The organism is Vibrio sp. H11 (genome assembly GCF_004804295.1).
In the GTDB taxonomy this organism is placed as follows: domain Bacteria; phylum Pseudomonadota; class Gammaproteobacteria; order Enterobacterales; family Vibrionaceae; genus Vibrio; species Vibrio ostreae.
On sequence record NZ_SSHN01000009.1, the window covers coordinates 1 to 57671 of the forward strand.

The window sequence follows — 57671 nt, forward strand, 5'->3', positions numbered from 1 at the left end:
AAGCGTTCTCAATCCATGAATATCGAAGTGTAAGGCGAGTATGTCGCATGAGAACTAGACTATAAGAGTACGACAAAGTCGATTGGTATTTATCCCGTCAGGGTCCCTCAGTAATGACACAAACTGAATGGCGCTGATGCCGACGGCCTGCGCGCCGCGCACGTTGTTGGGCATGTCATCGATGAACACCGTGGACTCTGCTCTCAGGCCGTTTTGCGCCAGCAGAGCGTGGTAAATGGCGGGCTGCGGCTTAAGGCAACCGACCTGAGCGGAGATGGTGGCACCGTCGAATAGCGACCAGAAGTCGTAGGTGGTTTTGAGGTAGTCGACCACTTCACGCACGTTATCGGTCAGGGCATACACGCCATAACCGGCCGCTTTGACACGCTTGATTAAATCCACCGTTCCGAACAGCAGGATCTGGGTCTGTTTGACGTAGTAAAACAGGCGTTGGCACTCAAGTTCAGATAAACCAAGGTTGAGCTGATACTGCTCTTTGGCCTCGGTTTCGGTAATGACACCGATATTGAGATCCATCCAGGTCTGCGATTTAAAGATGGAGCGCACTAAGGATTCACAAAACTTTTCTTCGCCGAAGGCGAGGCGGGCGATCTCCGGCGGTGACCAGCGCACAATCACGTTACCGACATCGAATATGACATTCTCAATAGGTTGTGGTTTCATTCCGACTCCTTATTACACCAAGATCAGTTTTAAATTAGAATGTGTGACCCGCCTTGGGATCCGGGCCATATTCGTTGTCGCCGTGCATGCCTTCGCTGGCGGCAAAAAACAGCAGAACCACAACGCCAATCACAGGGATCACACTCAGTAATACCCACCAACCAGTGCGGCCGATGTCATGTAAACGGCGCACCAGCACCGCGATGCTTGGCAGCAGGATAAACAGGCTGTACAAACCGCCAATTAAAGAGGTGCCGACAAAGCGGTCAATCAAACCTGCGGCAAGCGTAAACAGCAGGTTGAACAGGAAAAACATCCAATATTCTTGTCGTCGTGCCCGGCCGTTAAACACGGCGTATTTTCTGAGTACTGCGATATACCAGTCCATGCTCATTCCTCTTTGGTTGCACTTTGGTCTGCTGATCAGAGTGTGATAACCGGGCTCAAACTGCAACCCAATTATATGAAATGTAAAAATGATACCTTAAAATTCAACCTGCATTAGCCAGGTGGGCGTGGATCCAGGGCTTTAAACGCCGGGAAAATGAGCAAAATGAACCGGAAAAAATTTATATCATTCAGGGCATAATGAGCAACCTATTGATTTAAATAGTCAATAACGTCGGGCTGACAAGCTTTCTGGTAAAAACCAAGTTACTAAGGTGCTTTTTAACGGCCAATCTTATAAAATTGTGCAACGACTCCAATTATAATTGTCACAGCCATGACCACGCTTGCATTGTCTGCAGCTAAACCAGCCGATTTAGAAATTCTCAACCAATTGATGTTCGATTTGCATCATGAACATCACATCGCTTGCCCTGAGTATTTTAAGACCGCAGAAGAAGTCGAACAGGAAAAAAGTATCGCGCGTTATCTCGATAATCCTGATTGCCTGGTGTATGTCGCACGTATCAACGACGAGGTGGCCGGGTTTATTACCGGCCATTTTTGTGAGTTGACCTCTTCGGTCAGCAAGCCATTGCAGATGGGCAGTATTGATGAGCTGTATGTGAGGCCCGAGTTTCGCCAAAAGGGCGTGGCGCGTGGGTTGATGGAACGTCTTGAACAGACCTTTATCGACTACGGCGTGACAGAGATATTTGTTGAAGTCTGGGAGTTTAATAAGGAAGCGCAACTCTTTTATCAGGACGCAGGATTTACCCACCATATTCATTGGCTGAGAAAATCAGCGCGTCGCCGTTAGGTTAAGCTCTGCAAACAACAGGTTGATTAAAGTGAACAAACGATTGTCACTACTTGGCATCACTTTTATTCTTACATTGATGACGTCAATGTATTCTTATGCCGCTCCTCAGGCGCCTGCCGATCTGAAAGGCGCATTGTGTCTGGTGCGCGCCGACGATAAGGTCGTGCTTATCGATGAGCTTATTACCAAACAACTCTCTTTACCGGGCGGAACAATCACATCGGGTGAAACACCTGCTGAGGCAGCGCAGCGTGAAACCTGGGAGGAAACCGGCCTCGTCGTGTCGGTTGGCCAGTTACTTGGTTATGCAGGTAAAGCCGCGGTTTTTGATTGTGTCAGCGATTCAGACATTATTACCTATCAGTATATTAATCAGTGGGGCGGTTTTGAACTGCCGGTCTGGTATGCGCCGCACTATGGCATTGAGGTCGCACGTGCGATGTTGATTCAACCTCAGCGGGTTGATACGGGTAACTACCGTTATCCCGAAGAATGGCCTGAAATAGAAAAAATGTTTGCTTCGGCAACAGAGCAGTCAATCAATTCGGTGCCTGATTTGATCAAAGCTGCCCCCGCGATTTCCCAGTATGAGCTTGGCTGGATCAGTGCTCTGCAATACTCAATTGCGGAATTATCAGCCCCTGTTAGCCAATTCATCTCGCGCTTGATCCTGCTTGGTGGAGCGTTCGCTTCACCGGCTTTTGGATTATTGCTGTTCCCACTCCTGTATTGGCAAAGTGGTAAGGCATTTTGCTTTAAGGCCTTCTTTTCTGTCGCAGTAACCTCGCTGATCTGCCTGATTGCGCAGCAAGGATTTGTGTTACCGCGTCCTTATGCTTATCTGCCATCGTTGCAACTGGTGGAGAGCTCCGGTTATGGCTTTCCAAGCTTACCGATTGCAGTGTGGGTCAGCCTGGGCATTTTGTGGTTGCTGGATAACGAAAAGCTGGGCTGGAATAAAAGCAGTGCTGCACTGGGCGTTTCCGCGCTTTGTCTGGCATTCTCGCTGTTCTATTCCGGCCGGGCATTCATGGTCGATATGATTGTCGGTGCGATGTTAGGTGCTCTGGTTGCCTGGCATATTGTGCGCCTTAACGAAAAGCCGAACATCAATGTCGATAAGTTGCTCAGTTCGCGCCGGGTTTGGCTGGGATTGACCGCAGTCAGTGCCGCCGTTGCTTTCTGGTGGCAAATGCCGGTATTTGGTGCCTGGTTAGTGATACTGGCGCTGCTCACTCTGATTGTGATGACGGTAATGCCGAAGATGGAGGAGATCTCCTTGCGTCAGGCATTGCTGATGAGTGTGGTTTTGCTGGCTGGTCATTACCTGGTGAACTATGCCGCGACGTTTGTTTCATCCAGCGGTATGCTTTCGCTTGTGATTGATCTGCTGCGTCAGCCGCTGCTGATTGGGCTGTTTTGTCTGATGGTGCGCACCATTAAACTCAGGCCTGCGGTAAAAGTGGCCTGAGCGCTTCACCATGATGCTCTTTGAGCTCAGACGTTCGATACCTCTCTGCAAGCCCGGTTGAGTTAACCGGGCTTTTCTGTCTGTTTTTCACCTCTGTCTGTTGTCATTGCTCACTGCCTTTTCATCTGATTAGCGTGACGGCTGCGACTATGTCCCGAGTTTGTGCCTGTGTACGAAAATCTGTACTTATAGCAATGGCCAGTGCAGATAGGTGCGCTTGTTACAGGCGGGAAAATAAATCATCTAATTCAGTTAGATAGGTTGGTGTTTTTTCGTTTAAATGCATTTCTTCATCGCTGCGCTGGTGATGTTACCGCTCTGTACCGAAAAAATTACACCTCAAACACCGGCGGACAAAATTGCTTTCCGTCGCGTCACAGTTTCCTTTTCGTCGTGAATGATGCAGTTTTATAACATGTTGTTAACAACTGGATGTAACAGTACGTTAGGAGACGAACATGACTGCCCACGTTCATGCGCAAACGAATCAACCCGAAGATAGCCATAACCACAACCATAACCATAACCAGGTGCCGCTGAGCGCTCATCACGCATTGGCAAATCCGCTCGGCACCGACGGGTTTGAATTTGTTGAGTATACCGCTGCCGATTCGGTCGGGATTGAGCAGCTGAAAGCCCTGTTTTCTGCACTGGGTTTTGCCGAAATCGCCAAGCATCGCTCGAAACGGGCCTGGTTGTACCGCCAGGGCGACATCAATTTCATCGTCAATGCTCAGCCGCGTAGTCAGGCGGAGGCGTTTGCCAAAGTGCACGGTCCGTCGGTATGCGGTATGGCATTTCGGGTCAAAGATGCCGGCCAGGCACTTGAGCACGCGTTACAAAATGGTGGCCAGGAATATAAAACCGAGATAGGCCCGATGGAGCTCAGTATTCCGGCCATTTATGGCATCGGTGAGAGCCTGCTCTATTTTGTTGACCGTTATGGTGACCGCAGTATTTATGATGTCGATTTCCAGTTTTATCCCGATGCCAAAATTCGTCTGGTGAATGCCAACGCCGGCTTGCTCGAGATTGATCATCTAACCCACAACGTTAAACAGGGCCACATGGATACCTGGGCTGGCTTCTATGAGCGCATCGGTAACTTTCGCGAAATCCGCTATTTTGATATCGAAGGCAAACTAACCGGCCTGGTCAGTCGCGCCATGACCGCGCCGTGCGGCAAGATTCGGATTCCGATTAATGAGTCTTCGGATGACAAATCGCAGATCGAGGAGTTTATCCGCGAATACAACGGCGAAGGGATCCAGCACATCGCGCTGAGCAGCGATGACATTTACCACACGGTACGCATGTTGCGCGAGCGGGGGATGGAATTTATGCCGACCCCGGATACCTATTATGAAAAAGTTGATGAGCGGGTGGCCGGGCACGGTGAAGATCTGGAACAGCTTAAAGCGCTGCGCATCCTGATTGACGGCGCGCCGATGAAAGACGGCATTCTGCTGCAGATTTTTACTCAAACCGTTATCGGACCGGTGTTCTTTGAAATCATCCAGCGTAAAGGGAATGAAGGTTTTGGCGAAGGGAATTTCAAGGCACTGTTTGAGTCGATCGAAGAAGATCAAATTCGTCGCGGGGTACTTGATGATGCATAAATGGATCACCTTTCCGCACCGGGAAGGCACCTGTTCTAAACAGGCGCATGCCGATTTTCCCGATGATGCGATTTATGAACGTGAAGCGGGACGCAGCGGTTTCTTTGGGCCGGCGGCCCATTTTCATCATCAACATGCACCCACCGGCTGGAGTGAGTGGCAAGGCGAGTTACGCCCGCGCGCGTTTAATTTTAACCAGGTTGCGCAGGCGTCTCAGCTCTGCCCGTGGTTTGTGCCGCATCTGCTGCACAATCACGATGTGAAGATTCGGGTGTGGAAACTCGCTCAGGCGATGCCGGGTCTGGTTCGTAATGCGGACGGGGATGAACTGCTGTTTGTCCATCAGGGCCAAGCTGAACTGTTTTGCGATTATGGTCACCTCACGATTCGTGAAGGGGATTACGTGATGATCCCGCGCTCAACCAACTGGCGTCTGGAGCCGACTCAGCCGCTGTTTTTACTCATGATTGAAAACAGCGATGCGGCCTATTCACTGCCAGAAAAAGGCATTGTCGGTAATCATGCCGTGTTTGACCCGGCGGTACTGGACGTCCCGGCGATTGATGAGGCGTTTAAAGCGCAGTACAGCGAAACGACGACCCAGGTGCAGGTTAAACGCCATGAACAGGTCAGTGTCATCACTTATCCGTTTAATCCGCTGGATGCGGTTGGCTGGCATGGTGATTTGGCGGTGGTGCGCCTCAACTGGCGCGATATCCGGCCGCTGATGTCGCATCGTTACCATTTACCGCCATCGGCGCATACCACTTTTGTCGGTGACGGATTTGTGGTGTGTACCTTTGTGCCGCGTCCGATTGAAAGTGATCCGGGCGCGCTTAAAGTGCCGTTCTATCACAATAATGATGACTATGACGAGGTGCTGTTTTATCACGCCGGAGACTTTTTCAGCCGCGACAATATTGAAGCCGGTATGGTGACGTTTCATCCTGCCGGTTTCACTCATGGCCCGCATCCGAAAGCCTTTCAGGCCGGGCGTGAGCATAAAAAAACCTTTACCGATGAAGTGGCTGTGATGATTGATGCCCGCCACGCACTGCAGTTTAGCCAGGCGGCACAGCAGGTGGAAAACCCGGATTACGTCTACAGTTGGAAGCAGGCAGCAGAATAGGAGTCTTCATGAAACTCGCGACATTAAAAAATCATACCCGTGATGGCATGTTGGTGGTGGTCAGCCGTGATTTGAACCATTGTGTTGCTGTTTGTGAGGTGGCGGCAACGTTGCAACAGGCGCTGGATAACTGGTCGCAATGTCAGCCATTGCTGGAGGCAGTTTATGTTGAGCTGAATGCGCTGCTGGGCGACATGCCAGGCGTGATGCCGTTTGATCAAACCCGGTGCGAATCCCCTTTGCCGCGTGCCTATCAGTGGGCAGACGGCTCTGCGTACGTTAACCATGTTGAACTGGTGCGCAAGGCGCGTGGCGCTGAAATGCCGCCCAGTTTCTGGAGCGACCCACTGATGTATCAGGGCGGATCCGATGCGTTTTTAGGCCCGCGGGATGAAATTCGTATGGCCAGCGAAGAGTGGGGCATTGATTTTGAAGGTGAGGTCGCCATCATTACCGGTGATGTGGCGATGGGTACGCCGCCGCAACAGGCGGCAGATTCAATACGTCTGCTGATGCTGGTCAATGATGTGTCGCTGCGCGGTTTGATTCCGGCAGAGCTGGGTAAAGGCTTTGGCTTTTTCCAGTCCAAACCTTCGTCGGCCTTTTCACCGGTCGCGATTACGCCCGATGAGCTCGGCCCGGACTGGGATGGCGGTAAAGTAACTCTGCCGCTGCTCACTCAATACAACAATGAAGCGTTCGGCTGCCCTAATGCTGGAGTGGATATGACGTTTGAATTTCCGCAGCTGATTGCTCATGCCGCCAAAACCCGGCCGCTCAGTGCCGGTACGATCATCGGCTCCGGTACAGTTTCCAACAAACAGGGCACGGACTACGGAACGGCGATTGCGGAAGGTGGCGTGGGTTACTCCTGCATCGCTGAAGTACGTATGATCGAGACCATTCGTGATGGTGAACCTTCTACCTCATTTATGCGCTTTGGCGACAAAGTGACGATACGGATGGAGAGCCGCAACGGCGACGATTTGTTTGGCACCATAGAGCAACGTGTGGTGCGTTATGTACCGGAAGGTGACTATACCGAAGGGGACCTATGATGACTAATATCACCTTATATGGTTACTGGCGCTCTTCGGCGGCCTATCGGGTGCGTATCGTGCTGAACCTGAAAGGGCTGAACTATCAGATGTCGCCGGTTCACCTGGTCAGAAATGGCGGTGATCAGCACAGCGATGCTTTTCATCAGCTCAATCCGAGTGAGTTGGTGCCGGTGCTGACGGACGGCGACATTACCCTGTCACAATCGCTGGCGATCATCGAATACCTTGACGATGTCTACCCGCAGATGCCGATGATTCCGGCCTCGGGGCACGATAAGTATCAGGTTCTGTCTCTGGCGCAGGATATCGCCTCTGATATCCATCCTCTTAACAATCTGCGTGTTTTGCAGTATCTGCGTCAGCATCTTGCGGTCAGTGAAGAGCAGAAAGATGCCTGGTATCGGCACTGGATTCAGGTTGGGTTTACCGCCTTTGAGCAGAAACTGCTGCGCCGCAGCGGCCAGTATTGTGTCGGTGATACTTTGTCACTGGCGGACGTATGTCTGGTGCCGCAAGTGTATAACGCGGAGCGTTTTCATGTTCCGATGCAGGAATATCCGCAAATTCAGCGCATTACCGAGCGGTTGCGGCGCATTCCCGGATTTGCGCGCGCCGCACCGGAGCAGCAACCAGACAGCGAATAATTGCCTGCTAAAGATTGTCGCCGGCGCGCAGTTGGATTAACGTAAGCCTATCAGTCTGGTTGAGTAATTGTATGTCTCTTGAACAACTTATTGCGGATTACGGCTACATAGCGATTGCGGTCGGGACTTTCTTTGAAGGGGAAACGGTACTGGTGCTGGGCGGGTTTGCCGCGCACCGCAGTTATCTGGAATTACCCTGGGTTATTGTATGTGCGTTCTGCGGCAGTTTGCTGGGAGACCAGCTCTATTATTATATTGGCCGCTATAAAGGCAAACAGGCGCTGATGAAAAGGCCGCACTGGCAAGCGAAATCTCAGCGGGTACTGGATCTGCTGGATAAACATCAGGTGCTTTTGATCCTGGGTTTCCGATTTCTGTATGGTTTGCGCAGCGTTACTCCGTTTCTGATTGGCGCCAGTTCAGTTAAACCGACCCGTTTTCTGTTGTTTAACATCATCGGTGCCGCGATTTGGGCTTGTGTGGTCGGTGTCTTGGGCTATCTGTTCGGCAATACGATTGAAGTGATTCTTGGCGATATCAAACATTATGAACTGCAGGCCTTCGGCGCAATCGCTCTGGTTGGGATGCTGGCCTGGTTGTATCGCCATCGGATCAGGCGACGTAAAGCCTCTCAAAGTGAGGCCTCAGCTGCAACGCGGGATCGTCATCAGCCCTGAAACTCGCCGCTATCCGGCGGCAGCCGGGTAGGTGAAGAGCACTAAATGGGTCAGATTAAACAGGAAATGAAAGCCAATCGCTATCCATAGCCGATGGCTGAAATAATACGCCAGGCCATAACCTGTTCCGGCCAGTGCAGCAAATAGCACCAGCATTGCGCCTCCGGCCATATGTGCGAGGCCAAACAAGGCTCCGGCTAGCACAATTCCGCCGGCAGAGCCGAATATCTTAATCAGCCACTGCTGGATTACACCACGAAACAGCGCTTCTTCCACCACACAGGTGATGAGTAAATTGTTGAGGACAAATAGCCACAACCAGTCCGGCACACTCCATTCCGGTTGGACGGCTCCAACCGCCCAGGCGAGCGGCAGCAGAGCCAGCAGGCCAGGCAGGATAAGCCAGGTAACTGGCCGGATACGCTGATGATGGTCGCCAAGTAATCCGGACTGTGCCAGCCAAAGGGCAAAAAACACCAAAGGTTTATCCAGATTGAGATAGAGGGTGAACGGCAGGCTGTCTGGTCCGGTGTGTACTTTGTCCAGCACCAGTATGTTGTCAAAGCCGGGTACCGAGTGCAGCAGCAATGCCGTACACCACAGCAGCAGGAATACCCAGGCGAGCTTTTTCACATCACGGTTAAAGCGCGGCAGCAGAAAAGCGCCTCCCAAACCTACGGCACTGTAGACTAAGGCCTGCAAGGTTATTTGTCCGCTCACTAGCGCGCTCAGCAAGGTGACGAGCATTAATCCCAGGCTGACTGGTCGCAAGGTGCGGTAGTAGAAACTCATTAAGGCGGCAATAATGGCAAGACCGAATAAGGCCCAGATCCATAAATGGCTGACTTGAATCCATTCCATGCGCGATATGTCTCCGCTGGCTATTGGTTGTAAAGAACGGTTGTGTTAAAGACCGATTGTTATAAAGAACGATCATTAGATAGATCAGTGGTTGAATGAATATTGACTTCGTCTGTTGTTATTTTGAACCGTCGTTTTAAATAGTTCTTTTCCCCTTTGTGAATAGGAGTACTATAAGAGCCAGTCACAACAAACAAAGGAATAGATTTGTGTTTATTGGTCATTTGTCACAACTTGAGTTTACCCAGTCACTGTCACCAGCGCTCAAACAATGGATTCAACGGGTGGCTGAGCGTCTGCAATCGCCGATAGAAGACGGCCGCTACGAACTTGAGGGTGATGCCGCGTTTTTCTTTGTTACCCATGACCACACCCAATTGCGTGATGAGCGCATCGCTGAATGCCACCGCCGTTATCTCGACGTGCAAATTCTGCTGCAAGGCAAAGAAACATTCGGTTACGGCGTCACTCCGTTTGATGGATTAGATGACGATCGTCTGGAACAAAGGGATATTGCGTTCAGTAAACAGCAGAGCAAGGAGCGTTTTGTCGACGTGGAAGCCGGCGACTTTGTGATCTTTTATCCCGGCCAGCCTCATCGTCCGCTGATTGCCACCGATGATCAGCCGATGCCGATCCGCAAAGCGGTCATCAAAGTGGACAAAGCTTTGTTCTTTTGAGCTAAGCCCCGCTGCACAATTGCCGGGGCTGACCAGATTAGCGCGCCGGGTGTAAGAAGCGGGCAGGCCAGTCACTAAAGATGGCATCGACCTGGTCAAGATAACTAAACTTAGTCGCATCGTTTACGGTGTAACACCAGATCTGGTAACCCTGCTGGCGTAAATAATCAATGTGCGCCTGATTCACCCAGCGATAATTGAGGTTGGCACTGAATGCTGCCACTTCTTGTAACAGGGCTTTGTCTTTGGCAGACAGCCTTTCGGTCAGCACCCCGAGACGGTAGCCGGGGCAGTGCTGATGCAATTCGCGAATGATATCGTGACTGAAACTGGATAGTAAGAGCTGCTCTGCGGGCATTGGGCTGCTATCGAGTTGCCGTTTTAACTGTGCAGCGACTTCGCTTGCGTCGTGGCGATCAACCTTAACCTCAATATTTAACCCCAGCTGATTGGCATGGGCCAGTTCCAGCAATTCGGCCAGCGTCATGATTGGTTCGCCCTGAAATTCGGAGGAGAACCAACTGCCAAAATCAAACTGACGTAATTCAGCCAGTGTGTACGCATCAATCCGGCCTTTGCCGTTGCTGCAGCGGTTAATGGTATGGTCGTGACAGACCACCAGCACATTATCTTTGGTCGGCTGCACATCGATTTCGACCCAGTCCAGTTTCAGGTCGATGGCAGCCTGTACGCTGACCCGGGTGTTTTCCGGGTAACTTCCGGCCACGCCGCGGTGGCCTACAATGATTGGCATTCTCTTTCTTCCTTCATATCCAAAATCCGCTGTTTGCAGCATAGCGCTGCTGCGCGTGTTTGTCTGCAACAGATTCTTGATAAGCCATTGGCTGAAAAAAGAAAAAATATTGCGCTATTCCCTTATGTGCAAAGTGAAACTTAACCGTACCGGCACTACACTCACTACAACAACTCGCATCTGATTCAGCAACCACTGACATATTTAGTGACAGACGTGAGAAGCAGCTGGCTTCACAAAGAGTGCACTAGTTTGGCGCATTTGTTTGTTGTGATGAACTATCAAGGCGCAATAGTGTAGATTAATTGGCCATATAATGCTTATTTTGCGACATATTATTGGCATGGAGTTTGCAGTTAACGTTATTAAAGCGGTTAGCGAGATGAACGTACTTAACGCAACTAAAGTACTTCACAAAATTAAAATGAGTCACGTGTTCGTTGTATCAAGGACAGCAAAATGAAAATAGGTGTGATTGGAGCCGGCGCCGTCGGCGTGGGAATTTGTAACTATCTGCTGACGCTTGGCAGTGTCAGCGAACTGGTGCTGCTTGACCGTGATGTGTCACGTGCCGAGGGGGAAGTGTTCGACTTTCGCCACACAGCAGCGCTGACGTTTTCGAAAAATACCCGTATTATTCCGACTGATGATTATCTGGAACTGGTGGGCGCAGATATTGTGGTGATTACTGCCGGCGCTCAGATTCAGCAGGATCAGTCACGCATGGACCTGGCGGAAGTCAACAGCAAGATTGGCGTGGATATCGCCAAGAAAATAGAGCGCGTCGCTCCACGAGCGATACTTATCATAGTGACCAACCCGTGTGACATTGTCACGCATAGTATTGTCGCCAATACCGGTTACAGTCCGCAGCAGGTCATTTCTGCCGGTTGTGTTGTCGATACCGCCCGTCTGATGACCATAGTGGCACAGCGGGTTAATCTTGATCCTAAAAATGTATTTGGTTATGTGCTGGGGGAGCACGGCAGTCACTGTTTTACCCCCAAAAGCCTGATCAGCATTGCGGGGCAGAACGCGGACTATTACTGCGATGCCAATCGCCTTGAGCGCATCGATGCCGATGAACTGCTTGAGTCAGTAAAACGCGCCGGCTATGAAATATTTAAACGTAAAAATAATACTACGCACGGCATTGCCGCCAGTGTGTTCCGGATTATTCAGGCCATTACCATCAACGAGCATTCGGTGTTGCCGGTCGGTACTTTGCTGCGCGGAGAATACGGTTTGAATGATGTGGTCTTGAGTTTACCTGCGGTGGTCGGCCGAAATGGAGTAGAAAAAATCCTGATTCATCCGTTTACTGATGATGAGATGCAGACGCTCAATACGATTGCCAATAACCTGCGTGAGTGCATGATTAAAGTCGCTAAAAACACCGGGCTGAGTTATTAGCCCTAGGTTTATAAGTTTGATACAACATGAGAACGGACGGGTAATCCCGTCCGTTTTATTACCTGTACAGGACGATATAGCCTGTACATTCCGATATAAGCGGCTCAGTCAAATGCGGTTATTTTCCTTCCTGACTGGGAAAGATAAGCTTCGAGGTATCAAATCCGGCGCTCTTGGCCACGCCGATCGCGCGTTGCAATTCATCATCGCCAATCGTCGGGGTGCGTGACAGTAACCATAAGTAATCGGTATCCGGACCGCTGACTAATGCCAGTGAATAGTCATCTTTCAAATCAAACACGATGTAACTGCCATAAAAAGGTCCGAAAAACGAGACTTTAAGATAACCGACATCATCGGACTGGACGAATTTCGCTTTGCCTTCCGCCTGTTGCCAGGCTTGCTCTTCTTGGTTCCAGCCGCGGTTAATGACTTTCACAGTTCCGTCGTCGTTAAGGGAATAGGTCGCACTGATATTCGATAAGCCACGTTCAAAACTATGGTCCAGACGGGCGATTTCATACCAGGTGCCCAGATAACGGGACAGATCAAACCCTTTGACCGGCGTGACCTTGTCCGGCATACCGGTACAGGCTCCGAGTAAAACACTCGCCAATAATACGCAGGCAAACTTCAATAATTTCATTATGTTGTCCTTTTTAGTTATGCAACAAAACGTGTACGGTGAAAATTCTAACAGCGATCAGTCCGTGGCGTAAGATTGATGTCCGAAAGAAAACGTATTCAATTGGAAAAAAGCCAGTTGAAAATGAGAGTGGTTATCACTAAGATGTGGGCATTCTCTCGCGGTAAATGATTACGATGATGAACCTTTTAAAACCTAGCTTAGTACTGCTTTCAGCGGCGGCCATGCTTCCAGCTTATGCCAATTCTCTGGACGACGCGAAAGCCATTCAGAACAAAACCAACTCAGCGTCTGCTGCCAGTCAACGTCAAGTCGATAAAAGCTCTGCTGCTGCGCTGCAACTGCAATCAGAAATCGAACAGTTAAACGAAGAGGTGAAAAACCTGGTCGTTTATCGTGACCACTTGTCCTCACTGGTGACCAGTCAGGAAGGTGAGATTACCAGCCTGCAAGAGCAGATCGTTGATATCAACGAGACGCGCCAGGGTATCGTGCCTCTGATGTATAAAATGATTGATGGTTTGGAAAACAATCTGAGTGAGGATAAGCCGATTCGTCTGTCAGCACGCGAAGATCGCATCGAGAAGCTTAAAGCGCTGATGCCGCGTGCAGATGTCAGCGATGCAGAAAAATATCGTCGCATTCTTGAAGCGTACCAGATTGAAATGGATTACGGTTCGAAACTGGGGACTTATCAGGACAAGATTGAACTCGCTCAGGATGACAGCGTTGAAGCGGACATTCTTTATCTGGGCCGCGTGGCGTTGATTGCGCGTAATCTTAACGCGACTAAATACTGGTCTTGGAACCAAGAGCAACACAGCTGGCAGGAGCTGGATGATGGCGTGAAGATGGACGTAGATACTGCGTTTGATCTGGCTGATCAACAAATCGCACCCACCTTGCTGAATCTACCGATTTCACTGACTCAAGCGGAGACGAAATAAATGATGTTAAAAAAACTTGTCTCAGTGATGGGGCTTAGCCTGGCGTTAACCGCGACTTCTACTTATGCGGCGGGCGAACTGACTCAGCAAGCTCAGGCCGAAAACCGCACTCAGCAAGCGCATAATGTGCAGCGCGAAGCCGAGTTTCGTAAAACCGAACAAGAGCTGCGAGCTGAAAAAGCCGCGATAGTTAAAAAACGTGACGCGCTGCAGGCTGAAGCGGACAAACTGTCCGACCAGTTCAGCAAAAATGAAAACAGTCTGGCGCGTCTGGAAGAAAAGCTGCGTCTGGAAACCGGTAGTTTAGGTGAGATCTTTGGTGTGGTTCGTCAGAACGCCAAAGAGATCCAATCGGAACTTGAAACGTCAGTCACCGGTGTAGACCGTCAGCAATATGCAGGTGTGATTGATGCTATCGTCGCGGCCAAATCACTGCCTTCGATGAAGCAACTGGTTGGTCTGTGGCAAGCCATGGATGAGCAGATCAAGGCGAGCGGCGAGATCAGCACCAACCCGATCAACTTCATCGATGGTGAAGGACGTACTCAATCCGTTTCAGCGACCCGTATTGGCTCACTGGGCCTGGTTACAGAACAAGGTTATGTTGACTGGAACAACGGCCGCAAAGATGCGATCGCTTACAAGAAACAACCGGACAATGCTCCGACTCAGGATTCATTGCAGGCAGTAAAAGACGGCAACACCGAATCTGTGGTGCTGGATCCGTCGCGCGGTACTCTGCTTGAGCAACTGGCGCATGCGCCAACGCTGGGTGATCGCCTGGCGGCCGGTGGCGTGATTGGTCAAATCATTCTGGTACTGCTGGCGGTTGGTTTGATTATCGGTCTGTATCGGGGTGTTTCTCTGGCGATCGCTCGTCAGAAAATTCAGGCGCAACTGAAAACGCCTTCTCAACCGGGTAACAACCCGCTGGGCCGTATTCTGTCGGTTTACCAGAAAGAGCAGAACCGCAGTGTTGAAGCGCTGGAACTGCGCCTGCTGGAAGCGGTTGTCGATGAGCAGACTGGCCTGGAAAAGGGTTTATCGATGCTGAAACTGCTGGCTGCACTGGCGCCGATGCTGGGCCTGTTAGGTACAGTGACCGGTATGATTGAAACTTTCCAGGTGATCACTCAGTTCGGTAACGGCGATCCTAAAGTTATGGCGGGCGGTATCTCGATGGCACTGGTGACCACAGTTCTGGGTCTGATTTCAGCGATGCCGCTGCTGCTGGCACACAATGTACTGAGCACTCAGGCAGAAAACATCCGTAATATTCTTGAGAAGCAGGGCATCGGCCTGGTTGCGGAAGAAGCGGAACGCGAATGCAGCCAGAACAAGGCTGGTCAAGTGGTCGGCAACGCAGCGTAAGGAAGTATCATGAACCAAGCAGACGGGTTATTTTCAATACACAACCTCTTTCTGCCGTTGTCTGAGTTTATGGCTCAGGGCGGAACCGTGCTTTGGTGGCTGGCTGCAGTAGTGGCACTTTGTTGGCTTTTGGTGGTGGAGCGGGTTATTTTCCTGGTCTTCACCTATCCGAAACAGCGTCAGGTTTGGATCGAGAAATGGCACGCGCGTCAGGACCATAACTCCTGGCACGCCCGTGCCATTCGTGAAGGCTGGATTGGTCAGGCTCATATCAGTCTGACCCAGAACCTGAATGTGATCAAAGTGCTGGTTGCTATCTGTCCGATGTTGGGATTGCTGGGTACAGTTACCGGTATGATTTCAGTATTTGATGTGATGGCGACCCAAGGCAGCAGTAACCCGAAATTAATGGCCTCAGGTATCTCTCTGGCAACTCTGCCGACCATGGCAGGAATGGTTGCCGCACTGGCCGGTATGTTTGTGCATGCGCGTCTTGCCAAAACCTGTCGCCTGTTTGAAATTAAGTTAGAAAAATCGCTAAGGAGCCAGCAATGAGACTTGGCCGACGTCAGTCAAAACAAGAAGAGGCACAAATCGACCTCACATCCATGTTGGATATTGTTTTCATCATGCTGATCTTCTTTATTGTCACCAGCTCATTCGTACGTGAATCCGGTGTGGAAGTGAATCGTCCTTCAGCATCCAATGTGGTGGCACAAAAAGACGCGGGCATTTTTGTCGCGATCACTTCTGCCAACGACATTTATATCGATAAACGTCAGGTTGATGTGGAACGTGTTGAAGCCGCTCTGGAGCATTTGCTGCTGGAGCAGCCGGATGCGTCACTGGTTATTCAGGCGGACGAACATGCTTATAACGGTACCGTGGTTAAAGTGATGGATGCGGCGAAAGGGGCCGGCGTGAAGAATATTGCATTGGCAGCGGAGCAACGCTGATGATGCGGTTACTGTTAGCTATGCCATTTGCTGCGGGAATTGCAGTGGCCTTGTTTGCCTTTATGGCCTGGATGGTGAATAACGATGGTATGCGGGCACCCAAGCAAGGCGAACCACTCAGTTTTAATATGGTGATGGTTGAGCAGCAGCAGGATGTGCAGCGTCGTCAACGCAGTGTACCTGAGCAACCGAAAGCGCCACAAAAGCCGCAGGCAGCGCCGGTATCACAGCAGCAGACCGCTGCCACCAACTCAGTATCACCAACCAGTGTGCCGTCGTTGGGACTGGATACCGCAATTAACGGTATTAATATCAACGCGCCGACATTTGGTGATTTCGGCGTCAATCAGCAAGCTGTACCGCTGTATCGTGTTGAACCAAATTATCCTTCGCGTGCTTTGAAACGTGGTGCTGAAGGGTATGTGGTATTGCGCTTTACCATTGATGAAACCGGTCGTCCGACCGATATCGAACTGGTGGAGGCGAATCCAAAACGTATGTTTGAGCGGGAAGCCATACGCGCATTGAGAAACTGGAAATACCAACCCAAACTTGATGGGGGGAAAGCAGTGACTCAGCCAGGCCAAACGGTAAAATTGGAGTTTAAGTTAGCCAAATGATGAAACGATTAATCGTCTGCTTACTGCTGATGAGCTCGGCATCGTGGAGCGTTGCGGCAGAATTAAGCCAGTATGCCGCCAACAAAGCCATGAAGGCCAATCAGCTGGCACAAAATGACAAGCTTAGTGAAGCAATCCGTACGCTTAAGGATGCGGAAGTATCGCGCGCGTATGATAAAGCCTACCTGGCTCGCATGCTGGGTGTGTTCTACTGGCAAAACGAGCAGTTACAGCCTGCGCTAAAATCACTGCAACAGGCGGTGAGCAGCGGTGAGCTGGCGGATGAACAAGCCTGGACAACCCGTAAAATGCTGGCCGATCTGCTGTTGGTCGATCACCAGTATGCTAAGGCGCTTCCTCATTACTATCAACTGGTCAAAGCGGTACCGAAAGATCAGAATGGGTATGAACTGTGGCTGCGTATCGGCCAGATTCATTATCAGTCTGAGCAGTGGCAGAAGTCGCTGGACGCTATCGCGCAATATGAGAAATTCCGTCGCCCGGATGAAGTGACCCCGCTGTCAGTTAAGTTAGGGGCGCAACTGCAACTGGAGCGCTGGAAACCTGCGATTCCTACCATTAAGCGCCTGCTGGCTCTCGAGCCGGAAAAAAGCAACTGGTGGCTACAGTTAGTCAGTCTTGAGCTGCGCACAGGTCAGAAACGTGATGCGCTGAGCAGTCTGGGTTTGGCGAAACTGCAGGGTATTGATTTGAGTCAGCAGGATTTGCGTCTGCTTGCCCAGCTGTACGCTCAAAACGGCGTGCCTGAGCGTGCGGCACAAGTCCTTGAAATGCTCGATGATGCGGACAGCGACATCCAGCTGATTACTGAACGTGCTTTCTACTGGCAACGCGCTAAAGAGTGGGATCAGGCGATTTCAACCTGGACACTGGCTGCGCGTTTTAATCAGAAATATCACTGGAATGTGGCGCAGCTGCTTAACCAGCAAGGCCAGTACCGTGAAGCTCTGGTTGAACTGGATAAAGTCAAAGAGAAAGATCGTCAGTCGCAGGTTGCACTGGCAAGAACCCGCGCTCTGTACAAGCTGAACCAGCTTGAAGATGCGTTGATTCAGGCCAAAAAGGCCAATAATATTGACCCGTCCAAAGAAGCGGAAGGCTGGATTAAATACTTGTCTCAATTAAGAAAGATTCAAGACCAGCGCACATCGTAAAACCCAAATGATGAAGAAGACCTCCTCTGCGAGGTCTTCTTTTTACCTGCTTGTCCGGCCCGGAAATAGCGGTCATTGGATACTCTCACTGCCATGATAATCATTTGCAACTGCGAATGATTATACGTATCCTTACGGTAAAAGAGTCAACAATCAAAAAGACAATAACGTGACCCCGGCAACCGAACAGCAATTTCACTCTCAGCAGCTTCCTGAATCAAACGTTAATCCTGAAGCAAACGTTAATCCTGAAGCAAACGTTAATCCTGAAGCAAACGTTAATCCTGAGGCAAGTGCCTTCTCTGAGGCAAATGTCATCCTGGATGAAAACGTAAGCCTGCAAGCGTTTGAATCTCTGTTTCACTATGCGCAGCAAATCACCCCGTACCTGCATGGCCAGGTTTCTGCTGTGGATACCCAGCGCGATGCGATAGTCCCCGGACAGGATAACAGTGCCGTGATGGCAGCGATTTTTGACGAAATCAGTCAGGCAACGCCGGCGGCGGGTCAGGCGTTCTGGCTGACCCGAACCTGGGGCCTGCTGTGCTGGCAACCGATATTTTTGTCGTTTATTGCCATCTACAGCGCGAAAAAATTACCCAATATGACCCGTATCGCTCAGTACCGCCAACCGTTGTTTGTCGCTGGGTTCAGTTTTGAACCGCATGCGTGGCAAAGCGGGCGTCGGGCAAATCTGATTCGTCAGGCGGCAACGCAGCTCAACCACCTGTTTGAACAGTACCGGCTTGATCTCAACGAAAGCGTCCGTATTCGTCCCGGCTTTACCCAGCATCTTTTGGCTGATTCACTGCTTAATTGCCTGATCAGGCTGCAGCAAATCCGGCCGGCTTACACCAATCAGGATATCATCGCCCAAGCCCGACTGTGGCTGGAGGCGTTTGGTTTACCGGATAAGCACCTCAGCAGCCTCAAACTGGATGAAGACTCAGGTAAGGTCAAACTGGTTCGCACCAGTTGTTGTCTGGTATACAAATGCGAGGGGCGGGCGTTGTGTGGCGATTGTCCGCGTCTGGACACCAACAAACACTGTACACCGCTCGACATTACTCTGGTGGATTAATTAAACCTTCTGAGTCATGTTCGTCGGTTTGTATATAAGCCACCTATCTGATTAATAACTAAAACCCATTTGGCGTTAAACCTGTGACCACTTATCCTTGATTTGATAACAACAAACAGAGAAGGATCAGTCATGGCAGATCAAAAGGCTTTAGTGGTGGAAGGCGGAGCAATGCGCGGTATTTTTGCCAGCGGCGTGCTTGATTCCTTTATGGACAGTGATTATCGCCCCTATGATTTTGTGATGGGGGTGTCGGCCGGAGCTTCGAATCTGGTTGGCTACTTATCTCATCAGCCACTGCGCAGCTATCAGGTCATCACGCAACTGGCGACCAGTAAAACATTCTACAATCCGCGCCGCTTTCTTCAGGGCGGTAATCTGGTTGATGTGCGCTGGCTGATTGACGAAGCCAATCGACGGTATCCGATTGATGAAGAGCGGCTGTTTTCATCAATTCCCTTTTTTGCCGCCGCGACTAATATCAGCACCGGTCAAGCCGATTATTATCAGGTGACACGCGATAACTTTGTGACAGCGATTGAAGCCACTTCTGCACTGCCTTTGGTGTATCGTAGAACCCCTTGTTTTTCAGGTAGTTGTTATACCGATGGTGGTGTTGCTGATTCGATTCCGGTCAAAGAAGCCTATCGGCGAGGTGCGCGCGACATCACAGTAATTCTGTCACACCCGCTCAGTTATCAGATGCGTAAACCGAAAAGTGAGTGGATGATGAAACGTTTGTTTGCCCGCTATCCTGAGGTTGCCCATTCCATCATTCATCGTGCTGAAAAATATAATGGTGCGCTGGAGTTTATTCATAATCCGCCCAAAGACGCGCGTATTCAGGTTATTGCACCACCTGAAACATTCGCAGTTAAGCGACTGACGATGAAAAAGCCGCTCCTCGATCGCGGCTACGAAATGGGACTCAGCGCAGGCCGGCAACATATTCAAAGTCAGTAAAACGTCTATTCAAAGCCAGTAAAACGTGCGTTGACTCGCAGCTCGGCACACCAGCACGACAGCAGCAAAACGTTTTGCTCATGCTGTGCGCCGCATTGGTCAGCCCGCTCGGTGGCCTGAGGTTCAGGTGATTGGAATAATGAGGTAAACCCGCGAAAAAGAGTGAACCTCATGCCCTCAAAAACAACCTGGCTGGCACTAAGTTTGTTAGTTCCGGCCTCATTGGAAGCGCAAACCTTACCGCCGCCTTTTATGGCCGTGATCGAAGCCAACAGCTACTATGACGAGTTAGATCTCACTGATTACTGGGCGAGTGAAAAACTGGACGGGATTCGTGCTGTCTGGAATGGAACTCAGCTGCTCACACGAACTGGTCATCCAATTCATGCTCCTTTGTGGTTCACCCGTGTACTGCCTGATCATGCGCTGGAGGGGGAATTATGGGCTGGCCGCGGCCACTTCGCTCTGGTGCAGCAGACAGTCCTGGACCAAATGCCGTCTGAACAGGCCTGGGAGCAAATTCGCTTTATGTTGTTTGATTTGCCACGTGCAAACGGGGATTACCGGCAACGTTACCAAAGCCTGATTAAACTGGTTGAGCATATCGATGCCACTCATATCGATTATGTGGAACATCAGGCAATCAAGTCCCGTGAGGCGCTGATGCAACAGCTAGAACGCCTGTCCGATGCCAACGGTGAAGGTATTATGTTACGAAAAATCAGCGCGTTGTACCGGCCCGGGCGCAGCGATGATTTAATTAAACTCAAGCAGCATCAGGATGCGGAAGCACAAGTTATTGGCTATCGTCCCGGTAAGGGCAAATATCAGGGCTTGATGGGGGCCGTACTGGTGAGAAACTCAGATGGAACCGAATTTGCTATCGGCAGCGGGTTTAGTGATGAGCAGCGCCACAGTCCGCCGGAAATTGGCAGTGTGGTCACCTATCGGTTTAACGGACTGACCTCGCAGGGCAAACCGCGTTTTGCCCGTTTTATGCGTGTGCGTCGAACCGATTAAAGGGTAGAGTGGTCGAGCACCTTGGGCTGATTCTGTGCCTCTTACTTTACTCGCGCCGGATTACATTTCTGGCGCCGGCTTATTAGACGCTGCTGCCCACTTGCACTGAGCAGCGCTGAAACAACTGCTGCCAGTACTGCATATGCTGGCGCGTGGCGTCACGAAATGCCTGATGACTTTTTTCAATGGCAAAATGATAGTGAGCAGACTCTTGCTGCTCAAACATACTCAAAGACGGTGCGAGCTGCAGGTAAAGGGCGTCCAGCCGGGCGAGGTAGGGTTGAATCTTCTCCACATAATAGGACTGGAACACATTACGCAGATAGGTCAGTTTGGTCTGGTTTCGGTTTGGCCCGCAGATAATTTGCTGATCGTTGTCTGCCAATTGGTGATGGATGGTGATCAGCCACAGTGTTGCGTTATCGAGTGAATACTTGAGATCGCCGAGCAGGGGTTGTTTGTCGAGCACTTCCTGAAACGGCGTCAGTCTGGGCAGGTTAATGGCTAACTGTTGACTGGTCACGGCTTGCTGTATTTGCGTCATTGCCTGCAATGCCCGGGTAATCTGACTGACATCCCAGCCGCTGTCCAGCCAGCGGTGACTGGATAATTGCGACCGCATTGCGTTACTGTTGTAGAGTAAATTGTACCAATGCAGCGGCAAATCATGCCGTTTAATGGTTTCGATTTCACTGAGTTGCTTGTGCAGTTTGGCCGATATGTCCGGGTTCGCTAGGCAGCGTGTCAGCCCCTGCAGCAGTTGCACCTCGTAATCGAAACGATGAAAACCGTCTTGCACTTTACCCAGCACGGAATTGCGTTCAGCAATCAGGTTGAACAGATCGCATTTTCGCAGTTCATAGCTGTCGAGCAGACCTATGGTGAGGGATTCGACAGGCAGAGTCACGTCACGTTTTTCTGGCAGACGTTGTAACTGCTCGTCAGGCGCAGGCAGAGCATCGGTATCTTGCACATTGGCAATCCGGGTCAGATATTCATTAAAATCGTTCAGTGCCGGCGCCTGGCCACAAGCCGACAGCATCACCGCACCAAGAATGACAATCAGTATGCGCACAGCGACTCCGTTTAAATTCACTCTGTGTCAGTAAGCTGGTGTCAGGCTACCACAGATAATCGTCAGATGAACAGAATACAAAAAAGGTCAGCATGTTGCTGACCTTTGTACGTTTATCGCCGTTACCTGGTGCAAAACAGCAATGATCTTTACGCTTATCGGGATGCGAACTGCATATGCAGTTCATCGTCCTGTTTTTGCATCCAGTAGAGACGCTGCCCCAGCATCACAGCCGCAGAACTCAGGCCGACTATAAAGCCACTCCAGAAGCCTTTTGCACCCAGCGGTTCGACTATCCAATCCGTCATGGCCAGAATGTAGCCCGTAGGCAGGCCCAAAATCCAGTAGGCAATAAAGGTACGGTTGAAGATCGCCGCCATGTCCTTATAACCACGCAGGGCGCCGGCGGCAATGACCTGAACTGCATCCACCATCTGGTAAAATGCCGCAAATAGCAACAGGGTCATCGCCAGGCTGACTACCTCCGGGTTATCGGTGTAGAGTAACGCCACGTGTTCACGAAATATCACGGTCAGAGCGGCTGTAATTACTGCCGTGCCGACGCCGACCATCAAACCAACGTTAGAGGCAATCGCGGCGCCTTGTGAATCTTCTTCACCCAGAGTATGCCCAACCCGAATGGATACCGCCGCACCAATGCTCATTGGCAGCATAAAGATCAGCGATGAAAAGTTAAGTGCAACCTGGTGAGCGGCGACCACCAACGAACCCAATGGCGCAACCAAAAGTGCAACCACTGCAAACAGGGTGACTTCAAAAAACAGTGCGGCCGCCACCGGAAAACCGAGTCTCAGCAAGCGCAGTTGCGCTTTCCAGTCCGGTTTGTGAAAGGTTTCGAACAGCTTGATGTGCGCCAGACGCTGTGACGTGACGACGTAAAACAGCAGCATGAAAAACATCAGCCAGTAGACAATCATGGTTGCGACACCACAGCCGATACCGCCCATCGCAGGCATGCCAAATTTACCGTACACGAATATCCAGTTGAGCGGAATATTAAACAACAGGCCGAGAAAGCCGATGACCATGGCGGGTTTAGTCAGTGACATGCCGTCGGTATAGCTGCGCAGGGCCTGAAACAGCAGAAAAGCGGGCACAGCAAACACCACGGCATGCATATAACCGATGGTTTTTTCCTGCATCAGGGCTTCGACATCCATCAGCCCCAGTATGGTTTCGGTTTGCAGCAGCACCAGCACGATAGGGACTGAGACCAGCAGCGCCATCACACAACCCTGATGGATTTGAAACGGAATCTGGCTTTGTTTACCGGAACCATTCAACTGGGCAACGACGGGAACCAGTGCCATTAACAAGCCGACTCCGAACAGGATCGAAGGCAGCCAGATACTGGCAGCAATCGACACGGCCGCCATATCAATCGCGCTCACGCCACCGGCCATCACGGTATCGACAAAGCCCATACCGGTTTGTGCGACCGAAGCGATCAGCACCGGTGTAGCCAGTTTGATCAGAGTTGAGGCTTCTTGTTTATGTAAATGCACAAATTTCTCCGCAGTCAGGTGATCACGCGATCGGTGGTTTTTCGATGCAACAAAAGACGTTTTGATGCTGGAGGGAATGATAAAGAAATGTCACACTAAGCACCACGAAAAACTGTCGGAATCACAAAATGTTTACAGGTATTGTGCAAGGCACAGCAAAAGTTGTGACCATCGAGAAAAAAGAAAAATTTCAGACCCACGTTTTGCAGCTGCCTGCTGCATTAGGACAGGGCCTGACGATAGGCGCATCTGTCGCCCATAACGGATGTTGTCTGACGGTAACTAAAATTGATGGCGAACAGGTGTCATTTGACCTGATGCAGGAGACACTGCGGTTGACCAACCTCGGCGATCTTGAAGTCGGTGCCGAGGTGAATATTGAACGCGCAGCTAAATTTGGCGATGAAATCGGTGGCCATCATATGTCTGGTCACATCAGTGAAGTCGGCACCATTGTTGAGATCATTGACTCACCAAACAACAAAACCATCTGGTTTGAGCTACCACCGCAGCATATGAAGTATGTGTTAGCGAAAGGGTACATTGGGCTGGACGGATGTTCACTGACGATTGGTGAAGTGAAAGATAACCGCTTCAACGTCCATCTTATTCCTGAAACCATGCAGCGCACCCTGTTCGGCGCGCGTCAGGTCGGGGACAAGATCAATATCGAGTTTGATCCGCAGACCCAGGCCATCGTTGATACTGTTGAGCGTGTTCTGGCGTCCCGCACCTGATACAACGTTGCCTTTTACCAAGTTAGTACTATTTTACCAAGTAGGTACAATCTTACTAAGTTAGTACATCCTGAGGCCGAAATTTTGTTCAGCCTCCGTCTGGTCAGCTTGCTTGCACCTGTGGCCTGATGTCTGCCGGATTCTGCTGCCACATGTGGGTAAATCAGAAAATCTGCTCGTCGTCGGCATCGACACGCAGCTCAATGGTATCCTGCAATTCATCCACCATCATATTGAGGTGCATGGTGTTGCAGCAGGCCGGGCAATCATCATAGAACTCCTGACTGCCATTCGACGCATCAAGCTCGATACGTACCGAGTGCCCGCAATGGGGACAAATAATGGTTTTTTCAGTGAACTCTTTCATGGTTTGTACCTCGCACAGGTAAAAGCGCTCCGGGACAATCCCTGGTCGCCTAAAACGACAGTATGCGTTTAATTTGCTGATCGGCCTGTTCTAAAAACTGACCGCCAAAATGGTTGGTGTGATTCAGCAGGTGATAGAGGTTATAGATATCCCGGCGCTGCTCATAACCCGCGTCCTGTGGCATTACACTGTAATAACCACGATAGAAATCATTGTGGAATCCGCCAAACAGCTCAGTCATGGCAAGATCACATTCACGGTCGCCCCAATAGCAGGAAGGATCGAAACAGACCGGGCCGAACGCAGAGTTAGCCACATTACCATTCCACAAATCGCCATGCAGCAATGAGGGGCGGGGATGATGACTGGCTAAGCGTTGTGTGACCAGATCGACGAACTCCTCAATGTTGACCAGTTCAATGCCTTTCTCTCTGAGCAGTTGCAACTGCCAGCCGATGCGTTGTTCGGCAAAAAAGTGGTTCCATTTTTTTGTCCATTGATTGGGCTGGACAATATTGCCGATAAAGTTATCAACATCGAAACCATACTCTTTTTGGTCGCCCCATTGATGCAGTCGTGCCAGTTGCTGGCCGAACTGATAACTGTGTGCAGCGTCATCGAGCGGTTTGGTCGCGAGATAATTGAGAATAATGAATGCGTGGGTTTTGCTGGCGCCGACCATCACCAGTTCGGGGACAAAAACCGTGTTACTCTCTCGCAGTATACGCAGGTTTTCGGCCTCTATTTCGTACTGAGGCAGGTAATCCCGTTGATTGAGTTTAACAAAGTAACGCTCTCTGCCGTCAGAGATCATGTAGCACTCGTTAATGTCGCCACCATCCAGGCGCGTTTTTTCTGTTATGTCGTACTGGAACATCAAAGTGTCTGAGAGTTGCTGAGCGATAGCTTGCCACATAATCTCTTTCCTATACGGTTACCCTGTTGTAACCAGTTTAGGCGACTTTTAGTAATATTTCAGAGTGTGAATGCGCAGAATTTCATTCACTTACTACGGAATTCCTCTCAGTGCATATAAATGTGACTGTTATCAAGAAAGCAGGTTACTAACAGCACTAGTTATCGTCATTGTGATGGTATAGGGTGGCATAATGTCGCCTTAGTCTACTGTTACTTCAGGATAAACTGTCAACACAGAGCGAGAGTTGTGCCTGCTTTCTGAGCAGGTGATACGCTCGTTATCAATAATCCGGGTGGCAGAACTGTGCAAACACGAGCACATAGCTTAGTATTAGTCAGGTATTATCAGACTTGGTCAAGCGTTAAAGCGGAGAAGAAAAGTGGTTGTAGAAACCGATGGTTATTTAGCCCTTATTGAACATCTGGCCATGAACATGGATGTATTTACACGTGATGGCGATATAGGCAAAGAGAGTGTTGAAGATGTCATTACGGATATGGTTGCCAGCAACATCATGGCAATTTTTGAGCAGAACCCTGAACTTCACTCTAGCGTACGTTTTAAATTACTGAAAGAGGCCGACTCAGTGGTTGAGGATCTTGGTGAAGTTCTGGCTGGCGTGTGGGCCAAACCTGCTACCAACGAACAAATCGAGTTCCTTGATGAATACATTGCCCTGGTCAAAAACCTGTTTGACTCCGCGGTCAGTAAATATGATTAAAAGGCCGGAGATAATCAATTAACCTGAGGGGCCGCCTCAACCCGGCGAAATTGCCAGAATGTTGAGGCCCAGTAGGGATTGTCCAGCCTGGAGATCATCACGCCTTGTGAAGTAGACGCGTGCATAAAGCGCTTATTGCCGATATAGACTCCGACATGACGGGTTTGCGGTGCCGTCTTGAAAAATACCAAATCGCCATATTGTGCTTGTGCGTAACCGATTTTTGCGCCAAGCCGGCTCTGTGAATAAGTGGTGCGCGGCAGGTGTTGCTGCCACGCATCGCGAAATGCTATCTGTACAAAAGCAGAGCAGTCGATACCGTCCTTGCTTTTCCCGCCCAGTTGATAAGGCACACCGCGCCACTGGTTAAACACCTCAAACAGCGCTGCTTCTTTTTGTTCTGTAGCGATTTGTTCCGGCTTAGCCTGATGACTGAGTGTTGGTAAGCTTTGTCCACTTGCTGTTGGCGTGCTGGAGCAGCCATTGAGCAGAATAAATACTGTGGCAATAATGAGAATTCTTGATTTTGAATAACTTAGCATCTTGACGTCTTTCATTTGTCACTCAACTGAAATCTGTGTGAAATATTTCTGACACATTTGCTTTTTACCATGGCGGCGGACCTTCAATTGTGGAATGGGATTCTCAATTTTTATGACTCAGCCGACTCAACAGGGCAAAGTGCTGTCACTTATCCAGACCCTGACCGCCATCTTCATGACGATTACCTTACTTGTCATTATTCTCTCTGTCACTAGTATCAAAGGTATAGGCCGGGTTGGCGATCAGTTCAACCACCTTTCCCAGCAAGCATTACCTCTGGCTATGAATAACGCGGCTTTGACACAAAATATCCTCGAACAGGTAAAGTTTCTCGGATATGGCACGCGTGCAGCCAGTGCCGAAGAGCTGGGCAAGACTCAGCAACAAATTGCTGATTTAGCGCAGCAGGCGCAAAAAATTCTGCTGGAAATGGACGGTTTTTCGACCCAGTTTAATGATCTGGTCGACAAGCAGAAGCAGCAGGCATTGGTACAAAATATTAAGCAGCTCAAACAGTTATCCGGCGCGATACTGCAAGCGCAGGATCAGCAGCTGCAACAACAAAAGACGATAGCCGAGCAAGCAACCGGTTTTCGTTATGGCATGAGTTCTATGGGTCCGGAAATGAGTCGGATCGCCTCGTTTCTGGCGGTGGACAACCCCAGTTCTATGGATGCCGCGAACCGTTTTACTGCGTCCGCCAGTTCGATGGAAAGCACTTTCCTGATGCTGATGATGCAAGATGACCTGACTCAGGCGAATAGCCAGTATAAAGAGCTGAAAAATCGTATTGCCGGCTTAGAACTGGCCTTTGATGATTTTAAAGAGTGGCATCCCGACGTGACGGAATTTGCCAGCCTGACCGCTCCTTACGCTATGGTGCAAGACGGGTTTAAAAAAGGTGGCATTCTTGACCAAATCCTGCAAAAACTGCACACCTCCCAACAGCAAAACCAGGACTTCAGTCAAGCTGCGGTAGTGGCTCAGAAAATCATTTCTCAGCTCAATTCGATGTCGAGTGATGCGCGCATCCTTATTGCTGATCAGAAACAGGAAGTGCAGGCGACGATGCAAAATGTACGCTGGACACAGATAATCGGTGGCGCGATCCTGGTAATGATGATTGTGCTCGCCTGGTTTGGTTTACGCCGTTGGGTCAATCTGGGGATGAATAACATCAGTGCTCAGCTGACTGCGATGACCGCGCACGACTTTTCTCATCAGGCTGGTTTAAGCGGACCTCAGGAATTCCATCATATCGCCGCTCAGCTCAACCAGGTGATTGACAGTACCCGTGATTCACTGGCAACAGTGACTCGTAACTGTGAGACCTTATATCAAACTGCAGAACTGAGCCATGATGCGGCCAGTGAATCGGACAAAAGTCTGGCTGCACAGAACCAGTCACTGATTAATATGGTCACTACAATTAACCAGCTTGAAGCATCGATTCGCGAAATTGCGTCGGTGACCAATGACTCCTATACCGATGCGGTTTCGGCGGCAGAGCACGCTTCGCACGGCGTAGCGGTCGTGGACCAAAACCGGACGCGTCTGCAGTCACTCGAGTCTACCCTGAATATCAATGAAACGGCGATGCATGAACTCAATATCCATGTGAGTAAAATCCGCGAAATGGTTGATGTGATCAGCGGCATTGCTGACAGTACCAATTTACTGGCTCTCAACGCGGCGATTGAGGCGGCGCGGGCCGGAGAGCAGGGACGAGGGTTTGCGGTGGTGGCCGATGAAGTGCGTAAACTGGCCAGTGATACCAGTACTCAAACGGGCAATATCCGCGCCATGATGACCGAGTTAGTTCAGGCGGCAAGTCGCTCGCGCCGGTCGGTGGAGGATTCACGAGTCGAAATGGTCGATGCACTGAGTTCCAGTGAGGCGGTGAAGACGACATTTACTGACATTGCCCAGGCAGTGTCACACATCCGCGCACGGGTTGAGCAGATTTCTGTGGCCACGGAAGAGCAGGAGAGAGCGACCGCAGATGTCAGCCAGTCAATCAGCCAGATTTCCGACCAGGGCACGCACACGAAACAGCAACTGGAGGCGATGTTGGAGAGTTCCCAGCAGGTTGCGGACATTGCCGGTCACCAGCAAACCATGCTGCATAAATATACTCTGACCTCCTAAACACTTTCCGGCTCTTCAGTCTGTTGCGATTTAGCGAGCAGGTTCAACCCAGCATGGCGCGGTTTTGACTGCGCCTTGCTGCTTTAATCATTGGCTGATTTACTGATTGATGTGATCCTCAACTAGAATAAATCAGATGAAGAGAAGGTGAGAGATTACTCGCTTAAGCTTCAGCGCGGCTTATTCACCGCTGCTTAGTGTTAACGATCACGGAAAGGCTGAGTCAGCATTTTATCCAGCCACTGCTCCCTAGCGCGTTGAAACTGCTTAAGTCCGATTTTCATCTGTTCATGCCCCTGCTGAGGCTGGGCAATGTAAGTACCAAACACGCGATCCCACACCGAGAGAAAAAAGCCGAAGTTCGAATGCATTTCCCGTTCAATCACCGAATGGTGTACCCGGTGCATGTCTGGCGTGACAATCACATTTCTTAGCCAGCGGTCTACGCTGAGCGGTAACCGGGCGTTACTGTGATTAAACATCGCACTGGCATTGAGCAACACTTCAAATATGACGACGGCCAGCGCAGGAGCACCGAGCAGGGTAATCGCACCGACTTTCACCCACATAGACACAATGATCTCAAGCGGATGAAAACGTGCGCCGGTTGTCACGTCGATATCCTGGTCGGCATGATGCATCCGGTGCATGCGCCACAACCAGGGAATGCGGTGAAACAGAACATGTTGGGTGTAGATGATCACATCGAGCGCGATGATGGCGACAGGCACAACGAGATAAGCCGGAACATCGAACCAGTGCAGCACCCCGAAACGGGTGTGTTCAGACCACATTGCCGCCGATAACGTGGCGACTGGCATCACCAACGCCAGAATGAGGCTGTTGAGGCCGACTAAGCCTAAATTGTTGAGCCAACGCAGCCATTTGCTGCATGACAGGGTTTTACGTGGTTGATTCGATTCCCACAGCGCGCAAGCAAGGAGCACCAGAATGAAAATCAGCAACCGAATCATATCCGTATGTTGTAACATCAAAGCCTCCGAACCCTCAGGTTCCTTTTGACTATCTGCTGGCAGCTACCCGCCGGTGACCTTTTCTGCGTGTCCGCTTGCCGTTACTGCTCATCTTAGTTGTGCATGCTTTATGACTGGCTGGCGTTGTTTGTCGGGCTGTTTTACGCATACCAGGCCAATCAGGGCTGGCATGTGCCACGGCAGGACAGTAAAATCCGCTGTCCATTTTTATCATCAACCCGGGTTATGAGAATACACGCCTTTCACCATTTGTATCAGTATCGCTTAGAACGATCAACTAAACCATTTATTGCGCGCGGATCACGCATCAGGCGCTGTCCGTTTTGTCATGTCGCTGAAGCGCATTGCCTGTGTCCTCATCAGCCGGATGTGGAGACCGGTGTGGCTGTGATGTTGATCGTATCGGAAAACGAAGTCTTCAAACCAAGCAATACCGGGCGTCTGATTGCCGATACCATCAAGGAAACCTATGTTTATCAATGGCACCGCACTGAGCCGGATGAAAAAATGTTAGCGCTGTTAACTCACCCGGACTATTACCCGGTACTGGTGTTCCCCGCGCAAGATGAAGCTGACAAACCAAGAGTTCTGGACGATGTGACGGCCACGATCAATGGCCGAAAGCCATTACTGATTCTGATTGATGGCAGTTGGCGAGAAGCAAAACGTATTTTCCGTAAATCACCTTATCTGGCGAGTCTGCCGTTGGTGTCGATCGAGCCGGAAACGGTATCGCGTTACGTGATGCGCAAGTCTGATAACGAGCAACATCTGGCGACCGCAGAAGTGGCCAGTCTGGTCCTGGAAAAATTTGGCGAACATGCTGCCGCCGATACTTTGCGACTGTGGTTTGATGCGTTTCGGGAAAGCTATCTGCTCGCCAAATCGCGCATGAAAAGCAGTGAAAACAAGCAGGCATTGCAGGCGTATCTTACTCAGCAGGCGCGCTGATGACGTTTTGATGCCCGATGATGCTGTTCAAGACTGGTTGCATCTTACGCAAACAGTCTGTATCGCCAAATAAACCGGTGTTTTGTCACGGAATGGGGGAATCGGGTTGTGGATAATAACGCGGTTTGATTTTACCTGTGTGGGTGTATTGCGCCCGTATTGGTTATTGTTGCCAGGAATGGCTTTCCCCGACTCGGGATTTATTAGGAGAGAATCACATGTACTACGGCTTCGATGTCGGCGGGACCAAAATTGAGTTTGGTGCCTTCAATAATAAGCTTGAGCGCATGGCGACCGAGCGCGTTGCTACCCCAACAGACGATTACGCGTTACTGGTGGACACGATAGCAGATCTGGTGGCGAAGTATGACCAGCAATTTGGTGTGCAAGGGACGATTGGCCTTGGCCTGCCAGGCATGGAAGACGCGGATGATGCGACTGTACTGACGGTGAATATTCCTTCAGCCAATGGCAAGCCGCTGCGCGCCGATCTGGAAGCGAAAATCGGCCGCCAGGTTAAGATTGAAAACGATGCTAACTGTTTTGCATTGTCTGAAGCCTGGGATGAAGAATTGAAAGATGAGCCGGCAGTGATGGGCTTGATCCTGGGTACTGGTTTTGGCGGTGGCTTTGTGTTCGAGGGTAAGATTTTTTCTGGGCGTAATCACGTTGCCGGTGAAGTCGGCCATATGCGCATGCCGATCGATGCCTGGTTCCACTTAGGTGCCGATAAAGCCCCTCTGCTGAGTTGTGGTTGCGGCAAGAAAGGTTGTCTGGATAATTATCTGTCCGGCCGTGGCTTTGAATTGCTCTACCAGCACTATTTTGGCGAGAAGAAAGCGGCGATCGAGATTATTAATGCGTATCAGCAGGGCGAAGCGAAAGCCGCGGAACATGTTGAGCGTTTTATGGAAATGCTGGCGATTTGTTTTGCTAACATTTTCACCGCCAACGATCCGGATGTGGTTGTGCTGGGCGGTGGTTTGTCTAACTTTGAACTGATATATCAGGAACTGCCGAAACGTATTCCCAAACACCTGTTGTCTGTTGCTAAGTGCCCTAAAATTATTAAGGCCAAACACGGCGATTCAGGTGGCGTGCGCGGCGCGGCGTTTTTAAATATTAAGTGATTGCTTTTCAATATTATCAGTACCCAAACACTGAACACAAAAAGGGCCTACCGTTTGGTAAGCCCTTTTTATCATTTTATCATTCTGCTTTTGGCTTTTTACCGACACCAAAGTTTTCCTTTGGTTGCAGTGTAATGATGCCAAAACCCAGCTTTTTGAAGTGATTATCACGATAATTGCGTACCGCTTTACTATCTGAAATGGCCTCAATCTGTTGTTCCATTTTCAGATAGGATGTCAGGTCGATGCCTTCTGCCTCGGCAACCGCTTCGTGAATATTGCGGTGCTTTTCATAAGAAAACGACAGCGTTTTATCCTGATTTTTGTACGTATAAATAATGGTACGAGCCATGCTAATTCTCTCTCCAACTGCTTTAAGGCTGTTTAGCGGCCTAGATTCTGCCTTGTAGTGGGATGATTGTCACGCTTTCACCGACTTTTACTGTATCAATAGCCGGGCCGATCTCAATCAGACAGTTGGCTTCACTCATCGAGCGCAGAATACCAGAACCTTGTTTACCCGTGGTTTGCACCACCAGTTGCCCCTGATGATTGACATGATAGATCCCGCGACTGAATTCTGTTCGCCCTTGGCGAGAACGCAAATCTTCACTGGCCAGCGCCTGAACTTTAAGCGGTTGCCAGTCATGTTCACCCTGCATTTTACGCACAGCAGGCTCGACAAAATTAATGAATGACACCATCACTGCGACCGGATTTCCCGGCAACCCGAAAAACGGGGTATTGTCGACTTCACCAAACGCTAGCGGACGGCCAGGGCGCATATTAATACGCCAGAAATCAATTCGGCCCAGCTTTTCCAGCGCAGACTTAATGAAATCGGCGTCACCGACGGATACGCCGCCGGACGTCATGATGATGTCGGCCGACTGGGTAGCCTGCACCAGCGTGTCCATCATCAGGATTTCATCGTCTTCGATGATGCCAAAGTCGATCACTTCACAATTCAATTGCTGCAAAAGGCCCATCAGCGTATAGCGGTTTGAATCATAAATAGAGTGGCCATTGGTCTCTGTTCCTGGTGCCTGAACTTCATCACCGGTCGAAAACAGTGCCACCTTGAGGCGGCGATAGACGGGTACCGTCGTCATGCCCAGCGATGCGATCATCCCCATTTCAGCTGACTGGATACGTTGCCCCGGCAGAAATACTGACTGGCCTTGGGCAAGATCTTCTCCTGCCTGACGGACATTTTGTCCCGCTTTAATCACGGCGTCGGCAAAGGCGACAAATTGACCATCCTGCTTTGCCTGCTCGCGCATGATAACGGTATCGGCACCCGCCGGAACAGGTGCTCCGGTCATAATTTTTACGGCTTGCCCGGCTTGTAACGGCTGCGGATAGCCGTGTCCGGCCAGCACTTCGCACATAACTTCAAACTGCTCAAGGCCAACGTCTTCACTACGAATCGCGTAACCATCCATCGCAGAGTTGCGATACGCCGGAACGTTAATAGGGGATTCAATGGCATCGCTCAGTACGCGGCCATAACTGGCTTCAACGGCGAGCATTTCTGTGTCGCTGATCGGATGGACTGCAGACAGAATTTTTTCCACGCCTTCTGTGACCGACAAAAACGCGGGAGACAAGGTATCGCAGCTGGCCGGTTGCGGCGAAGCGGGCTTCGATGCTGCGTGAAACTCGTGCGCATAGTCGAGCACAAACTGACTGATGGCCTGCAGATCATTAATGTTGAGCTGAGGTAATTCGGATTCAATCTTTTCGTCAGCGGCAACTGCGATGATGTTGTTGTCATTCGGATAGAGCCAGGGTTTACCGACTGCTGCGCGATGCAGTTCAATTTTGGGAAAGGCGATGTTTTTACAGCCTTCAACCAGAATCAGATCCAGTTGCTGATGATCAAAGCGGGTCAGCAGGTAATCAAATTCGGCTTCCGCATCCGGGGTTTCGGTCATTAGTGCATGGCGGTTACGGGACGCAATCAACATCTGGGAAGCGCCGGCTTTACGCAGACGATAGCTGTCTTTACCCGGCTTATCGACATCAAAATGGTGGTGGGCATGTTTTAGTACGCCCACCCGCAGCCCGGCTGCAGTCAGTTTAGGCAGCAGAGCCTCCAATAAGGTTGTTTTACCGGTTCCTGAGTAGGCGGCAAATCCGAGCAGCGGCAGTTTAAGGGCTGAAGTCTGACGATCATTCGTCTGACGAACAGGAATAGTCATGGCTGTAATGCTCCGAACTGAGCCAGCTCTTGTGGCGTATTCAGGTTAAAAAAGCAATCTGGACAGTCGCGGAAATCGACTTCACGAGTGTGGCATTCATTGTAAAGTAATACAATTTTACGGTCGCCACGTTCAAGAAACGCGCTCAGTTTAGGCAGCACCCGTTTATGGAACAGGGTAAAGACCGGCTGAGTGTGTTGCCCGTCGCTGGCGACCAGAATGTCACATTCCGGAGTGACGGTGTCACAAAAACGCTGCACTAAATCGGTCGCAATCATAGGGCTGTCACAAGGGACAAATCCGACCCAATCGGTTGATGCCGCTTTGAGTCCGGCATGAATGCCGCCCAGCGGACCGGGAAAGTCAGCAAATTCATCGCTCACCACGGGAGCAAATTGCTGATACCAATCCTGATTACGGTTCGCGTTGATCAGGATATGTTCGGCTTGTGGGGTTAACCGTTCCAGCACATGCTGGATGAGCGGCTTGTTGTTGAGTGTAATCAGACCTTTGTCGTTTCCGCCCATCCGGCTCGCCTGGCCACCGGCTAAAATAACCCAACTAGTTTGAGAGGGAAGTAACATAGGGATTTTCTTGTTCTTCTTTAACAATATGCAGTAATGGCGACTCAATTAAGGTGCGATCTTTTATCCACCACTGCTTTTTACATAATGCGGTCAAAGCGTTGCTCTGGTGACTGGTAATCACCAGGCTGGAGCCCCTGTCCAGTAAGTCTTTGGCCATTATAACTAATCTCTTGATGGATTCCTGGTCTAATGACGCACTCGGCTCATCCATCAGCAAAATAGAGGGCTTCAGAATCCAGGCTCTGGCCATGGCAACGCGCTGCTTCTCACCGCCGGACAATACCGAGACATGCTCATCGGCTAAGGTTTCCAGACCGACCATACGCAGTGCGGTGATCACTTCAGCACGTTTGTCTTTGGCAGACAAAGCACAATAACGAATCCCGTACACTACATTTTGATAGACAGTATCATCGAACAGATAGGGGCTTTGATGAAGATAAATAACGTCGCGATGAGCCCGGCCGTGCCACAGACGGCGCCACCATGTCCGGGACTGCGAAACGGAGCCCATACTGGGTGACAGCAATCCGGACAAAATCTTGAGTAAGGTCGTTTTACCGACACCGTTATCGCCCTTGAGATAGATAGCGTCATTCGGCCCGATCGACAGATCGGCAATATGAAATAGAACGCGATCTTTAAAGCGCATTGATAACTGCGTCGCGGTTAATTTAATCGACATTCAACGTCCTTATGCAGCAGCTTAACTTTTTGACAAACCAAATCAGCACTTTGTACGAGCCCCAACGATTGAATAAACCCGTTGAGGTACAAAAACACAAGCGGTGCCATGGTCGGTATTTTCGTTGTCAGTCATACCTTATTAACGGTGATATTAACGGTGATCGTTTGGTAACGATCAGGTACGTAAATATCCTTTACCACGCATACTTGAGAGCAAAAAGTTTAACGCCAATGCCAAACAGAGTAGCACCATACCGAGTGCTACGCCTTGAGCAAAAGCGCCTTTATGACTTTCCATTGCGATTGCCGTCGGAATATTGCGGGTCAGACCCATGATATTGCCGCCGACCATCATCGAGCAGCCAACTTCAGTCACGATACGGGAAAAAGCGGTAATGGTGGCCGCACATAAAGGAAAACGCGTTTCCCATATCATTGTAGCGGTAATACGCGGTATTGATGCACCGAGTGTCATAGCGGTTTCCACTGAGCGGCGATCACTGGATTGCAAAGCGCCATGCATCATGGAAACAAGTATGGGGAAACAAATCAGCATTTGGCCGAAGATCATCGCCTTTTGAGTGAACAGCATTTGCCAGTCACCCATCGGACCTGAGCGCGACAACAACATATAAAGCAGCAGGCCGATAACCACAGTCGGTACCGCCTGCAGGGTATTAATCAGTGACAGCAGAGCCCACTTACCACGAAAGCTGGTATAAGCCAGCATAAATGCCAGCAGCACCGCTGGGGCGATAACCAGGCACAATGCGGCCAGTGAGACACTGAAGGAGACCGCAACGATCTCCCACAGTTCAGAGTCAAAGTTGATCAGTAATGTCAGCGCATCCAGGGTAGTTTGCCAAAGACTCATGAATAGCGCTTACTCGTTGGCGTTGGCAACAAACAGTTGTTGGCCATTGAGTTTAAACTCGTTGATCATCTTCTGGCCTTCGGCATTGATCAGCCAGTCGTGAAACGCTTTTGCGCCTTTGACGTTGAGGGTTGAGTAGCGCTCCGGGTTGACCAGAATGACCTGATACGGGTTAAACAGCGCTTTATCCCCCTGGAACAGGATTTTCAGATCCAGTTTATTGGTGTAAGCCAGCCAGGTACCGCGGTCGGTCATGGTGTAAGCCTGCATTTCTGACGCCATGTTCAGCGTCGGGCCCATGCCCTGGCCAACAGAACGATAGCCACCGAAGTTAGGCTCAATCTTGGTTTGCGCCCAGATACCCATCTCTTTTTTGTGCGTACCGGAATCGTCACCGCGAGAAACGAAAGTCACGCCCTGAGTGGCAATTTGCTTAAATACCGCGCCAATGTCTTTTTGCTCTGCCACGTGTGCTGGGTCGTTTTCCGGGCCGACGATGACAAAGTCGTTGTACATCAGCTTGTGAGGTTCGATACCGAAACCTTGTTCAACAAAATTCGCTTCTGCTTTCGGTGCGTGGGTCATCACCAGATCCACGTCGCCGTTTTCGCCCATTTTCAGTGCTTTACCGGTACCGGCAGCAATCACATCCACCTTATAACCGGACTCTTTTTCAAACTGAGGCAATAAATAATCAAGCAGGCCGGAGTGATAGGTACTGGTGGTCGTGGCCAGTCGGATACGTGAAGCGTCTTCGGCACTGCTGGCAGAATAGCTGACGAGCAGAAGTGAGGTAGCAGCAAGACTCAGAGTCACTTTTTTCATGATAATTTCCGTATTGGTTGAGAATTGAACGAATGCCAGACCAGGAACGTATGTACTGACGCTTACTTTGCTTGCGCGCGCAAATCGCTTACGTTGCTGAGCGATAGTGGATTAATCGTTATGTTGTTTATCCGGGTTCTTGTTAATCAGAACTCTTATTAAACACACTTTGGATAACCAGGCTTTTGTTATCCAAGATCAAGAGCAATCAGTACTTTACCTTAGCCAGACAGACTTTAAGGCACCCGACACAATGCAATCGCAATGCCAGATTACAAGAGGGGGCATCCAGCATTAATTGTTTATTATCTAAGCAAAAAACACGAGCAAATGACGAAAATTGTCGTAAAAGTATGTGTTAGTGCACATAGCTTGGACAAAATGTCCCACTCTATGCGTAATGAGTCTATGGTTAATTGCGTCTTTCTGTCCCAATTGGAGTGAATAAGCCAACATGTCGCAAATTTTAGATTCTCAACCTGCACTGAAATATCAGGCATTTTCTGTTCTGGTGGTCGATGATGAACCCGGTATGCAGGCTATTTTAAAAAAATCCCTCGGCAAATGGTTCTCCAAGGTAGATTGCACCGGCAGCATTGAGCAGGCCGAAGTTCTGCGCTGTGAACATCATTATGATCTGATCATTCTAGACATTAACCTGCCAGGCCGCGCCGGCACGGAATGGAACGAGGTGTTCAGCGATGAGGAGCGCCGCGCAGACGTCATCTTTATGACCGGCTATGCGGATCTCGATACCGCAATCAGTGCATTGAAACTTGGTGCCTCCGATTTCATTCTTAAACCGTTCAATCTGGATCAGATGCTGCAAGCGGTCACCCGCTGCATGGATAAACGTCTCAATGAGCGGATGCAATACGCGCTGCAACGCGATTACCAGCGTCACTGCGCCACGCAGATCATTGGTCACTCACAACAAACAGAGCTGCTTAAACAGCTTATCCTGCAATTCGCGCCGTCTCGAGCGTCGGTATTAGTTGAGGGCGAATCGGGAACCGGTAAAGAGTTGGTGGCACGCGCGATTCATGAGGCCAGTGAGCGTTCAGGGCCTTTTGTGCCGCTTAACTGTGGTGCGATTGCCCCGGAGCTGCTGGAAAGTGAGCTATTCGGGCATACATCCGGCGCGTTTACCGGGGCTAAAAAAAGCCGTGAAGGTCTGTTTCGGGTTGCCAATGGCGGTACGCTGTTTCTGGATGAAATCGGTGAAATGCCGCTTGCCATGCAATCGGCGTTGTTGCGCGTTCTGGAGCAGAGAGCGATTCGTCCGGTTGGCTCGGAAAAAGAAGTGGCGATTGATGTCCGGGTGGTGGCGGCAACTAACCGTAACCTGCAGGATGAAGTCGACCAGGGGAATTTCCGCCGCGATTTGTACTACCGCCTCAATGTACTCAAAATTGATGTTTGTCCGCTGCGTGAGCGCAGCGCCGATTTAAAAGAACTGGTGCCGTTTTTTACCAAAAACCTCTGTGCAGAGCTGGCTATGCCGGTACCCAAGTGGGCCCATGAGGATGTGTCGGCCATGCTGACCTATGAGTGGCCGGGTAACATTCGTGAACTCAAGAACCTGATTGAACGCTGCATTCTGTTAGGTAAGCCGCCAGCGCACTATTGGCGTGAGTTACATGGTCTTTCTGAGTTGGATGTAGTGACAACGTCACATGATATTGACAGCCAACAAACATCAGCAGCAACCGAGTCAGGCGGTGAGCAAGTGGGATATCCTAACCACTGGACACTGAAAGATGTCGAGAAAGCGCACATTATGCAGTTGGTGGACTTCTACCAAGGCAACAAATCCGCTGCCGCGCGCGATCTCGGTGTCGCGAGAAAGACGCTGGAGCGAAAATTCAAAGAGTGGGACGGTGATGAAGCTAGCTAACCGGACCCTGCTGCAAAAATGGCGTTATCGCTTAAAAACCACAGTGCGCTACCGTCTGCTGATCCTGACATCCGCTCCGATCTTGTTCACGCTGGTGGCATTGATCGCGATCTCCATTTACTGGTCGCTGCATTACACCTGGCAAAGTGCGTTAGTTGATGTTTCCGAGCGCCTTGGTGTCGCGCGTAACAGCGTCAGCCTGCTGCAGCAACGTCAGGCCAATGAGGTCCGGGCATTTGCTGAGTCATACGCGTTTCGTCGCCGTGTATTGCAGATGAGTAATGGCGCTGCCAATAACCCGCTTTCGCTCCGGCAGTGGGTTTCTGCGCAAAAGGCTCGCTACTCTCTCGACTTCCTCAATTTTGCGCCGATTGATCCCTCACAACATGGTTTATCGCAACAGCAGGCTCGCTATCAGGCACTTAGCGCCCGTGACTCGTTTTTCGATGTGCTCAGTCATGAAGAATTGACAAAGTTGTCGCCGGCATTAGCCGAGCGCGCCAAGATCCGGAACGACCACAGCCACAGCGAAATAGTGGAAACTCGTGGCCTGGTGAGCCGCACGATTGTCGCGGTTAACGATGAACATCAAAACCTGATTGGATTTCTCGATGGTGGCCTGTTGCTCAATAACAGCAGCGCTTTGGTCGATCAACTCAGGGATCTCATTTATCCGATGCGACGTGAGCAGATGCGCTCTGTGGGTACGGTCACCATTTTTCTCGATGCTTTGCGGATCAGCACCAACGTGCCGCTCGACAGTTCAGAGCAACAGGGCCGTGCAGTCGGAACCCGGGTATCTGACGCGGTGCAGACCCAGGTTTTACAACAGGGCCAGCAATGGGTTGATCGGGCTTATGTGTATGACGCCTGGTACATCACTGCCTATGAGCCGATTCGTGACTCGAATCAGCAGGTCATCGGTATGTTATATACCGGCCATCTGCTGTGGCCGTTTGTCAAAAGCTATCTGACCAACATCGTGGAAATAGCCATTGCGACTTTGTCTCTGCTGCTGGTTTCAGGCATTTTTGTTTACCGTGGCTCGCGCGATTTGTTCCGGCCGATAGAACGAATCCATCGTGTCGTGAAGCTGGTTCAGTTAGGCAAAAATCAGCGTATTGGCGAGCTGGGCCTGGATCATGACCATGAACTGGCTCAATTGGCGCGGCAGTTTGATAACATGCTTGATTTGTTGCAGCAACGAAATGAAGAGATTCAGCGCGCGGCTCATGAGCTGGAAGGAAAAGTCAGCGAGCGGACCGCCAGTCTGCAGGACAAAACAGCCGAGCTTGAGCACCATATTCAACTGCTGAACCAGACCCGTGACAAACTCATTGTGCACGAGAAGCTGGCGGCTCTTGGTGAGCTTACTGCAGGCATTGCACATGAAATCAATAACCCGACCGCAGTGATCCTGGGCAACACAGAACTGATTCGGTTTGAACTCGGTGATGATGCTAAACGGGTCGAAGAGGAGATTGACGCCATTCTGTTACAGATTGACCGCATACGGAATATCACCCGCAGTCTGCTGCAATACAGCCGTCATGGCGGCGTCCAGGATGAAATCACCTGGCAGCACATCAATCCGATTATTGAAGAGAGCATCACGTTGGTGAAAACCGGCACCAAGAAGCGCGACATCGAGTTTGTTACCCGGTTTGAAGCTCAGAGTTCAGTTGAGGTGAATCGCCATCAGTTGTTGCAGATCCTGGTGAACCTGCAGATGAACGCGATTCATGCCATGAACGGACAGGGAAAATTAACGATTAGCAGTGAAGACTGGTGCGAGCAGGGTGAAGTGCTTGGCGCCGTGGTCCATATCGAAGATCAGGGGTGTGGTATTAAACCCGAACACCTCAAGCGGGTGTTTGACCCGTTTTATACCACAAAACGGGAAGGAACAGGTTTGGGTTTGTCGGTTTCGCAGAGTCTGCTCAGCCAGACTGGTGGTGAGATACGAGTTCGGTCTGAATATGGTAAAGGCAGTACCTTCAGTGTCTACCTGCCGAGTAAGGCAGATGCACACCTGCTGATTACTAAAGCGTCCTGAGTCGTTGTGTTTCAGCTAAAAGCGGCCATGCCCAAGAGCGGCATGGCCGCTTTCTATAAACTCGTTACGCTTTAAACTGATTACTTTGTAAAAACAATCAGTTTGAAACCTGTCACGCTTGGTGCAGGAATTTGTCAAAACGGTCTGGCATCAGATATTCTGAAAGGCACTGTTTGGCGGTTTAATGCCGTGGGTTTTAAATTCTTTCATGACCCGCAACGTAATATCGGTTTCAAATAATTTTTCGTAAGACGTATCGACCACGTAGGCTTTGCAGGTAAGCTGCACCGCCAGATAGCTTTCGGTCATGGTCTGTTTGACCAATACCACGACTGGTTTTGGCAGATGAATGTAGCGGCTTGATGAGGCCGCTTCTTGTATCAGATCGCGAGCCAGCGCAATATCTTCATCCAAACCGACATAAAACGGGATCACCACCTGCATATCCAGCGCGCCATAGTTACCGCTGGAGGTGATTTCATTGAGAAATTTGTTATTGGGGATGGTGATGATGTCATCGGATAAGGTCCGCATCCGCACCGAGCGCAGCCCGATTTCAATAATATCACCATAATGACCTTCGAAAGTGACGCGGTCACCAACCTGGAACGGCCGGTCAATCACCACCGTGATTCCGGCAATAAACGAAGCCGCGAGATCTTTTAACGCAAAACCAACCGCGACCGCCAGCGTACCGCCAATCAGTGCCAGCATGTGGTCATTAATGCGGAAGCTGAGCATCAGCACAATCGCCGCAACGCTGAGATACATAAAGAACTGGAAAAACGACTGGAATTTCTGCAGTAACATGCGGTACTGGACGAACTGAGTTCCCAGCGTTCTGATCAGAGATTTGACGAACTTGAGCAGCAGCCAGGTCGCGGCGACGACCAGTAGCGAAAAGAACACACCACTCCAGCGCACCAGGCTGGCAATCTGTTTAATATCCTGTATGTCTGAAACGGCTTCTTCGGCGGCTGAGGGGGCACTTATCATCAGCGCAAGGCTGCACAGCATAATAATAGCGAGATGCGGTATGGGTATATGGGATACTTTCATTACTTCACCAACAAATGTTGTCTGTCCAGAACATTGGTAATGGCGCGATACCAGTGGTCGGAAATTCGGGTTTTATCTTCCGCCCATTCCAGATATCCCCGACTTTCAAAGTAGCGCATAATGCCAATCACCTCAGGGATGGTCAGTTGAGTACATTCCGATAATTCATCCGGAGAGGCGACTTCCAGTTGCACGATTGAGCGCAGCACAGCCAGCATGGGTTTGGGCATGGATTCCAGATCATGCGCATCAGGGGTATGAAACAAGCGCACCACAACCTGATGGTTCTCCTTATGACGATGCAAAGAACGGCGAAAAAAGCGCAACGCCACGGTCGGGTTGCCATCGGAGTAGTGCAACAGAATACGATAGAACCCCAGGCGTGAGCGTTCTTTATCACTGTGCTCTTCATCGCCCCATTGGCGGGGAACCAGTAACCCCTCAAAGGATATCGGCGACTGCTTATCCTGATTGATGCGGCTGTCGAGCAATTCACCTAGCTGTACTTCATTCCAGCGCGGCAAAATAGTCACCCAGTCAAACAGCAGTCGTTCACCACGTGCGCGATCGACAAACCGCCAGCTCGATTTTTCAATTGCCATCACCACACGGTGATTCTGCTTACTGCGGCGCAGTAAGTTGGTCAGATGCAGTAATCTCTTGAGACCACCGACGGTTGGCTTAACCAGGCGCTGTGCATTATCAATCGCAATCAGATAACTTTGCTCACTCTGTCGCAGCGCCGCGATGATCTGCACTTCACTGGCATCCTCGCTCAGGTTAAGTTCTACCGCCAGTTGGGATAGCAGGTTATCCAGACCAGAATAGGGGCAATTGAGATAAACCGGTCGGGCGTTTTTCACTTTATTCAGCAGGCGATGCAACAAGGTCGTGGTGCCAATCCCACGCTCGCCGGACACCACACACATCGCCGGACTGTCACTGAGCAAATAGCGGCTCAACTGCTGAAATTCATCTTGCGCGTACTCAACCAGGGGACTGTCCATATGGCCCGGTAGTACATAATCAAAGGTTTCGTCGCCTTTAACACGGGTGTACTCCTGTTCATTACAGCGGTTATTATTCTGCTTGGCCGCCTCGATACGAAACAGGTAGGCCAGCGCCTGACTGCAAAAGGAATAGCTCGACATCAGTGACACGAGTTGACGTTGTAGCGTGTTCAATCCTATCCAAAGTACACCAAGAACCGTCGCCGGAATGCATGCCAACCAGGTGCTCTGTTTTTTCTCTGCCCATTTTACCCAAAGTGGTTTATCCGTCTGCTTGTCGATAACCGCAAAGGTGCGCTCTCGCCATAGCATCAGTACTGAAACCACCATCAGCACAATCCAGACGCTCAGCGCATCGGTGAGCCAGTAATAGAGGGTGTTTTTGGCCAGTAAGGGTAAGGATAACTGGACAATCAGGCCGCTGATGACCGCAGTACGAACCAGACGACGAATCGAAGTCTGGCGTAAATCGATCAACGCCTGATTGGACGTGCGACGGGTACGATAGAAGTACTCGCTGATCAGACTGATGGCGATGCGACCGCCCAACAGCCACCAGATGGCCCATTGCAGATAGCGCAGCGCCTGCAGGCTCTCCAGCTGAATAAGACTCTGCAGGACAAGAGTCAGCGCTATCATCCAGGCAATCGTGCGGTTGGCTTTACTCACATACCACACCAGTCGCGCCCAGATGGCCGGTTTCTGTTTGTTTTGCAGATAAGTACGCCAGAACAATTTGATCAACGGCTGGCTGTGACCCAGCCACCAGAACAAGACGGCAAAGATCACCATGACTCTCAGTACCATTCCGCAGAAGGAAAGAGGCGCTCTGCTAACGTTGTGCCATAGAGTATCTAACTGCCTTATTTGCCAGTGCCATTGATAGTGCAGCATTAAACGCGCCTGCTGCAGTTCAAGCCGGGCCTGACTGACACCTTCTGAACTGAAACCGGTCAGGACGCTGCGGGTATACACATCACTAAGTTCAAGCAAACGTTGTTTGCTGTGGGACAAACTGGTCAGGGCTAAATAACTTTGCTGCAGATTAAACCAATTGAGTTCATCCGCTTGTTGCTGGTAGTGCTCCAGCAAGGTCGAAAATTCGGCAACCGTGTTCTGCTGTTGCAGCAAAGTTGCTTTCAATAACTGTTGCACACGTTGTTGCTGTGCGCGATCCATCATTGTCCGTTCAGGCAATTCACGGACGTTCTGTTCCAGATCCCGCATGCTTTGAGGCGTCTGGGCAACCAGATTGACATCATCGTACTGCCACTCAGCGGTGACGGAAAAGCTCAGCAGGCCGAGTAATAATGGTAAGAGCCAAGCTCGTAACCTAAAATGGAGGATAGCCGACATTGACGAGTTCACTTAATAAGTTATTGATTATCAAATTAAGTGTAGCTTAAGCAACTCGAACAGCGGGCCAAAATTTGTGATGGTGCTGCGAATTCAGTGAAGGCGGCAACGATGAACTGCCGTTACCTTTTCATCTCCTCATCTCTTTTCAACGTATTCTTTCAAATGGTACTAGCTTGGTTATTAGTTCTTGGTTATTGGTTATTAAAAACTAATCGGCCAGATGTCCTTTGACATCAAACTCGATTTTATCTGCGCCGCTGTAGACCTGAAAACGCAGGCCTTTTGCTCTGGCAATGGTTGTGATGCCGAACTGTTGCGCCAGATCGAGTCCCATCTGGGTCACGCCGGAGCGGGAGAGCAGTACAGGTATCCCCATCTGGGCAACTTTGATCACCATTTCTGAGGTTAAACGACCTGTGGTATAGAAGATTTTATCCTCGCCACACATGTTGTTGAGCCACATTTCTCCGGCCAGAGTATCCACCGCATTGTGGCGACCGACATCTTCGACAAACGATAACACCTGATCTTCAAAGCAGATTGCGCAGCCGTGTACGGCACCTGCCTTTTTATAAGTGTCGTTGTGATGGGTTGACGCTTCCAGAGCGGCATAAATCTGAGACTGTTTAAGCGGGCGTTGCGGAACCTGATAGTTCTCCAGCTGTTTCATCACGTTGCCGTACATGGTGCCCTGACCACAGCCTGAAGTAACGGTCTTTTTCTTTAACGCCGGCTCAAGGTGATCAATGTTTTCCCGGGTAACCACGGCGGCAGAATTGGTCTCCCAATCGATAATGATCGAGTCGAGCGCGTCAGGATCGGAAATAAAACTCTGATTTTTCAGGTAACCCAGCACCAAAGCGTCAGGCCGTGCGCCTAACGTCATCAGGGTCACGATTTCTTTCCAGTTAAGCAGTACGGTCAGAGGACGCTCACAAGCGATCGATTTGACCAATTTCTCCCCATATTCGTCATACACGTCTACATCCATGGTTTGTAACGGGTTTTCACTGGTTTTGATAACAGATAACTTGCTCACTGCGGCATCCTTTTTATAAGGTCAGGTTTCTTTTGCTATACGGTCCGGCTGGGGTGAAACATCAGCTCGCGCCTAAACCCTAGCTAAAAAGTTGTAAGTGGTCTAATCCAAGTGGCGTAAATTGTGTCTAAAGTACCAGAGTCGCCAACTCAAAGTGACGGAGTAACGAGTTAAAGTTCTCAAGCCATGAATTAAAGTTCAAAAATAACGAACAGATGGCTTAGTTATTGCTAAGTCACTATTTCAAATCTTGAAAAAACAACGTTCCGGGTGTGCTGAAATCAATTGACAGTCACAGACCAGGGCGGCAGTTTTAAAACATCATCTGCACTTTTAAGTGCTTAGATTTGTTCTAGACTATGAAAAAAGGCGCGATGTCGTGCCGATAAGAAAGTCAGACAGCTTAACGAGAATATTACGGAAACTCCCATGTCAGAACTGCAAATCAAAATCATGGATACAGAAAAGACCGAGACCCTTTGGCCCTTGGCCTGTGATCTGGTTGAGCACGAGATCACAACCGGAATGTGGATGACCACCCAATGGCAATTAACCGGTTTTGATCTGCATCCGAACCAGGACAGCGCATTTATCGCCGTGCTGGAACTGTATCGTGATGAACGAACCGACTATCGTTTCAACCTGAGTTCTCAACAACCTAAACTGTTTCTGGTACTGGAAAATCCAGACGCTGAAGGAACCCCTCCAAATATCATTACGCTCACCGCGTCACAGAGCGTGGCAGGCCAATATATGGATGGTGACTATCTGGTGCTTTCGGCCGATATGCCGCTGCCGATTCAGGCCTGGATGGAAGCCTTTATTGGCCGACATGGCGAATTGCTGGAAGTGAAACGTAAAAAACGCAAAGGGGCGGGCAGAGCCAGTGGACAATAATTCATTTCTTTCCCGCTGGTCAAAGCGCAAACTTGAAGAGCAACATGAGGACCTGGCTTCGTCGGCAGAAGACGGCTCTGGTTCAGAAACCGGCACGGCAGACATGGACTCAGCCACTCGAACCGATGAACTTGATTCACCGGGTTCAGATCTCGCTGATGGTTTTGAACCACAAACTGGCACCGAGGCAAACAGCCTCGCAGAGGACAGTGCCAATGAGCAACCCCAGTCGGTCGCTGCCTTACTGGCATCCCAAGCTAGTCAACAAGTAAAAAAAGCAGCGCTGCGTAAGCTGTTTTTGAGTGGTGAGTTTAACGAAGTCGATCGGCTTAATGATTACGATCACGATTACTCCAAAGTAAAAAGCTTGTCGACTGAAGTCGCGCAGGGTTTGCGTGACTGGCTGAACAAGGCCGATGATAAGCCGGAAGATAAGCCTGGCTCAGAGACACAACCTGTGCACAATAAGCCCGAAATGAGTGGCGCAGCTTCATCGGATGATCTGGTGGATGAAGAGAGCGATGTTGAAGCTATTAATGTTAATGGCACGCCAGGCAGGGAGGATGCGACGGCGCTGGACGGCAAACTTGCTGCATCCGCTCAATCTGAAACAGATCGTGCCGATCATCTCGACCACAAGGACGATGAGACTAAATCGACCACTTAATTCCTGATTGTTCAAAAACTCTTATCCCTAGAACTCTTAGCTCGATAACTATTATCTCGATAACGACCAGGTACATTTTGACCTAATACCTTTTCGACCAGATGAGACAATTTGTCTCATCTTTTTTATTTGTGCCGATACATTGATTAGTTTTATTTTTAACCGTTTGTTTTAAATCATTTTTATGGGTTGGAATGCTAATTGCTAAAGTAATCAAAAAGAGCGGGCACTCAAGATTCGCTCATATGATGGAAACGAGCAATGTTAAAGCAATATTTACAACAAGCGACATCTCCGAATGGACGTGCACGGTGGTCTGCCATTGAAAACACCGTTGAACTCACCAATTTAATTCCGCCTACCGTCAGTTACGAAAGTGGCGGGCATACGCTTATTCTTGGTCCAAGCAGCCTTATCGAACGGGCGGCGCTGCAATTATCGCAAATGGCGTCTGTCACTCTGTTGTCTGTGGACGGAGAGCCTTCCGAGAGTCATCATCTCTATTATGCAGACAGTGTTGAAATCAGTGGATTTCTCGGTGCATTCAGTGTTTCGGTCGAAAATCGCGGTCAGGAAATTAATTTGGCTCAGGCCGCAATCTCGCAGGACTGTTTTGATATCGTGCTGGATATGTCTCTGAATGGCGTTATGACTGAAGAAGTGCCTGTTCCCGGATATTTTCCGGTCGGGCGCGGACATCCCAAGTTGTCTGATGCGTTAGAAGAGATCCCTGACCTCATGGGAACCTTCGACAAACCGAAGTATTTCCGTCTCGATACCGATTTATGTGCTCACTCTTCACGAGGTGTGAAAGGCTGCGAACGTTGTGTTGATGCTTGCCCGGCGGGTGCATTGTCCAGTGAAGGCAGTGACAAAACGGGTCATCGGATTCAGATTAATCCGTATTTATGTCAGGGCATAGGAACATGTGCGACATCTTGTCCCACTGAAGCGATTCATTATGCATTGCCTAACCCGACTGACACACAAAAATTCATTGAGCGTCTGCTACGTAACTATGCGCAAGCCGGTGGTGAACAGGCTGTCATTCTGATCTGCAGCTCACGTCATGAGCAATATAACCTGATGGCGCTGCAGGCGCTGCCGGATAACGTGATTCCGGTCACTGTGGAAGAGCTGCCTTCAGTGGGCATGGACTCCTGGTTTGCGGCTTTGGTTAATGGTGCGACTCAAGTGCTGTTTGCAGCCAGTCGTCATATGCCACCTACGGTGATGCGTATCCTTAATCAGGAAGTCACGATGGCGCAGACATTCCTGAATCAGCTCGGTATTGATAAAGAGACCGTTGATATTCTTTTTCTCGAATCGCTGCGAGACGGTACACCGACCCTGTGTACGGAGCCACTCGGACTTCATCTGGGTGAACTGGAAGGCAATAAGCGTCAACGACTGTATCAGGCGCTTGACGCTCTGGCGGAGCACAAACAGATCGAGCCCGCTATTCAACCTTTGCCTGCGACCGCGGCCTACGGCGCGATTGAATGCTCTACTCAGGATTGTACCTTGTGTATGAGTTGTGTCGCGGTTTGTCCGACTCGCGCTCTTCATCATGAAGGCGATATGCCATCACTCAAATTCGTCGAGCAAGATTGTGTGCAATGTGGCTTGTGTGTCAAAGCCTGTCCTGAAAGCGCGCTGACCTCATCTTCACGCATCAATTGGGACAAACAACAGCGCCAGGCCGTCGTCACACTGCATCAGGAAGAGCCGGCCCATTGTCTGCGCTGTCAGAAACCATTCGCGCCACAATCGATGATCACCATGCTGCAAGATAAGTTACGTGGTCACTCACATTTCTCTGATCAGGCTTCGCTGAATCGTATCGCGATGTGTGAAGACTGTCGTGTTGTGGACGTGTTTGAGTCCATGGCTAACGATCCGGAAAAACAGCTCAATTACTAGGGAAGGAAAACATAATGCCAAGTGATCAGGCCATTCAATTTGATCCTGCACAACACCTTGAGCAAACCGAACAGGGTGATGATGCAATGCGTTGCGACATTTATCTTTTGCTGGCGGCTCTGTTGCGTGATGTACCTTCTGCGCCATTAATTGAGTTTCTGGCTGATCTGCAAAGCGAAGAGAATGCCACACCGATGGCGAATGCATGGCAGTCACTGTCCGCAGCAGCCCGCGCGGTAAAACGTCCGGATCTGGAACAGGAATACCAACAACTGTTTATCGGCATCGGGCGCGGTGAAGTCGTCCCTTTTGCTTCCTGGCATTTAACCGGTTCTCTGATGGAGAAACCGCTGGCCGACATTCGTTTCCACCTCAATCAAATCGGCCTGGAGCGTGATGAAGCGGTAAAAGAGCCGGAAGATCATATCGCAGCCCTGTGCGAGACCATGGCGTATCTGATCGAAAGTCGGGACATGGTGCAAAAAGCCTTTTTCAACCGTCACATTGCGACCTGGTACAACAAGCTGGTGGATCAAATGAATCAGGCCGAGCACGCCCAGTTTTATCGCGCTGTGGCCGAGTTGCTGGGCGCGTTTTTGACTCTGGAAAATGTCAGCCTGACCCAGGCGCCATCCAGTCGCAAGAATACACACAAAATTGAGGTGAAAAACCTCACCGATAAAGCTGAACAGCAATCTTAACCGATCAGCACAGGCTCCAATCATGCGGGTAACAGCAAGAACGGATAAAGGAAGCAATGATGAAAAAAGAACAAAAAGACATCAACCAAAGCAGGCGTGACCTGCTGAAAGGGTTGGGAACTGCAGCGGTCGCGGGTGCGGTCGTTACGGGCGTTTCTCAGCAAGCCATCGCCAGTGAAACACCGGTGCAGGCAAATAAGAATGAACTGAAGAAAGGGTATCACGAAACCCAGCACATTCGTGATTACTACGACACGCTATAGGAGCGCAGCGATGAGATTAACCAAACGTTCAGACAGCACGAGCAAAAACAGCAACCCGCTTGGGATCAGTCGCCGTGCGTTTATGAAAAATACTTCGCTGGCTGCTGGTGGCGCCGCTGTCGGTGCATCACTGTTTGCGCCGGGAATGCTGAAAAAAGCCCAGGCCGCAGACGTTGATCACAATGCGAAAACAGAAGTGAAGCGCACCATCTGTTCCCACTGTTCGGTCGGATGCGGTATTTATGCCGAAGTACAGAATGGCGTATGGACCGGTCAGGAGCCAGCGTTTGATCATCCGTTTAACGCCGGTGGCCACTGTGCAAAAGGGGCGGCACTGCGTGAACATGGTCACGGTGAGCGCCGTCTCAAATACCCGATGAAACTGGAAGGTGGTCAGTGGAAAAAGATCTCCTGGGATCAGGCGATCAACGAAATCGGTGACGAAGCACTGCGTATTCGTCAGGAGTCAGGTCCGGACTCAGTCTATTGGCTGGGCAGTGCCAAACACAGTAACGAACAGGCCTACCTGTTCCGCAAACTGGCATCGCTGTGGGGAACCAACAACGTCGACCACCAGGCACGTATCTGTCACTCAACAACCGTCGCCGGGGTAGCGAATACCTGGGGTTACGGAGCCATGACCAACTCCTTTAACGACATGCATAATTGTAAGTCGATCCTGTTTATTGGTTCCAACCCGGCCGAAGCTCACCCGGTTGCGATGCAACATATCCTGATCGCCAAAGAGAAGAACAGCTGTAAGATTGTTGTCGCAGACCCGCGTCGCACCCGTACAGCGGCCAAAGCGGACTATTACATTTCACTACGCCCGGGAACTGACGTTGCTTTTATCTGGGGTATTTTGTGGCATGTGTTCAAAAACAACTGGGAAGATAAAGAGTTTATCCGTCAGCGTGTGTTCGGTATGGATGAAATTCGCACCGAAGTGGCGAAATGGAACCCGCAGGAAGTCGAACGTGTTACGGGTCTGACTGAAGCCGAAGTATACAAAACGGCCAAAATTTTGTCGGAGAACCGTCCTGGTTGTGTGGTCTGGTGTATGGGCGGAACTCAGCACACCACGGGTAACAACAACACTCGCGCTTATTGTGTATTGGAACTGGCGTTGGGCAACCTGGGTAAATCCGGTGGCGGTGCCAACATTTTCCGTGGTCACGACAACGTGCAGGGCGCAACCGATCTGGGTGTACTGTCGCACACATTGCCGGGTTACTACGGTCTGGCGGATGGTTCATGGAAACACTGGTGTGGCGTTTGGGATGTGGATTTTGAGTGGGTGCAAAACCGCTTTGATCAGAACGAATACCGGGGTCAGAAACCCATCAATAACATGGGTATTCCTGTCTCACGCTGGATCGATGGTGTGCTGGAAGACAAAAAGAACATTGAACAGCGCGATAACATCCGTGCCATGTTCTATTGGGGTCATGCGGTGAACTCGCAAACCCGCGGCGTCGAAATGAAAAAGGCGATGCAGAAGCTGGATATGATGGTGATTGTTGACCCGTATCCGACCGTTGCCGCCGTCATGAGCGAACGTACCGACGGTGTGTATCTGCTGCCGGCCACGACTCAGTTTGAAACTTACGGCAGTGTGACGGCTTCCAACCGCTCGCTGCAATGGCGTGATCAGGTGATTGAGCCGTTGTTTGACTCCAAACCAGACCATGAAATCATGTATCTGATGGCGAAAAAACTCGGTATCGATGAGCAGTTGTGTAAGCACATCCGGGTTGAGAACAACCAACCCGTTATTGAAGACATTACCCGTGAGTTTAACCGTGGCATGTGGACCATTGGTTACACCGGCCAAAGCCCTGAGCGCCTTAAAGCTCACCAGCAAAACTGGCATACCTTCCACAAAACCAGTCTGGAAGCGGAAGGCGGCCCGGTCAACGGAGAAACCTATGGTCTGCCTTGGCCATGTTGGGGTACACCGGAAATGAAACACCCTGGCACCCATATTTTGTACGACACGTCGAAAACAGTCGCACAAGGTGGCGGTACGTTCCGTGCCCGTTATGGTGTTGAGTTTGAAGGTAAAAACCTGCTGGCAGAAGACAGCTTCTCGAAAGGCAGTGAAATTGAGGACGGTTATCCGGAGTTCAGTGATAAGTTGCTGAAACATCTGGGGTGGTGGGACGATTTGACTCCGGAAGAAAAAGCGGCGGCCGAAGGTAAAAACTGGAAAACCGATATGTCCGGCGGCATTCAGCGCGTTGCGATTAAGCATGGCTGTATTCCGTTTGGTAATGCCAAAGCTCGAGCCATTGTCTGGACCTTCCCGGATCGCGTGCCGCTGCACCGTGAGCCTCTGTACACGCCGCGTCGTGACCTGATAGCTGATTATCCGACCTGGGATGACGCGGAGTCTATCTACCGTCTGCCGACCCTGTATAAATCGATTCAGGACAAAGATGTTTCACAAGAGTATCCGATTATCCTCACCTCTGGCCGCCTGGTTGAATACGAAGGCGGGGGCGATGAAACCCGCTCCAACCCTTGGCTAGCCGAGCTGCAACAGGAGATGTTTGTTGAAGTGCACCCGAAAGATGCCAACGATCTTGGCTTTAAAGACGGTGAATACGTTTGGGTAGAAGGCGCTGAGAAAGGCCGTATTCATGTAAAAGCCATGGTGACACGCCGCGTGAAACCGGGCATGGCGTTTATTCCGTTCCACTTTGGCGGCATCTTCTCAGGTGAAGATTTGCGCGATAAGTATCCGGAAGGCACTCAGCCTTACGTTGTTGGTGATTCTGCAAATATCGCCACCACTTACGGTTACGATCCAACCACCCAAATGCAGGAAACCAAAGTCACTCTGTGTAACATCCGTAAGGCGTAAGGAGCTCAACCATGGCAAGAATGAAATTTATGTGTGACACCAAGCGCTGTATCGAATGTAACGGCTGTGTCACGGCATGTAAAAATGAAAACGACGACGCGTTAGAGTGGGGGATTCAGCGCCGCCGCGTTGTTACTCTCAACGATGGTGAACCGGGCGAAAACTCAATCTCTGTTGCCTGTATGCACTGTACCGATGCGCCGTGTATGGCAGTATGTCCGGCAGACTGCTTCGTGCATACGGAAGATGGCATTGTGCTGCACAACAAAGATCTGTGTATCGGTTGCGGTTACTGTCTGTTTGCCTGTCCGTTTGGTGCGCCGCAGTTCCCTAAAACCTCAGCGTTCGGCGAGCGTGGCAAAATGGACAAATGTACCTTCTGTGCCGGTGGTCCGGAGACAGAACCTGGTTCTGAGGAAGAGCGCAAGAAATACGGTGCAAACCGCATTGCCGAAGGCAAGTTACCGATGTGTGCTTCACTGTGTTCAACCAAAGCTCTGATGGCCGGCGATGCCGAAACCGTTTCTGACATTTTCCGTCAGCGTGTGGTTGAGCGTGGCGCAAAAGGCGCGGGTTGGAGCGATGGAGAAGATCTGTCTTACGACGCAACAAGGAGTTAATGGTGATGCGACATTTGATGACGCGCGCCATGCATTTTGTGCTGCCTTTGCTGACAGCACTGATGTTTTTTGCTGTTCAGCCTTCGTTTGCTGAGCAGCAAAGCAAACCTGATGTGGCGCAAAGAGAGTTCACGCAACTGGCCGGCGCAGATTACTGGCGTCAGATCCGTAATGGTGAAGCGGGCTATACCACTTCGCAAGGCCCGGAACACGGCGTGTTGATCAGTGCTCCCGGAGAAGCCTGGTACATACTGAAAGAGAAGTGGATGTCACCGGCAGGTGCGATTGCGATCTTTGGCAGTATCGCGATGGTCATCCTGGCCTACGTTCTGATGGGGCCAATTATGCTGAGTAAGCCTCGTACCGGGCGTAAAATTAAACGCTGGTCGCGGCTGGATCGTGCGATGCACTGGAGCATGGCGTTTACTTTTCTGACTCTGGCGTTCAGCGGACTGACTTTAGTCTACGGTAAACATTTTTTAAAACCTTATGTGCCGTCTGAAGTGTGGGGCTTTATTGTTTATTCCGCGAAGCAGTACCACAATTATATGGGGCCGCTTTTCTTCCTGCTGCTGTTATGTATGTTGTTCAAATGGTGGAAGAAATCCCTGTTTGATAAAGTGGACTTACAATGGTTTATGAAGTTCGGCGGTATGTTTGGCAAGCATAAGGGCACGCATCCTTCCGCCGGTTTCTCTAACGGCGGTGAAAAAATCGTCTACTGGATGCTAATTTTCGTCGGCGCGTTTGTCGCAGCGAGTGGTCTGATCCTTGATTTCCCTATTTTCGGCCAGACCCGACGTGATATGGAGCTTTCTAATCTGGTGCATATGATTTCTGCACTGGTGCTGATTTGCGGATTCATTTTCCATATCTACATCGGTTTGTTTGGTATGGAAGGGGCGTTGGAAGGCATGGTGACCGGTAAAGTCGATGAAACCTGGGCTAAAGAGCATCATGACTTGTGGTATGAAGAGATGAAAGAGCAGGGACAGATTGAACCTGCGGAAACCTCTGTCAACGCATCAACGGTTGATAAGGAGCCAAAGCATGAGACCCGCTAGCCAGAATAATTCGGTGTGGTTTGTTTATATTGCCAGCCTGCTGACCCCCTTTACCTGTCTGCTTTCAGGTGTTATCGGGATTATTTACGCGGGCTATCGCCTGGACAAGAATGAAGATGGTGACGTGGCGAATTCACATTACTATGGCCTGATTCGTACCTTCTTCTTGTTTTTGACCTTCTTTGTGGTACTGATTGTCTCGGTGGCGACCACTAATGGACTAATTATGGGGGTTCACCGATATTGGTACGCCCACAGCTGGCTGACGACAGTCGGGTCATTAATCCCATATTTAGGTGCTTTAATCGCCTTATTTGCGATTACGATTTGGGTGGTACGTATGTTCCAGGGCATGCAGCAGCTCAAAAGTAACATTCCTCACAAGCCGTCTAAAGGGCCAAACCTGTAAGGTATGCTTACATCCCAGTCAAACACCCGGCCTTGTCCGGGTGTTTTTTTTACCCAGCTGCGATATCTGTTGTTCAAAATGACATGGCTCGTAAGTGGCAGCCATTTAGCAAACAAGCCAGGTTATTAACTTTATTGCTACATATTTGTGCGCTCGAAATTGGTGCCAGAGATCCAATATGGTGCATTTAAGCGACGGCAATTAAGTGGCAACGCGATATTCGTGCCACTGACTTATTCATTTAAATCATTATAAAACAATGAATTATCATGTAATTTATGATTATTAACTGAATTGTTTATAGTTGGAACACATTTTGCTCCATGTAACGAAAATTATAATTCGCTCACCAAAATGGTGAGATAAAAATTGAGTAGCACTTGTTTTGTGCGCGTTTATTTTTGCTATGGAGTATTACGAGAATGAATGAAACAGTAAGTCAGGTACATGGTGCCGTACAAACCCTGACCCAAAGTTCAGATACCTTATTTCTATTGCTTGGCGCCATTATGGTGTTTTTGATGCATGCAGGTTTTGCATTTCTGGAAGTAGGGACCGTACGTAAAAAGAACCAGGTCAATGCACTGGTCAAGATTCTGGCCGATTTTGGCATTTCGACCGTCGCCTATTTTTTCATCGGTTACTGGATCGCTTATGGAGCTAACTTCTTTGCTGACGCAGAAACACTGGCTCAGGGGAATGGCTACGAACTGGTGAAGTTCTTCTTTCTGCTGACTTTTGCGGCGGCGATTCCGGCTATCGTCTCTGGCGGTATTGCCGAAAGAGCACGTTTTTATCCGATTTTGCTGGCAACCTTTTTTACCGTCGGTCTGGTTTACCCGTTTTTCGAAGGCATTATCTGGAATGGCAACTATGGTATCCAGGACTGGTTTGCAACCAGTATGGGGGCAGGGTTCCACGATTTTGCCGGCTCGGTTGTGGTTCACGGTGTTGGCGGCTGGATTGCATTGGTTGCGGTGATCTTCCTGGGCATGCGCAAGGGGCGTATCCGCGCGGGTAAACACACTAACTTTGCGCCCTCTAATATTCCTTTCCTGGCGTTGGGTGCCTGGATTTTGTGTGTTGGCTGGTTTGGCTTTAACGTGATGTCAGCACAAACACTCAATGGGATCAGTGGCCTGGTTGCGATGAATTCGCTGATGGCAATGGTCGGCGGTATTCTGGCAGCTCTGATCGCAGGCAAAAATGACCCGGGCTTTATCCACAACGGTCCGTTAGCCGGTCTGGTTGCGGTGTGTGCCGGTTCTGATCTGATGCATCCGCTGGGCGCTCTGGTAACGGGCCTCGTTGCTGGTGCACTGTTTGTATGGCTCTTTACTTACATACAGAATAAAACCAGGATCGATGACGTACTGGGCGTGTGGCCGCTGCATGGTGTGTGCGGTGCCTGGGGTGGCATTGCTGCGGGTATCTTTGGCCAGCAAGCGCTTGGTGGCCTGGGCGGCGTGAGTCTTTCCGTTCAGGTGATGGGTACGTTGATGGGCATTGCGGTTGCACTGATCGGTGCGTTTGCGGTGTACGGTACTCTGAATGCTGTGATGGGCTTACGCCTGTCTGAAGAAGATGAATTCAATGGCGCAGACCTGGCTATTCACAAGATCTCATCGATTAACGAAGAGTAAACGGGAATAGATGATAGAGTCAGTGACAAAGTGCTGTTATGACAAGATAAACGATAAAGAGCAGGCATAGCCTGCTCTTTATCGTTTAAGGCACGTTGACAGTCACAGAACAGACGAGGGCCACGATAAATTCCGACTATGGTCTAATCCGCAACTCTAGGGTTGTCGGTGTATCGGTGCTAAGCTAGCAGAAAAGTAAAATAAAAGGATGTTGTATGAATTTTCCGTATCGCAACGTTGTCATTCTGACTGGCGCTGGTATCTCGGCAGAATCGGGTATTCAAACTTTTCGTGCTCAGGATGGATTGTGGGAAGACCACCGCATCGAGGATGTCGCCACGCCGGAAGGCTTTGAGCGAAACCCGGAGCTGGTCCAGGATTTCTATAACCAACGCCGGCGCAAGCTGCAATCCGCAACTATCGAGCCCAATGCTGCCCATATCGCCCTTGGCCGGCTGGAAAAAGAGCTGGACGGCAAAGTAACCGTCATCACTCAGAATATCGACAATCTGCATGAGCGGGGCGGCAGCGAACATGTGATCCACATGCACGGTGAACTACTTAAAGCACGCTGTGCGGTGACCAATCAGGTGATCGAACAGAAAGACGACCTCGTCAGTGGCGACTTATGCCATTGCTGCCAGATCCCGTCTCAGTTACGTCCTCATATTGTCTGGTTTGGCGAGATGCCACTGCGTATGGGTGAAATCTATGAGGCGTTAGAACAAGCCGATCTGTTTATTTCGATTGGCACATCGGGCGTCGTCTATCCTGCAGCCGGTTTCGTACATGATGCGAAAATGCACGGTGCACATACAATTGAAATTAACCTGGAACCCAGCGCGGTTGAAACGGAATTTGCTGAGAAACGCTACGGTAAAGCCAGTGTTGAGGTACCACGTTTGGTGGATGAACTGCTTGCCCTGC

General features: G+C 50.2%; 56 protein-coding genes (1 of these 56 running past the window's edge). 36 read left to right on the plus strand and 20 right to left on the minus strand.

Annotated features, from left to right (window positions below):
- Nucleotides 1–54: 54 nt before the first annotated feature.
- Entirely contained in the window at nt 55–684 is a 630-nt protein-coding gene (locus tag E6C74_RS14180) for an HAD family phosphatase (RefSeq protein WP_136486332.1), read from the minus strand.
- 34 nt (nt 685–718) lie between these two features.
- A complete protein-coding gene (locus tag E6C74_RS14185) occupies nt 719–1072 on the minus strand; it encodes a DUF805 domain-containing protein (protein WP_136486334.1) in 354 nt (117 codons plus the stop codon).
- 336 nt (nt 1073–1408) lie between these two features.
- On the opposite strand from E6C74_RS14185, the gene E6C74_RS14190 reads away from it, so the two are divergent.
- The 7 genes from E6C74_RS14190 (at nt 1409) to E6C74_RS14220 (ending at nt 8495) form a co-directional block, all read left to right on the plus strand.
- A complete protein-coding gene (locus E6C74_RS14190; RefSeq protein WP_136486336.1) occupies nt 1409–1891 on the plus strand; it encodes a GNAT family N-acetyltransferase in 483 nt (160 codons plus the stop codon).
- Between the two features lie 31 nt (nt 1892–1922).
- The gene (locus E6C74_RS14195; protein ID WP_136486338.1) at nt 1923–3365 is read left to right on the plus strand and encodes an NUDIX domain-containing protein; all 1443 of its coding nucleotides are present in this window, start codon (nt 1923–1925) and stop codon (nt 3363–3365) included.
- A gap of 458 nt (nt 3366–3823) precedes the next feature.
- Nucleotides 3824–4984, plus strand: coding sequence for a 4-hydroxyphenylpyruvate dioxygenase (gene hppD, locus E6C74_RS14200; protein ID WP_136486340.1), 1161 nt, complete (start codon nt 3824–3826; stop codon nt 4982–4984).
- Nucleotides 4977–6113, plus strand: a complete 1137-nt coding sequence (locus tag E6C74_RS14205; RefSeq protein WP_136486649.1) for a homogentisate 1,2-dioxygenase — start codon at nt 4977–4979, stop codon at nt 6111–6113. The genes hppD and E6C74_RS14205 overlap by 8 nt, the downstream gene beginning before the upstream one ends.
- A gap of 8 nt (nt 6114–6121) precedes the next feature.
- Nucleotides 6122–7171, plus strand: coding sequence for a fumarylacetoacetate hydrolase family protein (locus E6C74_RS14210; protein ID WP_136486342.1), 1050 nt, complete (start codon nt 6122–6124; stop codon nt 7169–7171).
- Nucleotides 7171–7818: a maleylacetoacetate isomerase gene (maiA, locus tag E6C74_RS14215; protein ID WP_136486651.1), complete on the plus strand. Its 648-nt coding sequence runs from the start codon at nt 7171–7173 to the stop codon at nt 7816–7818. Before E6C74_RS14210 ends, maiA begins: the two co-directional genes overlap by 1 nt.
- Before the next feature lie 71 nt (nt 7819–7889).
- Entirely contained in the window at nt 7890–8495 is a 606-nt protein-coding gene (locus E6C74_RS14220; RefSeq protein ID WP_136486344.1) for a DedA family protein, read from the plus strand.
- A gap of 9 nt (nt 8496–8504) precedes the next feature.
- Here the strand turns inward: E6C74_RS14220 and E6C74_RS14225 are convergent, their stop codons facing one another.
- Nucleotides 8505–9356, minus strand: coding sequence for a CPBP family intramembrane glutamic endopeptidase (locus E6C74_RS14225; RefSeq protein WP_136486346.1), 852 nt, complete (start codon nt 9354–9356; stop codon nt 8505–8507).
- A 209-nt stretch (nt 9357–9565) separates the two neighbouring features.
- Here E6C74_RS14225 and E6C74_RS14230 point away from each other — a divergent pair, with 209 nt between their 5' ends.
- Nucleotides 9566–10036 carry a YhcH/YjgK/YiaL family protein gene (locus E6C74_RS14230; protein WP_136486348.1) on the plus strand — a complete coding sequence of 157 codons (471 nt, stop codon included), beginning with the start codon at nt 9566–9568 and terminating at the stop codon, nt 10034–10036.
- A gap of 37 nt (nt 10037–10073) precedes the next feature.
- Here the strand turns inward: E6C74_RS14230 and E6C74_RS14235 are convergent, their stop codons facing one another.
- On the minus strand, nt 10074–10790 hold the full coding sequence (locus E6C74_RS14235; protein ID WP_136486350.1) for a glycerophosphoryl diester phosphodiesterase: 717 nt from the start codon (nt 10788–10790) through the stop codon (nt 10074–10076).
- Between the two features lie 459 nt (nt 10791–11249).
- On the opposite strand from E6C74_RS14235, the gene E6C74_RS14240 reads away from it, so the two are divergent.
- Nucleotides 11250–12203, plus strand: coding sequence for an L-lactate dehydrogenase (locus E6C74_RS14240; RefSeq protein WP_136486352.1), 954 nt, complete (start codon nt 11250–11252; stop codon nt 12201–12203).
- Nucleotides 12204–12321: 118 nt separating this feature from the next.
- Here the strand turns inward: E6C74_RS14240 and E6C74_RS14245 are convergent, their stop codons facing one another.
- Nucleotides 12322–12840, minus strand: a complete 519-nt coding sequence (locus tag E6C74_RS14245; RefSeq protein ID WP_276605446.1) for a lipocalin family protein — start codon at nt 12838–12840, stop codon at nt 12322–12324.
- A 188-nt stretch (nt 12841–13028) separates the two neighbouring features.
- On the opposite strand from E6C74_RS14245, the gene E6C74_RS14250 reads away from it, so the two are divergent.
- The 9 genes from E6C74_RS14250 (at nt 13029) to E6C74_RS14290 (ending at nt 20982) form a co-directional block, all read left to right on the plus strand.
- Nucleotides 13029–13796 (plus strand): DUF3450 domain-containing protein, encoded by a 768-nt coding sequence (locus E6C74_RS14250; protein WP_206208417.1) that lies wholly within the window; start codon nt 13029–13031, stop codon nt 13794–13796.
- A complete protein-coding gene (locus tag E6C74_RS14255) occupies nt 13797–15167 on the plus strand; it encodes a MotA/TolQ/ExbB proton channel family protein (protein ID WP_136486358.1) in 1371 nt (456 codons plus the stop codon).
- Between the two features lie 9 nt (nt 15168–15176).
- Entirely contained in the window at nt 15177–15722 is a 546-nt protein-coding gene (locus E6C74_RS14260; protein WP_136486360.1) for a MotA/TolQ/ExbB proton channel family protein, read from the plus strand.
- The gene (locus tag E6C74_RS14265) at nt 15719–16123 is read left to right on the plus strand and encodes a biopolymer transporter ExbD (RefSeq protein ID WP_136486363.1); all 405 of its coding nucleotides are present in this window, start codon (nt 15719–15721) and stop codon (nt 16121–16123) included. The genes E6C74_RS14260 and E6C74_RS14265 overlap by 4 nt, the downstream gene beginning before the upstream one ends.
- Nucleotides 16123–16743 (plus strand): energy transducer TonB, encoded by a 621-nt coding sequence (locus E6C74_RS14270; RefSeq protein WP_136486365.1) that lies wholly within the window; start codon nt 16123–16125, stop codon nt 16741–16743. Before E6C74_RS14265 ends, E6C74_RS14270 begins: the two co-directional genes overlap by 1 nt.
- Complete coding sequence (locus tag E6C74_RS14275; RefSeq protein WP_206208418.1) at nt 16743–17918, plus strand: tetratricopeptide repeat protein; 1176 nt, start codon at nt 16743–16745, stop codon at nt 17916–17918. The genes E6C74_RS14270 and E6C74_RS14275 overlap by 1 nt, the downstream gene beginning before the upstream one ends.
- A 169-nt stretch (nt 17919–18087) precedes the next feature.
- Entirely contained in the window at nt 18088–18999 is a 912-nt protein-coding gene (locus tag E6C74_RS14280) for a siderophore ferric iron reductase (protein WP_240798193.1), read from the plus strand.
- Between the two features lie 132 nt (nt 19000–19131).
- Nucleotides 19132–19962 (plus strand): patatin family protein, encoded by an 831-nt coding sequence (locus tag E6C74_RS14285; RefSeq protein ID WP_136486369.1) that lies wholly within the window; start codon nt 19132–19134, stop codon nt 19960–19962.
- A 171-nt stretch (nt 19963–20133) separates the two neighbouring features.
- Nucleotides 20134–20982 (plus strand): DNA ligase, encoded by an 849-nt coding sequence (locus tag E6C74_RS14290; RefSeq protein WP_136486371.1) that lies wholly within the window; start codon nt 20134–20136, stop codon nt 20980–20982.
- Between the two features lie 82 nt (nt 20983–21064).
- Here E6C74_RS14290 and E6C74_RS14295 read toward each other — a convergent pair whose 3' ends face one another.
- Entirely contained in the window at nt 21065–22057 is a 993-nt protein-coding gene (locus E6C74_RS14295) for a DUF3080 domain-containing protein (protein WP_136486373.1), read from the minus strand.
- A gap of 155 nt (nt 22058–22212) precedes the next feature.
- The gene (locus E6C74_RS14300) at nt 22213–23583 is read right to left on the minus strand and encodes an MATE family efflux transporter (RefSeq protein WP_136486376.1); all 1371 of its coding nucleotides are present in this window, start codon (nt 23581–23583) and stop codon (nt 22213–22215) included.
- Between the two features lie 128 nt (nt 23584–23711).
- Between E6C74_RS14300 and E6C74_RS14305 the strand changes: the two genes are divergently transcribed.
- Entirely contained in the window at nt 23712–24320 is a 609-nt protein-coding gene (locus tag E6C74_RS14305) for a riboflavin synthase subunit alpha (protein WP_136486378.1), read from the plus strand.
- Nucleotides 24321–24483: 163 nt separating this feature from the next.
- On the opposite strand, the gene E6C74_RS14310 is transcribed toward E6C74_RS14305, so the two are convergent.
- Nucleotides 24484–24687, minus strand: a complete 204-nt coding sequence (locus tag E6C74_RS14310; protein ID WP_136486381.1) for a CPXCG motif-containing cysteine-rich protein — start codon at nt 24685–24687, stop codon at nt 24484–24486.
- Between the two features lie 49 nt (nt 24688–24736).
- The gene (locus E6C74_RS14315) at nt 24737–25603 is read right to left on the minus strand and encodes a fructosamine kinase family protein (protein ID WP_136486383.1); all 867 of its coding nucleotides are present in this window, start codon (nt 25601–25603) and stop codon (nt 24737–24739) included.
- A gap of 382 nt (nt 25604–25985) precedes the next feature.
- Here E6C74_RS14315 and E6C74_RS14320 point away from each other — a divergent pair, with 382 nt between their 5' ends.
- Entirely contained in the window at nt 25986–26327 is a 342-nt protein-coding gene (locus E6C74_RS14320; protein WP_136486385.1) for a DUF3802 family protein, read from the plus strand.
- A 14-nt stretch (nt 26328–26341) separates the two neighbouring features.
- Here the strand turns inward: E6C74_RS14320 and E6C74_RS14325 are convergent, their stop codons facing one another.
- A complete protein-coding gene (locus E6C74_RS14325) occupies nt 26342–26869 on the minus strand; it encodes an NlpC/P60 family protein (RefSeq protein WP_136486387.1) in 528 nt (175 codons plus the stop codon).
- A gap of 112 nt (nt 26870–26981) precedes the next feature.
- Between E6C74_RS14325 and E6C74_RS14330 the strand changes: the two genes are divergently transcribed.
- Nucleotides 26982–29018: a methyl-accepting chemotaxis protein gene (locus E6C74_RS14330; RefSeq protein ID WP_206208413.1), complete on the plus strand. Its 2037-nt coding sequence runs from the start codon at nt 26982–26984 to the stop codon at nt 29016–29018.
- A 200-nt stretch (nt 29019–29218) separates the two neighbouring features.
- Here the strand turns inward: E6C74_RS14330 and E6C74_RS14335 are convergent, their stop codons facing one another.
- Entirely contained in the window at nt 29219–30010 is a 792-nt protein-coding gene (locus E6C74_RS14335) for a sterol desaturase family protein (RefSeq protein ID WP_136486391.1), read from the minus strand.
- Nucleotides 30011–30238: 228 nt separating this feature from the next.
- Here E6C74_RS14335 and E6C74_RS14340 point away from each other — a divergent pair, with 228 nt between their 5' ends.
- Entirely contained in the window at nt 30239–30964 is a 726-nt protein-coding gene (locus tag E6C74_RS14340; RefSeq protein WP_136486656.1) for a tRNA-uridine aminocarboxypropyltransferase, read from the plus strand.
- A 218-nt stretch (nt 30965–31182) separates the two neighbouring features.
- Nucleotides 31183–32094 carry an N-acetylglucosamine kinase gene (gene nagK, locus E6C74_RS14345; protein WP_136486394.1) on the plus strand — a complete coding sequence of 304 codons (912 nt, stop codon included), beginning with the start codon at nt 31183–31185 and terminating at the stop codon, nt 32092–32094.
- Between the two features lie 79 nt (nt 32095–32173).
- Here the strand turns inward: nagK and E6C74_RS14350 are convergent, their stop codons facing one another.
- From E6C74_RS14350 to E6C74_RS14375, 6 genes are all read right to left on the minus strand, one after another.
- Nucleotides 32174–32446 (minus strand): DUF2960 domain-containing protein, encoded by a 273-nt coding sequence (locus E6C74_RS14350; RefSeq protein WP_136486396.1) that lies wholly within the window; start codon nt 32444–32446, stop codon nt 32174–32176.
- Nucleotides 32447–32486: 40 nt separating this feature from the next.
- Nucleotides 32487–34298 carry a bifunctional molybdopterin-guanine dinucleotide biosynthesis adaptor protein MobB/molybdopterin molybdotransferase MoeA gene (locus E6C74_RS14355; RefSeq protein ID WP_136486398.1) on the minus strand — a complete coding sequence of 604 codons (1812 nt, stop codon included), beginning with the start codon at nt 34296–34298 and terminating at the stop codon, nt 32487–32489.
- Complete coding sequence (mobA, locus tag E6C74_RS14360; RefSeq protein ID WP_136486400.1) at nt 34295–34882, minus strand: molybdenum cofactor guanylyltransferase MobA; 588 nt, start codon at nt 34880–34882, stop codon at nt 34295–34297. Before mobA ends, E6C74_RS14355 begins: the two co-directional genes overlap by 4 nt.
- Nucleotides 34860–35570, minus strand: coding sequence for an energy-coupling factor ABC transporter ATP-binding protein (locus E6C74_RS14365; RefSeq protein WP_136486402.1), 711 nt, complete (start codon nt 35568–35570; stop codon nt 34860–34862). Before E6C74_RS14365 ends, mobA begins: the two co-directional genes overlap by 23 nt.
- 177 nt (nt 35571–35747) lie before the next feature.
- Nucleotides 35748–36446, minus strand: coding sequence for an ABC transporter permease (locus tag E6C74_RS14370; protein WP_136486404.1), 699 nt, complete (start codon nt 36444–36446; stop codon nt 35748–35750).
- Nucleotides 36447–36455: 9 nt separating this feature from the next.
- Nucleotides 36456–37271 carry a substrate-binding domain-containing protein gene (locus tag E6C74_RS14375; RefSeq protein WP_136486406.1) on the minus strand — a complete coding sequence of 272 codons (816 nt, stop codon included), beginning with the start codon at nt 37269–37271 and terminating at the stop codon, nt 36456–36458.
- Between the two features lie 454 nt (nt 37272–37725).
- On the opposite strand from E6C74_RS14375, the gene E6C74_RS14380 reads away from it, so the two are divergent.
- Nucleotides 37726–39168 (plus strand): sigma-54 dependent transcriptional regulator, encoded by a 1443-nt coding sequence (locus E6C74_RS14380; protein WP_136486408.1) that lies wholly within the window; start codon nt 37726–37728, stop codon nt 39166–39168.
- Nucleotides 39155–41224, plus strand: coding sequence for a cache domain-containing protein (locus tag E6C74_RS14385; RefSeq protein WP_136486658.1), 2070 nt, complete (start codon nt 39155–39157; stop codon nt 41222–41224). Before E6C74_RS14380 ends, E6C74_RS14385 begins: the two co-directional genes overlap by 14 nt.
- 150 nt (nt 41225–41374) lie before the next feature.
- Here E6C74_RS14385 and E6C74_RS14390 read toward each other — a convergent pair whose 3' ends face one another.
- The 3 genes from E6C74_RS14390 to E6C74_RS14400 all read right to left on the minus strand — a co-directional run bounded on the left by E6C74_RS14390 (nt 41375) and on the right by E6C74_RS14400 (nt 45691).
- Nucleotides 41375–42262, minus strand: a complete 888-nt coding sequence (locus E6C74_RS14390; protein WP_136486660.1) for a mechanosensitive ion channel domain-containing protein — start codon at nt 42260–42262, stop codon at nt 41375–41377.
- A gap of 20 nt (nt 42263–42282) precedes the next feature.
- Nucleotides 42283–44649 (minus strand): ATP-binding protein, encoded by a 2367-nt coding sequence (locus E6C74_RS14395; protein ID WP_206208414.1) that lies wholly within the window; start codon nt 44647–44649, stop codon nt 42283–42285.
- A gap of 211 nt (nt 44650–44860) precedes the next feature.
- Nucleotides 44861–45691 (minus strand): formate dehydrogenase accessory sulfurtransferase FdhD, encoded by an 831-nt coding sequence (locus tag E6C74_RS14400; RefSeq protein WP_136486411.1) that lies wholly within the window; start codon nt 45689–45691, stop codon nt 44861–44863.
- 429 nt (nt 45692–46120) lie between these two features.
- Between E6C74_RS14400 and E6C74_RS14405 the strand changes: the two genes are divergently transcribed.
- The 11 genes from E6C74_RS14405 to cobB form a co-directional block, all read left to right on the plus strand.
- Nucleotides 46121–46588, plus strand: a complete 468-nt coding sequence (locus tag E6C74_RS14405; protein ID WP_136486413.1) for a DUF3305 domain-containing protein — start codon at nt 46121–46123, stop codon at nt 46586–46588.
- Complete coding sequence (locus E6C74_RS14410) at nt 46578–47255, plus strand: DUF3306 domain-containing protein (protein ID WP_136486415.1); 678 nt, start codon at nt 46578–46580, stop codon at nt 47253–47255. Before E6C74_RS14405 ends, E6C74_RS14410 begins: the two co-directional genes overlap by 11 nt.
- A 261-nt stretch (nt 47256–47516) precedes the next feature.
- Nucleotides 47517–49178, plus strand: a complete 1662-nt coding sequence (locus E6C74_RS14415) for a 4Fe-4S binding protein (protein WP_136486417.1) — start codon at nt 47517–47519, stop codon at nt 49176–49178.
- A gap of 86 nt (nt 49179–49264) precedes the next feature.
- On the plus strand, nt 49265–49879 hold the full coding sequence (locus E6C74_RS14420) for a molecular chaperone (protein ID WP_240798196.1): 615 nt from the start codon (nt 49265–49267) through the stop codon (nt 49877–49879).
- 59 nt (nt 49880–49938) lie between these two features.
- Nucleotides 49939–50142 carry a twin-arginine translocation signal domain-containing protein gene (locus E6C74_RS14425; RefSeq protein WP_136486664.1) on the plus strand — a complete coding sequence of 68 codons (204 nt, stop codon included), beginning with the start codon at nt 49939–49941 and terminating at the stop codon, nt 50140–50142.
- Nucleotides 50143–50152: 10 nt separating this feature from the next.
- Entirely contained in the window at nt 50153–53008 is a 2856-nt protein-coding gene (locus E6C74_RS14430; RefSeq protein WP_136486421.1) for a formate dehydrogenase subunit alpha, read from the plus strand.
- 11 nt (nt 53009–53019) lie between these two features.
- Nucleotides 53020–53628, plus strand: a complete 609-nt coding sequence (gene fdh3B, locus E6C74_RS14435; RefSeq protein ID WP_136486423.1) for a formate dehydrogenase FDH3 subunit beta — start codon at nt 53020–53022, stop codon at nt 53626–53628.
- Between the two features lie 5 nt (nt 53629–53633).
- Entirely contained in the window at nt 53634–54692 is a 1059-nt protein-coding gene (locus tag E6C74_RS14440; protein WP_136486425.1) for a formate dehydrogenase subunit gamma, read from the plus strand.
- The gene (locus tag E6C74_RS14445; protein ID WP_136486427.1) at nt 54679–55101 is read left to right on the plus strand and encodes a hypothetical protein; all 423 of its coding nucleotides are present in this window, start codon (nt 54679–54681) and stop codon (nt 55099–55101) included. Before E6C74_RS14440 ends, E6C74_RS14445 begins: the two co-directional genes overlap by 14 nt.
- Nucleotides 55102–55523: 422 nt before the next feature.
- On the plus strand, nt 55524–56744 hold the full coding sequence (locus tag E6C74_RS14450) for an ammonium transporter (protein ID WP_136486430.1): 1221 nt from the start codon (nt 55524–55526) through the stop codon (nt 56742–56744).
- A 215-nt stretch (nt 56745–56959) separates the two neighbouring features.
- A protein-coding gene (gene cobB / locus E6C74_RS14455) for a Sir2 family NAD+-dependent deacetylase (RefSeq protein WP_136486432.1) crosses the window boundary here: on the plus strand, nt 56960–57671 show its 5' portion. It continues 26 nt past the right edge of the window; the window shows 712 of its 738 coding nt (coding positions 1–712); the start codon lies at nt 56960–56962; the stop codon falls past the right edge of the window.

Excerpts from the sequence above, each read along its gene's own strand:
- E6C74_RS14250 (WP_206208417.1), top strand. The coding sequence starts at position 13,029 with ATGAACCTTTTAAAACCTAGCTTAGTACTGCTTTCAGCGGCGGCCATG.
- fdh3B (WP_136486423.1), top strand. The coding sequence starts at position 53,020 with ATGGCAAGAATGAAATTTATGTGTGACACCAAGCGCTGTATCGAATGT.
- maiA (WP_136486651.1), top strand. The coding sequence starts at position 7,171 with ATGACTAATATCACCTTATATGGTTACTGGCGCTCTTCGGCGGCCTAT.
- E6C74_RS14240 (WP_136486352.1), top strand. The coding sequence starts at position 11,250 with ATGAAAATAGGTGTGATTGGAGCCGGCGCCGTCGGCGTGGGAATTTGT.
- E6C74_RS14210 (WP_136486342.1), top strand. The coding sequence starts at position 6,122 with ATGAAACTCGCGACATTAAAAAATCATACCCGTGATGGCATGTTGGTG.
- E6C74_RS14190 (WP_136486336.1), top strand. The coding sequence starts at position 1,409 with ATGACCACGCTTGCATTGTCTGCAGCTAAACCAGCCGATTTAGAAATT.
- E6C74_RS14235 (WP_136486350.1), bottom strand. The coding sequence starts at position 10,790 with ATGCCAATCATTGTAGGCCACCGCGGCGTGGCCGGAAGTTACCCGGAA.
- E6C74_RS14305 (WP_136486378.1), top strand. The coding sequence starts at position 23,712 with ATGTTTACAGGTATTGTGCAAGGCACAGCAAAAGTTGTGACCATCGAG.
- E6C74_RS14260 (WP_136486360.1), top strand. The coding sequence starts at position 15,177 with ATGAACCAAGCAGACGGGTTATTTTCAATACACAACCTCTTTCTGCCG.
- E6C74_RS14445 (WP_136486427.1), top strand. The coding sequence starts at position 54,679 with ATGAGACCCGCTAGCCAGAATAATTCGGTGTGGTTTGTTTATATTGCC.
- E6C74_RS14220 (WP_136486344.1), top strand. The coding sequence starts at position 7,890 with ATGTCTCTTGAACAACTTATTGCGGATTACGGCTACATAGCGATTGCG.
- E6C74_RS14370 (WP_136486404.1), bottom strand. The coding sequence starts at position 36,446 with ATGAGTCTTTGGCAAACTACCCTGGATGCGCTGACATTACTGATCAAC.
- E6C74_RS14205 (WP_136486649.1), top strand. The coding sequence starts at position 4,977 with ATGCATAAATGGATCACCTTTCCGCACCGGGAAGGCACCTGTTCTAAA.
- E6C74_RS14330 (WP_206208413.1), top strand. The coding sequence starts at position 26,982 with ATGACTCAGCCGACTCAACAGGGCAAAGTGCTGTCACTTATCCAGACC.
- E6C74_RS14225 (WP_136486346.1), bottom strand. The coding sequence starts at position 9,356 with ATGGAATGGATTCAAGTCAGCCATTTATGGATCTGGGCCTTATTCGGT.
- E6C74_RS14450 (WP_136486430.1), top strand. The coding sequence starts at position 55,524 with ATGAATGAAACAGTAAGTCAGGTACATGGTGCCGTACAAACCCTGACC.
- E6C74_RS14365 (WP_136486402.1), bottom strand. The coding sequence starts at position 35,570 with ATGTCGATTAAATTAACCGCGACGCAGTTATCAATGCGCTTTAAAGAT.
- E6C74_RS14380 (WP_136486408.1), top strand. The coding sequence starts at position 37,726 with ATGTCGCAAATTTTAGATTCTCAACCTGCACTGAAATATCAGGCATTT.
- E6C74_RS14270 (WP_136486365.1), top strand. The coding sequence starts at position 16,123 with ATGATGCGGTTACTGTTAGCTATGCCATTTGCTGCGGGAATTGCAGTG.
- E6C74_RS14290 (WP_136486371.1), top strand. The coding sequence starts at position 20,134 with ATGCCCTCAAAAACAACCTGGCTGGCACTAAGTTTGTTAGTTCCGGCC.
- E6C74_RS14335 (WP_136486391.1), bottom strand. The coding sequence starts at position 30,010 with ATGTTACAACATACGGATATGATTCGGTTGCTGATTTTCATTCTGGTG.
- mobA (WP_136486400.1), bottom strand. The coding sequence starts at position 34,882 with ATGTTACTTCCCTCTCAAACTAGTTGGGTTATTTTAGCCGGTGGCCAG.
- E6C74_RS14375 (WP_136486406.1), bottom strand. The coding sequence starts at position 37,271 with ATGAAAAAAGTGACTCTGAGTCTTGCTGCTACCTCACTTCTGCTCGTC.
- E6C74_RS14325 (WP_136486387.1), bottom strand. The coding sequence starts at position 26,869 with ATGCTAAGTTATTCAAAATCAAGAATTCTCATTATTGCCACAGTATTT.
- E6C74_RS14275 (WP_206208418.1), top strand. The coding sequence starts at position 16,743 with ATGAAACGATTAATCGTCTGCTTACTGCTGATGAGCTCGGCATCGTGG.
- E6C74_RS14385 (WP_136486658.1), top strand. The coding sequence starts at position 39,155 with ATGAAGCTAGCTAACCGGACCCTGCTGCAAAAATGGCGTTATCGCTTA.
- E6C74_RS14425 (WP_136486664.1), top strand. The coding sequence starts at position 49,939 with ATGAAAAAAGAACAAAAAGACATCAACCAAAGCAGGCGTGACCTGCTG.
- E6C74_RS14315 (WP_136486383.1), bottom strand. The coding sequence starts at position 25,603 with ATGTGGCAAGCTATCGCTCAGCAACTCTCAGACACTTTGATGTTCCAG.
- E6C74_RS14180 (WP_136486332.1), bottom strand. The coding sequence starts at position 684 with ATGAAACCACAACCTATTGAGAATGTCATATTCGATGTCGGTAACGTG.
- E6C74_RS14185 (WP_136486334.1), bottom strand. The coding sequence starts at position 1,072 with ATGGACTGGTATATCGCAGTACTCAGAAAATACGCCGTGTTTAACGGC.
- E6C74_RS14340 (WP_136486656.1), top strand. The coding sequence starts at position 30,239 with ATGAGAATACACGCCTTTCACCATTTGTATCAGTATCGCTTAGAACGA.
- E6C74_RS14355 (WP_136486398.1), bottom strand. The coding sequence starts at position 34,298 with ATGACTATTCCTGTTCGTCAGACGAATGATCGTCAGACTTCAGCCCTT.
- E6C74_RS14265 (WP_136486363.1), top strand. The coding sequence starts at position 15,719 with ATGAGACTTGGCCGACGTCAGTCAAAACAAGAAGAGGCACAAATCGAC.
- nagK (WP_136486394.1), top strand. The coding sequence starts at position 31,183 with ATGTACTACGGCTTCGATGTCGGCGGGACCAAAATTGAGTTTGGTGCC.
- E6C74_RS14255 (WP_136486358.1), top strand. The coding sequence starts at position 13,797 with ATGATGTTAAAAAAACTTGTCTCAGTGATGGGGCTTAGCCTGGCGTTA.
- E6C74_RS14405 (WP_136486413.1), top strand. The coding sequence starts at position 46,121 with ATGTCAGAACTGCAAATCAAAATCATGGATACAGAAAAGACCGAGACC.
- E6C74_RS14395 (WP_206208414.1), bottom strand. The coding sequence starts at position 44,649 with ATGTCGGCTATCCTCCATTTTAGGTTACGAGCTTGGCTCTTACCATTA.
- E6C74_RS14285 (WP_136486369.1), top strand. The coding sequence starts at position 19,132 with ATGGCAGATCAAAAGGCTTTAGTGGTGGAAGGCGGAGCAATGCGCGGT.
- E6C74_RS14310 (WP_136486381.1), bottom strand. The coding sequence starts at position 24,687 with ATGAAAGAGTTCACTGAAAAAACCATTATTTGTCCCCATTGCGGGCAC.
- E6C74_RS14430 (WP_136486421.1), top strand. The coding sequence starts at position 50,153 with ATGAGATTAACCAAACGTTCAGACAGCACGAGCAAAAACAGCAACCCG.
- hppD (WP_136486340.1), top strand. The coding sequence starts at position 3,824 with ATGACTGCCCACGTTCATGCGCAAACGAATCAACCCGAAGATAGCCAT.
- E6C74_RS14440 (WP_136486425.1), top strand. The coding sequence starts at position 53,634 with ATGCGACATTTGATGACGCGCGCCATGCATTTTGTGCTGCCTTTGCTG.
- E6C74_RS14420 (WP_240798196.1), top strand. The coding sequence starts at position 49,265 with ATGCGTTGCGACATTTATCTTTTGCTGGCGGCTCTGTTGCGTGATGTA.
- E6C74_RS14350 (WP_136486396.1), bottom strand. The coding sequence starts at position 32,446 with ATGGCTCGTACCATTATTTATACGTACAAAAATCAGGATAAAACGCTG.
- E6C74_RS14415 (WP_136486417.1), top strand. The coding sequence starts at position 47,517 with ATGTTAAAGCAATATTTACAACAAGCGACATCTCCGAATGGACGTGCA.